This window comes from Serratia sp. Z4 (assembly GCF_009900725.1).
In the GTDB taxonomy this organism is placed as follows: Bacteria; Pseudomonadota; Gammaproteobacteria; order Enterobacterales; family Enterobacteriaceae; genus Serratia; species Serratia nematodiphila.
In genome coordinates, this window is record NZ_JAAABD010000001.1 from 337,333 (window position 1) to 394,477 (window position 57,145).

At 60.3% G+C, this 57,145-nt stretch carries 51 protein-coding genes, 6 tRNA genes and 4 other RNA genes (2 of these 61 running past the window's edge); 46 read left to right on the forward strand and 15 right to left on the reverse strand.

Translation table 11 applies throughout. The features are described 5' to 3' along the window. The 5 genes from kdpD to GT753_RS01705 all read right to left on the reverse strand — a co-directional run. Positions 1-1,592: the 5' portion of a two-component system sensor histidine kinase KdpD gene (kdpD, locus tag GT753_RS01685; protein WP_015376962.1), read on the reverse strand. The gene continues 1,105 nt to the left of window position 1, outside the view; only the first 1,592 of its 2,697 coding nucleotides appear in the window; its start codon is at positions 1,590-1,592; the stop codon falls past the left edge of the window. Positions 1,593-1,665: 73 nt separating this feature from the next. Then, a complete protein-coding gene (kdpC, locus tag GT753_RS01690) occupies positions 1,666-2,235 on the reverse strand; it encodes a potassium-transporting ATPase subunit KdpC (RefSeq protein ID WP_015376963.1) in 570 nt (189 codons plus the stop codon). 18 nt (positions 2,236-2,253) lie between these two features. After that, on the reverse strand, positions 2,254-4,323 hold the full coding sequence (gene kdpB, locus GT753_RS01695) for a potassium-transporting ATPase subunit KdpB (protein ID WP_021504609.1): 2,070 nt from the start codon (positions 4,321-4,323) through the stop codon (positions 2,254-2,256). Between the two features lie 26 nt (positions 4,324-4,349). Continuing rightward, positions 4,350-6,038 (reverse strand): potassium-transporting ATPase subunit KdpA, encoded by a 1,689-nt coding sequence (kdpA, locus tag GT753_RS01700; protein WP_075684749.1) that lies wholly within the window; start codon positions 6,036-6,038, stop codon positions 4,350-4,352. Continuing rightward, entirely contained in the window at positions 6,038-6,127 is a 90-nt protein-coding gene (locus GT753_RS01705) for a K(+)-transporting ATPase subunit F (RefSeq protein WP_016928742.1), read from the reverse strand. Before GT753_RS01705 ends, kdpA begins: the two co-directional genes overlap by 1 nt. Before the next feature lie 441 nt (positions 6,128-6,568). On the opposite strand from GT753_RS01705, the gene GT753_RS01710 reads away from it, so the two are divergent. The 12 genes from GT753_RS01710 (at position 6,569) to nei (ending at position 16,859) form a co-directional block, all read left to right on the forward strand. Continuing rightward, a complete protein-coding gene (locus GT753_RS01710) occupies positions 6,569-6,778 on the forward strand; it encodes a YbfA family protein (protein ID WP_004939916.1) in 210 nt (69 codons plus the stop codon). Between the two features lie 142 nt (positions 6,779-6,920). Continuing rightward, on the forward strand, positions 6,921-7,877 hold the full coding sequence (locus GT753_RS01715) for a DUF523 and DUF1722 domain-containing protein (RefSeq protein ID WP_021504608.1): 957 nt from the start codon (positions 6,921-6,923) through the stop codon (positions 7,875-7,877). A gap of 16 nt (positions 7,878-7,893) precedes the next feature. Beyond that, complete coding sequence (gene phrB, locus GT753_RS01720; RefSeq protein WP_160125198.1) at positions 7,894-9,324, forward strand: deoxyribodipyrimidine photo-lyase; 1,431 nt, start codon at positions 7,894-7,896, stop codon at positions 9,322-9,324. A gap of 22 nt (positions 9,325-9,346) precedes the next feature. Then, positions 9,347-10,327, forward strand: a complete 981-nt coding sequence (locus GT753_RS01725) for an MBL fold metallo-hydrolase (protein WP_076740480.1) — start codon at positions 9,347-9,349, stop codon at positions 10,325-10,327. Between the two features lie 18 nt (positions 10,328-10,345). Continuing rightward, positions 10,346-11,089 (forward strand): type 2 GTP cyclohydrolase I, encoded by a 744-nt coding sequence (locus GT753_RS01730; protein WP_004939910.1) that lies wholly within the window; start codon positions 10,346-10,348, stop codon positions 11,087-11,089. A gap of 156 nt (positions 11,090-11,245) precedes the next feature. Further along, positions 11,246-11,902: a 5-oxoprolinase subunit PxpB gene (pxpB, locus tag GT753_RS01735; protein ID WP_160125199.1), complete on the forward strand. Its 657-nt coding sequence runs from the start codon at positions 11,246-11,248 to the stop codon at positions 11,900-11,902. Beyond that, a complete protein-coding gene (gene pxpC, locus GT753_RS01740; protein ID WP_160125200.1) occupies positions 11,896-12,828 on the forward strand; it encodes a 5-oxoprolinase subunit PxpC in 933 nt (310 codons plus the stop codon). The genes pxpB and pxpC overlap by 7 nt, the downstream gene beginning before the upstream one ends. After that, the gene (pxpA, locus tag GT753_RS01745; protein ID WP_004939906.1) at positions 12,818-13,558 is read left to right on the forward strand and encodes a 5-oxoprolinase subunit PxpA; all 741 of its coding nucleotides are present in this window, start codon (positions 12,818-12,820) and stop codon (positions 13,556-13,558) included. Before pxpC ends, pxpA begins: the two co-directional genes overlap by 11 nt. 54 nt (positions 13,559-13,612) lie before the next feature. Further along, positions 13,613-14,344 carry a DUF969 domain-containing protein gene (locus GT753_RS01750; protein WP_015376970.1) on the forward strand — a complete coding sequence of 244 codons (732 nt, stop codon included), beginning with the start codon at positions 13,613-13,615 and terminating at the stop codon, positions 14,342-14,344. After that, positions 14,341-15,360 carry a DUF979 domain-containing protein gene (locus tag GT753_RS01755; RefSeq protein WP_015376971.1) on the forward strand — a complete coding sequence of 340 codons (1,020 nt, stop codon included), beginning with the start codon at positions 14,341-14,343 and terminating at the stop codon, positions 15,358-15,360. Before GT753_RS01750 ends, GT753_RS01755 begins: the two co-directional genes overlap by 4 nt. Before the next feature lie 8 nt (positions 15,361-15,368). Then, positions 15,369-16,013, forward strand: coding sequence for a pyroglutamyl-peptidase I (pcp, locus tag GT753_RS01760; RefSeq protein WP_004939899.1), 645 nt, complete (start codon positions 15,369-15,371; stop codon positions 16,011-16,013). Between the two features lie 54 nt (positions 16,014-16,067). Continuing rightward, positions 16,068-16,859: an endonuclease VIII gene (gene nei, locus GT753_RS01765; protein WP_021504604.1), complete on the forward strand. Its 792-nt coding sequence runs from the start codon at positions 16,068-16,070 to the stop codon at positions 16,857-16,859. A 58-nt stretch (positions 16,860-16,917) separates the two neighbouring features. Here the strand turns inward: nei and GT753_RS01770 are convergent, their stop codons facing one another. Next, complete coding sequence (locus tag GT753_RS01770) at positions 16,918-18,210, reverse strand: citrate synthase (protein WP_004939895.1); 1,293 nt, start codon at positions 18,208-18,210, stop codon at positions 16,918-16,920. A gap of 729 nt (positions 18,211-18,939) precedes the next feature. Here GT753_RS01770 and sdhC point away from each other — a divergent pair. The 8 genes from sdhC to sucD all read left to right on the forward strand — a co-directional run bounded on the left by sdhC (position 18,940) and on the right by sucD (position 28,696). Next, the gene (sdhC, locus tag GT753_RS01775; protein WP_004939893.1) at positions 18,940-19,329 is read left to right on the forward strand and encodes a succinate dehydrogenase cytochrome b556 subunit; all 390 of its coding nucleotides are present in this window, start codon (positions 18,940-18,942) and stop codon (positions 19,327-19,329) included. Next, the gene (sdhD, locus tag GT753_RS01780) at positions 19,323-19,670 is read left to right on the forward strand and encodes a succinate dehydrogenase membrane anchor subunit (protein ID WP_004939891.1); all 348 of its coding nucleotides are present in this window, start codon (positions 19,323-19,325) and stop codon (positions 19,668-19,670) included. The genes sdhC and sdhD overlap by 7 nt, the downstream gene beginning before the upstream one ends. Then, a complete protein-coding gene (gene sdhA / locus GT753_RS01785) occupies positions 19,671-21,437 on the forward strand; it encodes a succinate dehydrogenase flavoprotein subunit (protein WP_015376974.1) in 1,767 nt (588 codons plus the stop codon). It abuts the gene before it with no gap. Positions 21,438-21,453: 16 nt separating this feature from the next. Next, on the forward strand, positions 21,454-22,170 hold the full coding sequence (locus tag GT753_RS01790; protein WP_015376975.1) for a succinate dehydrogenase iron-sulfur subunit: 717 nt from the start codon (positions 21,454-21,456) through the stop codon (positions 22,168-22,170). Positions 22,171-22,445: 275 nt separating this feature from the next. Beyond that, a complete protein-coding gene (gene sucA, locus GT753_RS01795; RefSeq protein ID WP_015376976.1) occupies positions 22,446-25,253 on the forward strand; it encodes a 2-oxoglutarate dehydrogenase E1 component in 2,808 nt (935 codons plus the stop codon). Positions 25,254-25,317: 64 nt separating this feature from the next. Further along, positions 25,318-26,535 (forward strand): 2-oxoglutarate dehydrogenase complex dihydrolipoyllysine-residue succinyltransferase, encoded by a 1,218-nt coding sequence (odhB, locus tag GT753_RS01800; RefSeq protein ID WP_015376977.1) that lies wholly within the window; start codon positions 25,318-25,320, stop codon positions 26,533-26,535. A 122-nt stretch (positions 26,536-26,657) separates the two neighbouring features. Continuing rightward, positions 26,658-27,824, forward strand: coding sequence for an ADP-forming succinate--CoA ligase subunit beta (sucC, locus tag GT753_RS01805; protein ID WP_015376978.1), 1,167 nt, complete (start codon positions 26,658-26,660; stop codon positions 27,822-27,824). After that, a complete protein-coding gene (sucD, locus tag GT753_RS01810; RefSeq protein ID WP_004939878.1) occupies positions 27,824-28,696 on the forward strand; it encodes a succinate--CoA ligase subunit alpha in 873 nt (290 codons plus the stop codon). Before sucC ends, sucD begins: the two co-directional genes overlap by 1 nt. Before the next feature lie 72 nt (positions 28,697-28,768). Here sucD and GT753_RS01815 read toward each other — a convergent pair whose 3' ends face one another. Beyond that, positions 28,769-30,667 carry a bifunctional UDP-sugar hydrolase/5'-nucleotidase gene (locus GT753_RS01815; RefSeq protein WP_075684753.1) on the reverse strand — a complete coding sequence of 633 codons (1,899 nt, stop codon included), beginning with the start codon at positions 30,665-30,667 and terminating at the stop codon, positions 28,769-28,771. A gap of 683 nt (positions 30,668-31,350) precedes the next feature. On the opposite strand from GT753_RS01815, the gene cydA reads away from it, so the two are divergent. From cydA to pnuC, 23 genes are all read left to right on the forward strand, one after another. Beyond that, on the forward strand, positions 31,351-32,919 hold the full coding sequence (cydA, locus tag GT753_RS01820; RefSeq protein WP_004939873.1) for a cytochrome ubiquinol oxidase subunit I: 1,569 nt from the start codon (positions 31,351-31,353) through the stop codon (positions 32,917-32,919). Positions 32,920-32,933: 14 nt separating this feature from the next. Continuing rightward, entirely contained in the window at positions 32,934-34,073 is a 1,140-nt protein-coding gene (cydB, locus tag GT753_RS01825) for a cytochrome d ubiquinol oxidase subunit II (RefSeq protein WP_015376980.1), read from the forward strand. 17 nt (positions 34,074-34,090) lie between these two features. Continuing rightward, complete coding sequence (gene cydX / locus GT753_RS01830) at positions 34,091-34,204, forward strand: cytochrome bd-I oxidase subunit CydX (RefSeq protein WP_004939868.1); 114 nt, start codon at positions 34,091-34,093, stop codon at positions 34,202-34,204. Beyond that, the gene (ybgE, locus tag GT753_RS01835) at positions 34,204-34,500 is read left to right on the forward strand and encodes a cyd operon protein YbgE (RefSeq protein ID WP_004939866.1); all 297 of its coding nucleotides are present in this window, start codon (positions 34,204-34,206) and stop codon (positions 34,498-34,500) included. Before cydX ends, ybgE begins: the two co-directional genes overlap by 1 nt. A gap of 130 nt (positions 34,501-34,630) precedes the next feature. After that, positions 34,631-35,035 (forward strand): tol-pal system-associated acyl-CoA thioesterase, encoded by a 405-nt coding sequence (gene ybgC, locus GT753_RS01840; RefSeq protein ID WP_004939863.1) that lies wholly within the window; start codon positions 34,631-34,633, stop codon positions 35,033-35,035. Next, positions 35,032-35,715 (forward strand): Tol-Pal system protein TolQ, encoded by a 684-nt coding sequence (gene tolQ / locus GT753_RS01845; protein WP_004939862.1) that lies wholly within the window; start codon positions 35,032-35,034, stop codon positions 35,713-35,715. Before ybgC ends, tolQ begins: the two co-directional genes overlap by 4 nt. 12 nt (positions 35,716-35,727) lie before the next feature. Then, positions 35,728-36,156 carry a colicin uptake protein TolR gene (gene tolR, locus GT753_RS01850; protein WP_004939859.1) on the forward strand — a complete coding sequence of 143 codons (429 nt, stop codon included), beginning with the start codon at positions 35,728-35,730 and terminating at the stop codon, positions 36,154-36,156. Between the two features lie 81 nt (positions 36,157-36,237). Next, positions 36,238-37,464 carry a cell envelope integrity protein TolA gene (gene tolA, locus GT753_RS01855; protein ID WP_015376981.1) on the forward strand — a complete coding sequence of 409 codons (1,227 nt, stop codon included), beginning with the start codon at positions 36,238-36,240 and terminating at the stop codon, positions 37,462-37,464. 132 nt (positions 37,465-37,596) lie between these two features. Next, positions 37,597-38,889 (forward strand): Tol-Pal system beta propeller repeat protein TolB, encoded by a 1,293-nt coding sequence (gene tolB / locus GT753_RS01860; protein ID WP_004939856.1) that lies wholly within the window; start codon positions 37,597-37,599, stop codon positions 38,887-38,889. Between the two features lie 44 nt (positions 38,890-38,933). Then, on the forward strand, positions 38,934-39,449 hold the full coding sequence (pal, locus tag GT753_RS01865) for a peptidoglycan-associated lipoprotein Pal (protein WP_004939853.1): 516 nt from the start codon (positions 38,934-38,936) through the stop codon (positions 39,447-39,449). A 9-nt stretch (positions 39,450-39,458) separates the two neighbouring features. After that, positions 39,459-40,253, forward strand: a complete 795-nt coding sequence (gene cpoB, locus GT753_RS01870; protein WP_160125201.1) for a cell division protein CpoB — start codon at positions 39,459-39,461, stop codon at positions 40,251-40,253. Positions 40,254-40,431: 178 nt separating this feature from the next. Further along, positions 40,432-40,507 (forward strand) — tRNA-Lys (locus GT753_RS01875). 29 nt (positions 40,508-40,536) lie between these two features. Continuing rightward, a tRNA-Val gene (locus tag GT753_RS01880) sits at positions 40,537-40,612 on the forward strand. Positions 40,613-40,619: 7 nt separating this feature from the next. Next, positions 40,620-40,695: transfer RNA gene (locus GT753_RS01885), tRNA-Lys, on the forward strand. Between the two features lie 15 nt (positions 40,696-40,710). Further along, positions 40,711-40,835: non-coding RNA, RtT sRNA (locus GT753_RS01890), on the forward strand. A 153-nt stretch (positions 40,836-40,988) separates the two neighbouring features. After that, positions 40,989-41,064, forward strand: a tRNA-Lys gene (locus GT753_RS01895). Between the two features lie 13 nt (positions 41,065-41,077). Then, a non-coding RNA gene (locus GT753_RS01900) (RtT sRNA) lies at positions 41,078-41,201 on the forward strand. A gap of 45 nt (positions 41,202-41,246) precedes the next feature. Next, positions 41,247-41,322: transfer RNA gene (locus GT753_RS01905), tRNA-Val, on the forward strand. Between the two features lie 6 nt (positions 41,323-41,328). Continuing rightward, positions 41,329-41,404 (forward strand) — tRNA-Lys (locus GT753_RS01910). A gap of 75 nt (positions 41,405-41,479) precedes the next feature. Beyond that, a non-coding RNA gene (locus tag GT753_RS01915) (RtT sRNA) lies at positions 41,480-41,604 on the forward strand. Between the two features lie 75 nt (positions 41,605-41,679). Next, positions 41,680-41,804: non-coding RNA, RtT sRNA (locus GT753_RS01920), on the forward strand. A 320-nt stretch (positions 41,805-42,124) separates the two neighbouring features. Next, complete coding sequence (gene nadA, locus GT753_RS01925; protein ID WP_015376982.1) at positions 42,125-43,186, forward strand: quinolinate synthase NadA; 1,062 nt, start codon at positions 42,125-42,127, stop codon at positions 43,184-43,186. Positions 43,187-43,206: 20 nt separating this feature from the next. After that, positions 43,207-43,932, forward strand: coding sequence for a nicotinamide riboside transporter PnuC (gene pnuC / locus GT753_RS01930; RefSeq protein ID WP_021504601.1), 726 nt, complete (start codon positions 43,207-43,209; stop codon positions 43,930-43,932). A gap of 36 nt (positions 43,933-43,968) precedes the next feature. Here the strand turns inward: pnuC and zitB are convergent, their stop codons facing one another. The 3 genes from zitB to GT753_RS01945 are packed head-to-tail and all read right to left on the reverse strand — an operon-like array spanning position 43,969 to position 48,733. After that, positions 43,969-44,931, reverse strand: a complete 963-nt coding sequence (zitB, locus tag GT753_RS01935; protein WP_015376984.1) for a CDF family zinc transporter ZitB — start codon at positions 44,929-44,931, stop codon at positions 43,969-43,971. Further along, positions 44,931-48,131 carry an ATP-binding protein gene (locus tag GT753_RS01940; protein WP_021504599.1) on the reverse strand — a complete coding sequence of 1,067 codons (3,201 nt, stop codon included), beginning with the start codon at positions 48,129-48,131 and terminating at the stop codon, positions 44,931-44,933. Before GT753_RS01940 ends, zitB begins: the two co-directional genes overlap by 1 nt. Beyond that, positions 48,128-48,733: a response regulator transcription factor gene (locus GT753_RS01945; protein WP_160125202.1), complete on the reverse strand. Its 606-nt coding sequence runs from the start codon at positions 48,731-48,733 to the stop codon at positions 48,128-48,130. The genes GT753_RS01940 and GT753_RS01945 overlap by 4 nt, the downstream gene beginning before the upstream one ends. Before the next feature lie 212 nt (positions 48,734-48,945). Here GT753_RS01945 and aroG point away from each other — a divergent pair, with 212 nt between their 5' ends. The 3 genes from aroG to GT753_RS01960 all read left to right on the forward strand — a co-directional run bounded on the left by aroG (position 48,946) and on the right by GT753_RS01960 (position 52,501). Then, positions 48,946-49,998 carry a 3-deoxy-7-phosphoheptulonate synthase AroG gene (aroG, locus tag GT753_RS01950; RefSeq protein ID WP_015376987.1) on the forward strand — a complete coding sequence of 351 codons (1,053 nt, stop codon included), beginning with the start codon at positions 48,946-48,948 and terminating at the stop codon, positions 49,996-49,998. A gap of 267 nt (positions 49,999-50,265) precedes the next feature. Beyond that, positions 50,266-51,456 (forward strand): YjgN family protein, encoded by a 1,191-nt coding sequence (locus tag GT753_RS01955; RefSeq protein ID WP_015376988.1) that lies wholly within the window; start codon positions 50,266-50,268, stop codon positions 51,454-51,456. A gap of 7 nt (positions 51,457-51,463) precedes the next feature. Continuing rightward, the gene (locus tag GT753_RS01960) at positions 51,464-52,501 is read left to right on the forward strand and encodes a M48 family metallopeptidase (protein WP_004939835.1); all 1,038 of its coding nucleotides are present in this window, start codon (positions 51,464-51,466) and stop codon (positions 52,499-52,501) included. 46 nt (positions 52,502-52,547) lie between these two features. On the opposite strand, the gene gpmA is transcribed toward GT753_RS01960, so the two are convergent. From gpmA to galT, 5 genes are all read right to left on the reverse strand, one after another. After that, positions 52,548-53,300, reverse strand: coding sequence for a 2,3-diphosphoglycerate-dependent phosphoglycerate mutase (gene gpmA, locus GT753_RS01965; protein WP_004939834.1), 753 nt, complete (start codon positions 53,298-53,300; stop codon positions 52,548-52,550). Between the two features lie 216 nt (positions 53,301-53,516). Further along, positions 53,517-53,864 carry a PsiF family protein gene (locus tag GT753_RS01970; protein WP_028127665.1) on the reverse strand — a complete coding sequence of 116 codons (348 nt, stop codon included), beginning with the start codon at positions 53,862-53,864 and terminating at the stop codon, positions 53,517-53,519. A 197-nt stretch (positions 53,865-54,061) separates the two neighbouring features. Continuing rightward, positions 54,062-55,105, reverse strand: a complete 1,044-nt coding sequence (galM, locus tag GT753_RS01975) for a galactose-1-epimerase (protein ID WP_160125203.1) — start codon at positions 55,103-55,105, stop codon at positions 54,062-54,064. Next, entirely contained in the window at positions 55,099-56,250 is a 1,152-nt protein-coding gene (gene galK / locus GT753_RS01980; protein WP_160125204.1) for a galactokinase, read from the reverse strand. Before galK ends, galM begins: the two co-directional genes overlap by 7 nt. Further along, positions 56,247-57,145 carry the 3' portion of a galactose-1-phosphate uridylyltransferase gene (gene galT, locus GT753_RS01985; protein ID WP_160125205.1) on the reverse strand. 154 nt of this gene lie beyond the right edge of the window, so 899 of the gene's 1,053 nt are visible here — the last part of the coding sequence; its start codon lies beyond the right edge, outside the window; the stop codon is at positions 56,247-56,249. The genes galK and galT overlap by 4 nt, the downstream gene beginning before the upstream one ends.

Consider the following 57,145-nt stretch of genomic DNA (forward strand, 5'->3'; position numbering starts at 1 on the left):
GCCACGGTCAGCGCGCGGCTCAGCCCGCGTGACATTTCGTACAGATGGCGCGCCCGCTGCTCGCGGTAGCGCGCCACCCGGGCCTGATAACGCACCCCGGCGGTCAGGTTGCCGATGATGATGCCGACGGCGAGCATCACGCCGAAGGTCAGCAGATACTGCATATCGCTGACGGCGAACGACCATTCGGGCTGGACGAAGAACAGATCGAAACTGGCGACGTTGATCACCGCCGCCAGCACCGATGGCCAGCGGCCGAAGAACAGCGCGACGATCGCCACGCCGAGAAGGTAGACCATCACCAGGTTGGCCTGATCGAAGCCCGGCAGCAGCCACTGCGAGAGCAGGGTGATCAGTGCGCACAGCGCCACCGCCACCGCACAGCCGCGCAGCTGCATGCGCCATTTCTCATTGAAGCTGCGGCCGTCGTGCTCCTTGCCCGGCGGCGGCGGTGCGGCGTCGCTGTCCAGCGCGACGATCACCAGATCGAGATCCGGGCCCAGTCTGCCGAGGCGATCGGCGAAGCTGCCGCGCAGCTTCCAGCGCTGCTCGCTGCGGCGGCCGATGATGATTTTGCCGAGGTTATGTTCGCGGGCGTAGCGCAGCACCGCGCGCTCTTCGGACGGATCGGCCAGGGTGGCGGTTTCGGCGCCCAGCTCCTGCGCCAGCCGCAGCGCACGCAGAATGGCGCGGCGTTGGTTTTCCGGCAGCCGGTGCAGCTTGGGGGTTTCCACATAGACTGCATGCCAGTGGCAGCCGAGCCGCGCCGCCAGGCGGGCGGCGATGCGCACCAGCTTTTCGTTGCCGCTGTTGTGGCCGACGCACAGCAGAATGCTGTCGCGGGTGTGCCACACTTTCTCGCGCCCCTGGGTGTCGCGAAACTCGCGCATCTGGTCATCGACCCGATCGGCGGTGCGGCGCAGCGCTAACTCGCGCAGGGCGATCAGGTTGCCTTTACGGAAAAAATGCTCGATGGCGCGCTCGGCCTGGCCGGGAATATACACTTTGCCTTCGTGCAGCCGCCGGCGCAGATCGTCCGGCGGCAGATCGACCAGCACCACTTCGCTGGCCTCGTCAAACACGTGGTCGGGCACCGTTTCGCGCACCCGCACGCCGGTCACGCCGCCCACCACGTCGTTCAGACTTTCCAAATGCTGCACGTTGACGGTAGTCAGCACGTCGATGCCGGCGTCCAGCAGCTCTTCCACATCCTGCCAGCGTTTGGGGTGGCGCGAACCGTGAGCGTTGCTGTGCGCCAGTTCATCCATCAGGATCAGCGCCGGATGGCGCGCCAGCGCGGCGTCGAGATCGAATTCATGCACCAGCCGGCCGCGATGCTGGATGCGCTTTTGCGGCAACAGCGCCAGGCCGTCGAGCAGGGCGGCGGTCTCGCTGCGGCCGTGGGTTTCCACCACGCCGACCAGCACGTCCAGCCCCTGAGCGCGCAAACGCTGGGCCTCCTGCAGCATGGCATAGGTTTTGCCCACGCCGGCGCAGGCGCCGAAGAATACCTTCAACCGGCCGCGCGGTTTTTCATTGGCCAGCGCCAGCAGGCTATCGGGATCGGGACGCTGCTGTTCTTCTTCGACCATGACAATTCCTTGTGTTACCAAGCAAAAAGGGGTTCGGCATGCCGAACCCTATCACTATGCTGAATACGGCGCGCTACTTCAACGCATCCAGCGCCAGGTTCAGCTTCAGCACGTTGACCACCGATTCCCCCATGAAGTTGGGCGTGGCCCGATCGGTGTTGTCTTCGATCAGTTTGGCGACCTGTTCCGGCGGCAGATGACGCGCCGCCGCGACCCGCGCCAGCTGATACCGCGCCGCGGCGATCGAAATCTGCGGATCCAGCCCGCTGCCGGAGGCGGTCAGCAGATCCACCGGGATCGGGCCGCTCATGGCCGGATTGGCCTGGCGCAGCTGCGCCGCGCGTTCGGCGATAGCCTTATCCAGCGCCGGGTTGGTGGCCGCCAGGTTGCTGCCGGCGGAGGCCTGTGGATTATAAGCCGAATCGCCGGTCGCCGACGGGCGGCCCCAGAAATAGTCGGCGCGCGTGAAGTTCTGGCCGATCAGCGCAGAGCCGACCGCCTTGTCGCCCTGGTACAGCAGCGAACCGTTGGCCGCGCCCGAAAACAGCAGCTGCGCCAGCCCGGTGGTCAGCAGCGGATAGGCGATGCCGGTGATCAGAGTCAGCAGGATCAACATCACCAGCGCAGGTCGTAAATACGTCATGTTCATTTCCCTCAATGGTTAACCGGCGACGTGCAGCGCGACCAGGATCAGGTCGATCAGTTTGATGCCGATGAACGGCACCAGCAGACCGCCGACCCCATACAGCCACAGGTTGCGGCGCAGCAGAGCCGCGGCGCTCATCGGTTTGTAGCTCACCCCTTTCAGCGCCAGCGGGATCAGAAACACGATCACCAGGGCGTTGAAGATCACCGCCGACATGATGGCGGAGGCGGGGGAGTGCAGGTGCATCACGTTCAGCGCGTTCAGCTGCGGATAGGTGGCCGCGAACGCCGCCGGAATGATGGCGAAGTACTTGGCCACGTCGTTGGCGATGCTGAAGGTGGTCAGCGAGCCACGCGTCATCAGCATCTGTTTGCCGATATGCACCACTTCGATCAGCTTGGTCGGGTTGGAATCCAGATCGACCATGTTGCCCGCCTCTTTGGCGGCCTGGGTGCCGGAGTTCATCGCCACCGCCACATCGGCCTGCGCCAGCGCCGGGGCGTCGTTGGTGCCGTCGCCGGTCATCGCTACCAGACGGCCTTCCGCCTGATACTGGCGGATCAGCGCCAGCTTGGCTTCCGGCGTGGCTTCCGACAGGAAGTCGTCCACCCCGGCTTCGGCGGCGATCGCCGCCGCAGTCAGCGGGTTATCGCCGGTGATCATCACCGTTTTGATGCCCATCTTGCGCAGCTCATTGAAGCGTTCCTTAATGCCGCCCTTGACGATATCCTTCAGCGCTACCACGCCCAGTACCCGGGCGCCTTCCGCCACCACCAGCGGTGTACCGCCGGTGCGCGCCACGCTTTCCACCAGATCGTCCACCGCCCGCGGGAAGTGCCCCTGATTGGATTCGACGTGACGGCGAATGGCATCCACTGCGCCTTTGCGGATCATGCGCTCCTGCACGTTGACGCCGCTCATGCGGGTCTGGGCGGAGAAGGGCACGAAGGTGGCGTTCAGCGCCTGCAGATCGCGCTCGCGCAGGTTGAATCGTTGTTTGGCCAACACCACGATGCTGCGGCCTTCCGGCGTTTCGTCCGCCAGCGAGGCCAGCTGCGCGGCATCCGCCAGCTCTTGCTCTTTCACGCCCGGCGCCGGCAGGAACTCCGAAGCCTGGCGGTTGCCCAGCGTGATGGTGCCGGTTTTATCCAGCAGCAGCACGTCCACGTCGCCGGCGGCTTCCACCGCGCGGCCGCTGGTGGCGATCACGTTGGCGCCGAGCATGCGGCTCATCCCGGCCACGCCGATGGCGGACAGCAGGCCACCGATGGTGGTGGGGATCAGGCAAACCAGCAGCGCGACCAGCACGGTGATGGTGACCACGCTGCCGCTGCCGGCCGCCTCGACGCTGTATTGCGAGAACGGGAACAGGGTGGCGGTGGCCAACACGAACACGATGGTCAGCGCCACCAGCAGGATGGTCAGCGCGATCTCGTTCGGCGTTTTGCGGCGCTTGGCGCCTTCCACCATGGCGATCATGCGATCGAGGAAGGTTTCCCCCGGGTTGACGCTGCACTGCACCACCAGCCAGTCGGACAGCACGCGGGTGCCGCCGGTGACCGAGGAGAAGTCGCCGCCGGACTCGCGGATCACCGGGGCGGATTCCCCGGTGATGGCGCTTTCATCCACCGAAGCGCCGCCCTCCAGCACTTCGCCGTCGCACGGGATGGTATCGCCGGCTTCCACCAGCACGATATCGCCTTTGCGCAGGCTCTCGGCGGCCACTTTCTCCGTGGCGCCGTCGCGGCGCGGGCCGGCCAGTTTTTTCGCCCAGCTGGTTTTCTTGGTGCCCTTCAGGCTTTCCGCCTGGGCCTTGCTGCGGCCTTCGGCCAGCGCCTCGGCGAAGTTGGCGAACAGCACGGTGAACCACAGCCACAGGGAGACGCTGCCGGTAAAGGCGGCGGCGCCGTCGGTTTGGCCGGTGAGCATCGCCAGCCAGATAGCGGTGGTCAGCAGGCTGCCGATATACACCACGAACATCACCGGGTTGCGCCATTGAACGCGAGGATCCAGTTTTTTCACCGCATCGATCAGCGCGGTGCGCACCAGAGCCGGTTCAAACAGCGCGCGTTGTTTGCGAGTCATCTCTTATTCTCTCTCTGTGACGTCGGTTAGTTTGCCAGCCAAAGCTGCAAATGCTCGGCCACCGGGCCCAGCGCCAGCGCCGGCACGAAGGTCAGCGCGCCCACCAGCAGCACGGTGCCGATCAGCAGGCCGATAAACAGCGGCCCATAGGTTGGCAGGGTGCCGTTGCCCGCCGGCTGGCGTGGCTTGGCGCTCAGCGAACCGGCGATCGCCAGCACCGGCAGGATCACCCCGAAGCGGCCGACGAACATGGCGAAGGCCAGCAGCAGGTTGTAGAACGGCGTATTGACGCTCAACCCGGCGAAGGCGCTGCCGTTGTTGTTGGCGGCGGAGGACAGGGCATACAGCACTTCGCTGAAGCCGTGGGCGCCCGGATTGAGGATGCCGGCGCGGCCCGCGTCGGTGCCGATCGCCAGCGCGCTGCCCAGCAACACCAGCGTCGGCGTGACCAGGATCGCCAGCGCGGTCATCTTCATGTCGTAAACGTCGATCTTCTTGCCCAGATATTCCGGGGTGCGGCCGATCATCAGACCGGCGATAAACACCGTCAGCAGTACGAACAGCAGCATGCCGTACAGGCCGGAGCCGACGCCGCCGAACACCACTTCACCGATCTGCATCAGCCACATCGGCACCATGCCGCCCAGCGCGGTGAAGGAGTCGTGCATGGCGTTGACCGCCCCGCAGGACGCGGCGGTGGTCACCACCGAGAACAGGCTGGTGGCGAGAATGCCGAAGCGCGACTCTTTGCCTTCCATATTGATGTTGCTGTCGGCGCCCAGCGCGCTCAGGTGCGGGTTGCCCGCCAGCTCGGCAACCATCACCACCACCACCGCCACCACGAAGATCAGCGCCATCGCCCAGATCAGCGCGTGGCCCTGACGGTTTTCTCCGGCCAGCTGGCCGAAGGAGAAGCACAGCGCGCAGGGGATCAGGAAGATGGCCAGCATCTGCACGAAGTTGGTCAGCACGGTCGGGTTTTCGAACGGGTGCGCCGAGTTGGCGCCGAAGAACCCCCCGCCGTTGGTGCCGAGCATCTTGATCGCTTCCTGCGAAGCGACCGGCCCCATCGGCAGCGTCTGCTGCGCGCCTTCGAGCGTGGTGACGTGCAGGTAAGGCAGGAAGTTTTGCAGCGTGCCCTGGCTGACGAAGAACAGGGCGATCAGCAGCGCGATCGGCAGCAGCACATACAGCGTGATGCGGAACAGATCGGCCCAGGCGTTGCCGACGGTCTTGCCGGCGCGGCGGGTAAAGGCGCGGATCAGCGCAAAGGCCACGGCGATGCCGGTGGAGGCGGAAACGAAGTTCTGCACCGCCAGCCCGGCCATCTGGCTGAAATAGCTGAGGGCGCTTTCACCGCTGTAGGCTTGCCAGTTGGTGTTGGTGACGAAGCTGACGGCGGTGTTGAGCGCCAGATCCCAGGAGAGGCCAGGGAAGCCTTGCGGGTTGAGCGGCAGCGAGCCCTGCGCCATCAGCAGGGCGAACAGCAGTGCCAGGCCGAGCAGGTTAAACGCCAGGATCGCCAGCGCGTACTGCCACCAGTTCATCTCGGTGGGGCGGATGCCGCAGGCGCGCCAGACGCCAGCTTCCACTGCGCGCAGCGCAGGCAGCGGCTCACCTTCGATCAGGCGCGCCATAAAACCGCCCAGCGGCCGGGCCAGCAGCAGAAGCACCAGCAGGAAACTGGCGATCAGTAAAAAGGCTGAAGCCGCCATCAGAAATCCTCCGCGTTAAACAGGGCGTAGACCAGATAGGCCAACAGCAGCAGAACCAACAGCGCACCACCAATAACGCTGAAACTCACGGGACACCTCCAGAGGTGTTGTTTTTGATAGAGGCAGTGTAGGGAGCGGGGTAGAAAGAAGATGAAAAAATCGCGCGGGCGGGTGTAAAAAAAATATAAAAATGGCTGAAATTTCAGCGGAAATTGAGCATTTCAAGTAGCAGGTTGGCGGCGAGATTGCGCCTGATGTGTGAATAAGCCGGGGCTGGGGCGTGGGATGAAGAACCGAATAATAACCACAATGTAACCCATGGTTAGTTAAAAATTAACTTGATTGTAACAAAATTACGAATCGCTGCGGTGATTAGCGATTTTTTGTGCGATTTAGTGGTCGGATGAGTAGTAAACTTTCATCAAGTGCGCTAAAATTTTGTCCAGTTACCAAATTACCGATTGTTCATTTGATACGCCGACGCCGTTTTCCCTGACAAATCAACGGCAGGCGTTTTTAAGGAGGTTCGCATGTCTACGACCTATCACGCTTATTCACTGCATCGGATTCTCCTGCGCCGCAGCGCAGTAGTGATCGCGGGCATTTTGGCCCTGCCGGTGATGCTGTTCCGCAGCGATCGCGGGCGTTTTTACAGCTACCTGCATCGCGTCTGGTCAAAAACCAGCGATAAGCCGGTCTGGCTGCAGCAGGCGGAACTGGCGTCCTGCGATTTCTACTGAGTCACTGCCGACTCACGAACAACCCTCGCCCTGCGGCGGGGGTTTTTTTATGCCCCAAGCCCGCTGCCGTCAAGCGCAAGGTCGTATTTGGCAAGCCATTCTTCTACACTTTCCCCATCGACCAACACCACGAGAGAACGGTATGAGTGACAAGATCCCTATCGGCATCAGCGCCTGTTTACTGGGCGACGCGGTGCGTTTCGACGGTGGCCACAAGCGGCTGGCCTTCGCGGTGGAACAGTTGGCGCCCTATGTGCGCTTTGAGCCCGTATGCCCGGAAATGGCGATCGGCCTGCCCACGCCGCGCCCGGCGCTGCGCCTGGTGAAACAGGCGCAGCCCTGGCCGGCGATGCGCTACAGCAACGACGCCGGCGTGGATCTGACCGAGGAGATGCGCAGTTTCTCCACGCAGCGCGTGGCCGCGTTGCAGCACCTGTGCGGTTATATCGTCTGCGCCAAGTCGCCGAGCTGCGGCCTGGAGCGGGTGCGGGTCTACAGTGAGAACGGCAAGGACTCGCGTAAAAACGGCGTCGGGCTGTTTACCGCCGAACTGCTGCGTCAGATGCCGTGGCTGCCGGTGGAAGAAGACGGACGATTGCAGGATGCGGCATTGCGGGAAAACTTCATTGAACGGGTGTACGCGCTGTATGAGTTGAATATGCTGTGGCGCCAGGGGCTGACCCGCGGTGGGCTGATCGCGTTTCACAGCCGCTACAAGCTGTCGCTGCTGGCGCATTCGCAGCCGGCGTACCGCGAACTGGGGCGTTTCGTCGCCGACATTCATCGCTGGGACTCGCTGGAGGCCTTCGCCGTGGAGTACCGCAGCCGCCTGATGGCGCTGTTGGCGCACAAGGCGACGCGCCGCAACCATACCAACGTGCTGATGCACGTGCAGGGGTACTTCCGCCGCCAGCTCAGCGCGGCGCAGCGCCAGGAGCTGGCGCACCTGATCGACCGCTACCGGCAGGGCATGCAGCCGCTGCTGGCGCCGATCGCCTTGCTTAAGCATTACATGGCGGAATACCCCGACAGTTATCTGGCGGAACAACGCTATTTCGAACCTTATCCGGAGGCGCTGCGTTTGCGTTACGGCCATTGATTGACAAGGGAATTTTATGACCACGCATCTGGTCTGGTTGCGTAACGATCTGCGTATCACCGACAACAAAGCGTTGCATGCTGCCTGCAGCGATCCCAAAGCCCGGGTGCTGGCGGTGTTTATCGCCACCCCGCAGCAGTGGCGGCAGCATGAGATGGCGCCGCGGCAGGCGGCGCTGATCCACGCCAGCCTGCGGGCGGTACAGCAGGCGCTGGCGCAAAAGGGCATTGCGCTGCATTGCCATGCCTGTTCGGACTTTGCTGCATCGATCGACTGGCTGGCGGACTATTGCCGGCGAGAGCAGGTGGACGCGCTGTTTTACAATCGCCAGTACGAACTGAATGAACGGCGCCGCGATGCGCGGCTGGAGCAGCAGTTGAATGGACGGGTAACGTGCCACGGTTTTGATGACAGCCTGCTGTTGCCGCCGGGCAGCGTGCTAACCGGCGGCGGCGAGATGTACAAGGTTTATACGCCGTTTCGCAACGCCTTTATTCAGCGCCTGGCTGAGTCCGACGTGAGCTGCCTGCCGGCGCCGAAGATCCGTGCCGATGGCGCGTTGCCAGCGCCTGAAGCGCCGGCGGCGTTCGATTATCCCGCGGCGGACATCGGGAATGACTATCCCGCCGGCGAGGAGGCCGCGCTACAGAGGCTGCGCGCCTTTTGTCGTGAGCAAGTGCAGGATTACCTTCGCCAGCGCGATCTGCCCGCCATCGCCGGCACCAGCAGCCTGTCGCCTTATCTGGCGATCGGCGCGCTGTCGCCGCGCCAGTGTTTTAACCGCCTGCGCGCCGAATGCCCGCAGCTGCTGGAAGATCGCGAGAGCGGCGCTTTCGCCTGGCTGAACGAGCTGATTTGGCGCGAGTTCTACCGCCATCTGCTGGTGGCCTATCCCGAGCTGTGCCGCCATCGGCCGTTTATCGCCTGGACGGACAAAGTGCGCTGGTGCGATGACGCGGCGAAGCTGCAGGCCTGGCAGCGGGGCGAGACCGGCTATCCGATCGTCGATGCCGCCATGCGCCAGCTGAACGCTACCGGCTGGATGCATAACCGGCTGCGCATGATCAGCGCCAGTTTCCTGGTGAAGGATCTGCTGATCGACTGGCGCGCCGGGGAGCGCTACTTCATGTCGCAACTGCTGGACGGGGATCTGGCGGCCAACAACGGCGGCTGGCAGTGGGCGGCTTCCACCGGCACCGACGCCGCGCCGTATTTCCGCATCTTCAACCCGACCACCCAGGGTGAACGTTTTGATCCACAAGGCACTTTTATCCGTAAATGGTTGCCGGAACTGGCGGATGTGCCCGACAATGACATCCATCATCCCCACCGCTGGGCGGAAAAGCAGCCATGCGTGCTGAATTACCCGCTGCCGATCGTCGATCATAAGCAAGCCCGCCTGGAGACGCTGGCGGCGTTCGAGGCGGCGAAACGGGGAGAGTCTTGAGGCAACTGCAAGGAGCGACGCAATGATGAAAAAGGTGCTGGCCCTGTGCCTGAGCGGCTATTCCGCGCTGGCGATCGCCGGCTTTGACGTGGTGGCGCTGGGCGTCGACGGCGGCGTCAGCGACGGCAACCTGACTTCCTACCTGATCCGCAGCGACAATCAGCCGCAGTATGTGGCGCTGGACGCCGGTTCGCTGCTGCCGGGCATCGCCAAAGGGCTGGAGAAGGGCAGCTTCCCGCAGGTGACGCCCGAGCTGGCCGCGCCTTATACGCCGCAGGGCTACGTGTTTCGGCAGTTGATCGGCAGCTACTTTATCAGCCACGGCCATCTGGACCACGTGGCGGGGCTGATCGTCGGCTCGCCGGAAGACAATAAAAAAACCGTTTACGCCCAGGCGGACACCGTGCTGACCCTGCGCAACCATTACTTTAACTGGAAGGCCTGGCCGAACTTTACCGATGCCGGCAATGGTGCGCGGCTGGGCACCTACCGGCTGCAAACGGTGCGGCCGCAGCAGCGGTTTACCCTCGGACTGACCGGGTTGACCGGCGTGATGTATCCGCTCAGCCACGATCGCTACCCGTCGTCGATGCTGCTGATTTCCAACGGCAACGAGTTCTTCGCCTATTTCGGCGATACCGGGCCGGATAAGGTGGAGCAGTCGCGCGATCTCGATACCGTCTGGCGCGTGCTGGGGCCGCTTGTCGAGCAGAAAAAGCTCAAGGGCATGATTATCGAAACCTCTTACCCCAACGGGGTGGAGGACAAACATCTGTACGGCCATCTGACGCCGGCCTGGCTGCTGAAGGAGCTGAAGAACCTGACGCAGTACAGCGGCGGTGAAGGCTCGCTGAACGGTCTGCCGGTAGTGATCAGCCACATCAAGCCCAGCTTGAAGCAGGGCGAAGACACGCGCGCCGCCATTGCGCAGCAGCTGGCGCAGGGCAACGATCTGGGGGTGAAATTCATCCTGATGGCGCAGGGCGACCGGCAGACATTTTGACTATGAAGAGAGAAGAGAATGCGTAACCTCGATCTGGAACAACTGATCAACACGGAACTGAACGCCGCGGCGTTTCAGGACTACGCCCCCAACGGTTTGCAGGTAGAGGGGCGTGCGCATGTACAGCGCATCGTGACCGGCGTCACCGCCTGTCAGGCGCTGCTGGACGCCGCGGTGGCGCATCAGGCCGACGCGATTATCGTGCATCACGGCTATTTCTGGAAAAACGAGGCACCGGCGGTGCGCGGCATGAAGCGCAACCGCCTGAAAACGCTGTTGACCCACGACATCAACCTGTACGGCTATCATTTGCCGCTGGACGCGCATCCGGTGCTGGGCAACAACGCGCAGCTGGCGCAGGCGCTGGGCATTCGGGTGATTGGTGAAATCGAGCCGCTGGTGCCGCACGGGGAATTCGAACAGCCGCTGACCGGCGAAGCGCTGCAACAGCGCATCGAAAGCCGGCTGGGGCGCGCGGTGCTGCACTGCGGCGATAACGCGCCTGAGCATATTCGCCGAGTGGCCTGGTGCACCGGCGGCGGCCAGGGCTTTATCGACAGCGCGGCGCGCTTCGGCGTCGATGCGTTCATCAGCGGTGAAGTCTCTGAGCAGACCATTCACAGCGCGCGCGAAATGGGCGTGCATTTCTTCGCCGCCGGTCACCACGCCACCGAGCGCGGCGGCGTGAAGGCGTTGGGGGACTGGCTGGCCCAGCACCACGGCTTTGATGTGACCTTTATCGATATCCCGAATCCCGCCTGATCTTTTTCTTCCCCGGATCCAGACCGGCCTGCGCGCCGGCTGAATCCTTTTACCGCGCTATTTCCTTATTTTCCTTATGGTTGCGTTCTATTGACAGCCGGGGCCGCGTCACGCATAACTGGTGTGTTTTTCAGCGCGATAATAAGGAGAATAAGGGTGCAACAAGCACGTTATTACCTGTTGGGTGAAAGAGCGGTAGTGCTTGAACTGTCGCCGCCGGTGACGTTACCGAGCCAGCAGCGCATTTGGGCGCTGGCGGAAAAGCTGAATCACCACCCCGACGTGCGGGAAGTGGTGCCGGGGATGAATAACCTGACGCTGTTGCTGCATACGCCGCAGGCCGACGCCGAAGCGATGCTGGCATTGCTGCAGCAGGGGTGGGAGAGCAAAGAGCGCCTGACGCCGGAATCGCGTCAGGTGGATATTCCGGTTATCTACGGCGGGGAACAGGGCCCCGACCTGGATGAGGTGGCGCGTCATACCGGCATGACGCCGCAACAGGTGGTGGAATGCCACGCGGCGGCGGCCTATGTGGTCTATTTCCTCGGCTTTCAGCCGGGCTTCTCCTATTTGGGCGGCATGCCGGAACAACTGGCGACGCCGCGCCGCGCTGAACCGCGTCTGGCGGTGGCGGCCGGTTCCGTCGGCATCGGCGGCGGCCAGACCGGCATCTATCCGCAGGTGACGCCCGGCGGCTGGCAGCTGATTGGCCGCACGCCGCTGGCGCTGTTCAATCCGCATGAAATGCCGCCGACGCTGCTGCGCCCGGGCGATAGCGTACGCTTTGTGCCGCACAAGGAGGGCGTATGCTGATTATTCTGCGCGCCGGCATCTATACCACGGTGCAGGATTTGGGCCGTGAAGGATTTCGCCGTCTGGGCATCAGCACCGGCGGCGCGTTGGATCAACCGGCGCTGAAGATCGCCAACCTGCTGGTGGGCAACGCGCCGGAGGCCGCCGGGCTGGAGATCACGCTCGGCCAGTTCAGCGCCGAGTTTACCCGTCCCGGCTGGATCGCCCTGACCGGCGCCGGCTGCGACGCGCAGCTGGACGGCAAGCCGCTGTGGACCGGCTGGCGCTATCCGGTGAAAAAGGGGCAGCGGCTGACGCTGGGCACGCCGAAACGCGGCATGCGCAGTTATCTCGCGATCGCCGGCGGTATCGCCGTGCCGGAAATGCTGGGCTCGCGCAGCACCGACATGAAAGCCGCCTTTGGCGGATGCGAGGGGCGTAATCTGAAGGACGGCGACCGGTTGCCGCTCGGCAACTCCGCCGCTCAACCGCAACATTCCTGCGGCGTGAAGCAACTGCTGTTCACCAATCGCATCCGTGCGTTGCCGGGGCCGGAGTACGCCGAATTCAGCGAAGAGGCGCAAGATACGTTTTGGCGCGCCGCCTGGCAGCTCAGCCCGCAGAGTAACCGCATGGGCTACCGTTTGCACGGCGGCACGCCGCTGGCTCGCACCACCGACAGAGAGATGCTGTCGCACGGCCTGATGCCCGGCGTGGTGCAGGTGCCGCACAACGGCCAGCCGATCGTGCTGATGGCCGATGCGCAAACCACCGGCGGTTACCCGCGCATCGCCTGCGTGATCGAAGCCGATCTTTACCATTTGGCGCAGATCCGTCTCGGCGAACCGATCCATTTCGTGCTCTGTTCACTGGCCGAGGCGCAGCGCGCCAAGGCCGAGCAGGATCTTTTCCTTCGACAGATTGCCTGGGGGTTACATGATCGTTGATTTGAACGCCGATCTCGGCGAAGGCTGCGCCAACGACCAGGCGCTGTTGCAATTGGTGAGCTCGGCCAACATCGCCTGCGGCTTCCACGCCGGCGATGCGCAGACCATGCGTCAGTCGGTGCGCTGGGCATTGCAGTACGGCGTGGCGATCGGCGCCCACCCGAGTTTTCCCGATCGGGAGAATTTCGGCCGCACTCGCATGCAGCTGCCGCCGGAAACGGTGTACGCGCAGGTGGTGTATCAGCTCGGGGCGCTGGCGGCCATCGCCCGCGCCGAGGGCGGGGTGATGGTGCATGTTAAGCCGCACGGCATGCTGTACAACCAGGCGGCGGTTGAGCCGGCGCTGGCAGAAGCCATCGCCCGGGCGGTGCAGGCGGTCGATCCGGCGCTGCGGCTGGTGGGGCTGGCCGGCAGCGAGCTGATCCGCGCCGGGCAACGGCTCGGTCTGACCACCCGGCAGGAGGTGTTCGCCGATCGCGGTTATCAGGCCGACGGCACGCTGGTGCCGCGCGGTTTGCCGGGGGCGCTTATCGAGGATGACGAACAGGCGCTGGCGCAAACGCTGGAGATGGTGCGCCATCACCGGGTGCGCAGCGTCGATGGCGTTTGGACCGCCGTACAGGCGGAGACCGTCTGCCTGCATGGGGACGGCGAGCATGCGCTGGCGTATGCGCGCAAGCTGCGGGACAGTTTTGTTCAGCAGGGGATCCGCGTCAGCGCTGAGCAGTAAAGCAAGACACAACATCACAAGCAAAAAACTATTAGAAAATATCGAGGGAAGACTATGGAACAGGCCGTGAATCTCTGGCCACTGATCGGCATCGCCGCTATCGTGGTCGGGTTTGTATTGCGTTTCAACCCGGTGCTAGTGGTGATCGCCGCCGGCATCATTACCGGTCTGGCGGCGCTGATGCCGCTGGACGTCATTCTGGAAAAGCTCGGCGAGGGCTTTCTCAATACCCGCAACCTGCCGCTGATCCTGCTGCTGCCGCTGGCGGTGATCGGCCTGCTGGAGCGCCACGGGTTGAAAGAGCGGGCGCAGGCGTGGATCGCCAGGATCAAAAGCGCCACCGCCGGCCGTTTGCTGATCGTGTACCTGTTCGTGCGCGAGATCACCGCGGCGATGGGGCTGACCAGCCTGGGCGGGCACCCGCAGATGGTGCGGCCGCTGCTGGCGCCGATGGCGGAAGGGGCGACGGAAAACCGTTACGGCGAGCTGCCGGAGCGTACCCGCCACCGCCTGCGCGCCATGTCGGCCGCCACCGACAACGTCGGGCTGTTCTTCGGCGAAGATATCTTCGTGGCCTTCGGCGCGATCATCTTCATGCACAACTTTATGCTGGAGTCCGGCGGCATTCAGACCGAGCCGCTGCATATCGCGCTGTGGGGCATTCCGACCGCCATTTTCGCTTTCCTGATCCACGCCTTCCGGCTGTATCGGATGGATAAACAGCTGAGTGCCGAGCTGGCGCAGCTGAATCAGGCGGCGCTGCAGGCGAAGGGGGAAGCACGATGAACTTCCAGCAACAATATCTCTACTGGCTGGCCGGCGCGGTGCTGCTGATTGTGGCGGTGATGTCCTTCCGCGATCGCGCCAACCCGCGCCGCATCACCACCGGGCTGTTTTGGGGGCTGTACGGCCTGGTGTTCCTGGTCGGCGACTGGACTTACCGCCTGCTGGGCGACGTGCTCGGCGAAGGCAGCAACGAGAAACGCATGCTGCACATCATCGTTGGCGTGGTGGTGGTGGTGATGGCCCTGATCGCCGGCTTCGGCGGCGTGCGCCTCGGCAGCTATCATCAGCGAACGCCGCAGGAGCGCGAGGCCAGCGCCAAGCGCCTGGGCAACAAGCTGTTTATCCCCGCATTGGCGATCCCGGTGGTGACGGTGATCGGCGTGCTGCTGTTCAACAATATTCCGGCGTTGCAAAGCGCGGTGTTCGGCAGCGGTAACCATGCGACACTGATCACCCTGTTCTCTATGACCGTCGGCTGCCTGATCGGCCTGGCGATCGCGGTGAAAATGACCCATGAGAAGGCGTTGCAGCCGATACAGGAAGCGCGGCGCCTGCTGGATTCGATCGGCTGGGCGTTCATTCTGCCGCAGATCCTCGCCACGCTTGGCCTGCTGTTTACCGTCGCCGGCGTCGGCACCGCGATCTCGCATTTGACCCAAGAGTATCTGGCGGTGGATAACCGCTTCATCGCCGTGGCGGTCTACGCTATCGGTATGGCGGTGCTGACCATGGTGATGGGTAACGCCTTCGCCGCGTTCCCGATCGTCACCGCCGGCATCGGCATTCCGATCCTGGTGCTGCAGCACGGCGGCAACCCGGCGGTGATGGCGGCGATCGGCATGTTCTCCGGCTATTGCGGCACCCTGATGACGCCGATGGCGGCGAACTTCAACATTGTGCCGGCGGCGCTGCTGGAGCTGCCGGACAAGAATGCGGTGATCAAGGCGCAGGTGCCGACCGGCGTGCTGCTGCTATTGGTTAACGTGTTCCTGCTGTATTTCCTGATGTTCCTGTAGGAGTAAGGATGCAAAAAGTATTGATTACCGGCTTTGAGCCGTTTGGCGGCGAGCGGCTCAACCCTTCCTGGGAAGTGGTGAAGCAGCTCAATGATATGGAGCTGGTGGGTACGCGCATTGTGGCGCGCCAGCTGCCGTGCGTGTTCGGCGCGGCGCTGGAGGCGCTCAATGCGGCGATCGACGAGGTGCAGCCGCTGATGGTGCTGGCTGTCGGCCAGGCCGGCGGCCGCACCGACATCACGATTGAACGGGTGGCGATCAACGTCGACGACGCACGTATCCCCGATAATCAGGGGCAGCAGCCGGTGGATGAGCCGATCGTCGCCGGCGGCCCGGCGGCCTATTTCAGCACCTTGCCGATCAAGGCGATGGTCAGCTCGATGCGCGAGGCCGGCATTCCGGCCTCCGTTTCGCAGACCGCCGGCACCTACGTGTGCAACCATGTCATGTACGGCCTGCTGCACCGGTTGAGCGGCCAGCGCGAGGTGAAGGGCGGGTTTATTCATATCCCGTACCTGCCGGAACAGGCGGCGGCGCACCCCGGCGCACCGAGCATGGCGGCCTCGACGGTGCTGTTTGCGCTGGAGCTGGCCGTTTCCATCGCGTTGCAGGTGGAACACGATCTGAAAGTGGCGGGCGGCGCAACGCATTAATCAAGAGAATCCCCGGCGCATCGGGCTGCGCCGGGTCTACGCAAGGAGTGGTCTATGCCGGAAGGACCGGAGATCCGCCGGGCGGCGGACAAACTGGCGGCGGCGGTGATCGATCAGCCGCTGACCGCCGTCGATTTCGCTTTTCCTCAGTTGAAGCACTATCGCCAGCGTTTGCTCGGCGAGCGCATCGTCGCCATCGAGCCGCGCGGCAAGGCGCTGTTGACCCACTTTTCCAACGGGCTGACGATGTACAGCCATAACCAGCTGTACGGCGTGTGGAAAGTGGCGGCGGCGGGGGAGACGCCGGAGACCAAGCGCGATCTGCGGGTGCGGCTGGAAACCGCCCACCGCGCGATATTGCTCTACAGCGCTTCCGACATTACCGTCGGGCCGCGCGAGGAAATAGAGCAACACCCGTTTTTGCAACGCATCGGCCCTGACGTGTTGGACATGTCGCTGACGGTAGACGATGTGGTGGAGCGGTTGCTGACGCCGCGTTTTCGCCGCCGGCAGCTGAGCGGCATGCTGCTCGACCAGGCGTTTCTCGCCGGATTGGGCAACTATCTGCGCGCCGAAATCCTGTGGCAGGCCGAGTTGGCGCCGCAGCACAAACCACAGGATCTGGCGCCAGAGGCGCTGCGCCACCTGGCGGAGGCATTGCTGGCGGTGCCGCGCCTTTCCTACCAGACGCGCGGGCAGGCGGATGACAACCGCCATCACGGCGCGCTGTTTCGCTTCAAGGTGTTTCATCGCAGCGGCGAGCCCTGTGAGCGCTGCGGTGGGATGATCGTGCGTACCGACCTGTCGTCGCGGCCGTTTTATTGGTGCCCGGGCTGCCAGAAATAAGCAAAAAAAAACGCCGCCCGAAGGGGCGGCGCTGTGCGGTTTCAGCCGGGGAAGCGGCTTACTTGGTTTTCAGCTGGGATTTGAAATCACGCTCGGCATAGCCGGTGTACAGCTGACGCGGACGGGCAATTTTGATGCCTTCGTCGTGCATTTCGTTCCAGTGGGCGATCCAGCCGATGGTGCGCGCGATGGCGAAGATCACGGTGAACATGGAAGAAGGAATGCCCATCGCCTTCAGGATGATGCCGGAGTAGAAGTCGACGTTCGGGTACAGTTTCTTCTCGATGAAGTACGGGTCGTTCAGCGCGATGTGTTCCAGCTCCATCGCCACCTGCAGCAGGTTGTCGTCCTTCTTGTTCAGCTCTTTCAGCACTTCGTGACAGGTCTCGCGCATCACGGTGGCGCGCGGATCGTAGTTCTTGTACACGCGGTGGCCGAAGCCCATCAGGCGGAAGGAGTCGTTCTTGTCCTTGGCGCGCTTGATGAATTCCGGAATGTGCTCGACGGTCTTGATCTCTTCCAGCATTTTCAGCGCCGCTTCGTTGGCGCCGCCGTGCGCCGGCCCCCACAGGGAGGCGATGCCGGCCGCGATGCAGGCGAACGGGTTGGCGCCGGAAGAGCCGGCGGTGCGCACGGTTGAGGTAGAGGCGTTCTGCTCATGGTCGGCGTGCAGGATCAGGATGCGATCCATGGCGCGTTCCAGTACCGGGTTCACCACGTACTCTTCGCACGGGGTGGCGAACATCATGTGCAGGAAGTTGCCGGCGTAGGACAGATCGTTGCGCGGGTAAACGAACGGCTGGCCCAGGGAGTATTTGTAGCACATCGCGGCCACGGTCGGCATTTTGGACAGCAGACGGAACGCGGTGATTTCACGGTGACGCTCGTTGTTGACGTCCAGCGCATCGTGGTAGAACGCCGCCAGCGCGCCGGTCACGCCGCACAGCACCGCCATCGGGTGCGAGTCGCGACGGAAGCCACGGAACAGATGGGTGATCTGGTCGTGGATCATGGTGTGGCGGGTCACGGTGGTCTTGAAGGTTTCGAATTCTTCCGGCGTTGGGGTCTCGCCGTACAGCAGGATATAGCACACTTCCAGGTAGGAAGATTCTTTCGCCAGCTGCTCGATAGGGAAGCCGCGGTGCAGCAGCACGCCTTTGTCGCCGTCGATGAAGGTAATCTTGGATTCGCAAGAAGCGGTGGAGGTAAAGCCGGGATCAAATGTGAAATAACCTTTGGAACCCAGAGCGCGGACATCGAGGACATCAGGGCCCAGTGTCGGTGTCAATACGCCCAGTTCGATCGGAGCTTCGCTGTCGTTAATGGTTAGCGTCGCTTTCTTATCAGTCATTTACTGTCTCCTTAGCGCCTTATTTTAAAAACCACTAACAACTGAAATACCTTAAATCTCTGCAGGTTGCCCGCAAAAAAATGGTGCGGACGCTAACTCTGTGAGCGACTGCGCAACTGTGCGCGGGTAGGGTACAGAGTGCTGACCAGGCGAACGAGACGGGTGACCAGTTGTTAACGATTCATAGTAATTCGTTATAGTCTGTTAATCTTACCTATGAGCTGTTCGAAGAGATGTGAACCTATCCCAATAATCTGTTTTTGTGTGCTTTATTTGCTTTAGACGCCGGCAAACTCGAGCGGGAAACAACGGCTATTGGGATAGGTTCGCCAAATACACTGTTGCATAACTCGAACCCGGGAGGAAGTGTATCTGCTGACCCATAGCGCATCATAGGACCGTTTGTGCCCCTATATGTAATGGAAATGTTGATCTCTTGTCAAATCAGATAATTAATTTTGCACTAATTGTGAAATCCGTGATCTGAATCACTGTTCGGGGGAAATGTTATCAAAGCGGTTGTATGAGAATTGTAATCAGAATGTGATCCTCCTATACTGCCGCCAGGTCTCCGGATTACCCTGAAGTAGGAGCACCCAGCGTTATAAATGCGCGCCGTTTGAGCACAGAGGATGTTGATGTTTGAGCGCGTGACGTGTAAGGGTTTTAGGCTCTTAACGCTGTCTGATCCCCGCCCAGGCCCGGAGGAAGGAAAATAATAAGAGCTGTGTGGGCAAATACGTGAAAAAACAACGACCTGTCAACTTGGATCTGCAAACGATCCGGTTCCCCGTAACTGCGATAGCGTCTATCTTACACCGAGTCTCTGGCGTAATTACCTTCGTTGCCGTGGGTATCCTCCTCTGGCTGCTGGGCCTGTCACTCTCTTCCCAAGAGGGGTTCCTGCAGGCGGCCGCCATCATGAATAGCTTCATCGTCAAATTCATATTCTGGGGCATCCTCACGGCGCTGGCCTATCACATTTGCGGTGGCATCCGTCACTTGTTAATGGATTTTGGCTACATCGAAGAGAGTTTGGCCGCCGGCACCCGTTCCGCCCAGGTGGCGATCGGTCTGACCGTCGTGCTGTCAGTTCTGGCTGGAGTCCTCGTATGGTAAACAACGTTTCTGCATTAGGGCGCAACGGCGTGCACGATTGGCTGCTGCTGCGCGCTTCCGCTATCATCATTACCCTGTACGTCCTGTATATCCTGGGCTTTTTCGTCACGGCTCCGGAACTCACTTATGACATCTGGCGCGGTTTCTTCGCCACTTCCATTACGAAAGTGTTCACTCTGCTGACCCTGCTGTCGATTCTGGTGCACGCCTGGATCGGGCTGTGGCAGGTGCTGACGGACTACGTCAAGCCGCTGGCGGTTCGCCTGGTGTTGCAGCTGGCTGTCGTGGTCGCGTTGCTGGTCTATTTACTGTACGGAACAATCGTAGTGTGGGGTGCTTAAATGAAACTGCCAGTCAGAGAGTTTGATGCCGTCGTAATCGGCGCCGGCGGTGCGGGCATGCGTGCCGCGCTGCAAATTTCCCAAGCGGGCTCGACCTGTGCCCTGCTGTCCAAAGTTTTCCCGACCCGTTCCCATACCGTGTCCGCACAGGGCGGCATCACTGTCGCGCTGGGCAACAGCCACGAGGACAACTGGGAATGGCATATGTACGACACGGTGAAAGGTTCCGACTATATCGGTGACCAGGACGCCATCGAATATATGTGTAAAACCGGCCCGGAAGCGATTCTGGAACTGGAACACATGGGGCTGCCGTTCTCTCGTCTGGACGACGGCCGCATCTATCAGCGCCCGTTCGGCGGCCAGTCGCTGAACTTCGGCGGCGAGCAGGCGGCACGTACCGCAGCCGCAGCCGACCGTACCGGCCATGCGCTGCTGCACACCCTGTATCAACAGAACCTGAAAAACCACACCACCATCTTCTCCGAGTGGTATGCGCTTGATCTGGTGAAAAACCAGGACGGCGCGGTGGTCGGCACCACGGCTATCTGCATCGAAACCGGTGAAGTGGTTTACTTCAAAGCCAAGGCCACCGTGCTGGCGACCGGCGGCGCTGGCCGCATTTACCAGTCCACCACCAACGCCCACATCAACACCGGCGACGGTGTCGGCATGGCGCTGCGCGCCGGCGTGCCGGTGCAGGACATGGAAATGTGGCAGTTCCACCCGACCGGCATCGCCGGCGCGGGCGTGCTGGTGACCGAAGGCTGCCGCGGCGAAGGCGGCTACCTGCTGAACAAGCACGGCGAGCGCTTCATGGAGCGTTATGCGCCGAACGCCAAAGATCTGGCGGGCCGCGACGTGGTTGCCCGTTCGATCATGATCGAAATCCGCGAAGGCCGCGGCTGCGACGGTCCTTGGGGCCCGCACGCCAAGCTGAAGCTGGATCACCTGGGCAAAGAGGTGCTGGAATCCCGCCTGCCGGGCATTCTGGAACTGTCCCGCACCTTCGCGCACGTCGATCCGGTGAAAGAGCCGATCCCGGTTATCCCAACCTGTCACTATATGATGGGTGGCATTCCGACCAAGGTGACCGGCCAGGCTCTGACCGTGAACGAGAAAGGCGAAGACGTGGTGATCCCGGGGCTGTTCGCCGTGGGCGAAATCGCCTGCGTATCGGTGCACGGCGCCAACCGCCTGGGCGGCAACTCGCTGTTGGACCTGGTGGTGTTCGGCCGTTCCGCCGGCATGCACCTGCAGGAATCGCTGGAAGAGCAGGGCGTGAGCCGTGACGCCAGCGACTCCGACGTGGAAGCCTCGCTGGATCGTCTGAACCGTTGGAACAACACCCGTTCCGGCGAAGACCCGGTCGAAATTCGCAAAGCGCTGCAGTCTTGCATGCAGCACAACTTCTCGGTATTCCGCGAAGGCGATGCGATGGCCAAGGGCCTGGAAGAACTGAAAGTGATCCGTGAACGTTTGAAGAACGCACGCCTGGACGATACCTCCAGCGAGTTCAACACCCAGCGCATCGAATGCCTGGAGTTGGATAACCTGATGGAGACCGCGTATTCCACCGCCGTGTCGGCCAACTTCCGTACCGAGAGCCGTGGCGCGCACAGCCGCTTCGACTATCCGGAACGCGATGACGCCAACTGGCTGTGCCATTCGCTGTATCTGCCGCAATCGGAAAGCATGACTCGCCGCGAAGTGAACATGCAACCGAAGCTGCGCCCGGCATTCCCGCCGAAAGTGCGTTCTTACTAATTGCGGAGATCGACAGATGAAACTCGAATTTTCCATTTATCGCTACAACCCGGATGTCGACGATGCCCCGCACATGCAGGACTACACCCTGGAAGCGGAAGAAGGCCGTGACATGATGCTGCTGGATGCGTTGATCCAGCTGAAAGAAAAAGACCCGACCCTGTCGTTCCGTCGCTCATGCCGCGAAGGCGTGTGCGGTTCCGACGGCCTGAACATGAACGGTAAAAACGGCCTGGCGTGCATCACTCCGGTTTCGTCGCTGCGCAAAGGCAACGGCAAGATCGTGATCCGTCCGCTGCCGGGCCTGCCGGTGGTGCGCGATCTGGTGGTGGATATGGGGCAGTTCTACACCCAGTATGAAAAGATCAAGCCTTACCTGCTGAACGACGGCAAGAACCCGCCGGCGCGCGAGCACCTGCAGTCGCCGGAGCAGCGCGCCAAGCTGGACGGTCTGTACGAGTGCATCCTGTGCGCCTGCTGCTCGACCTCTTGCCCATCGTTCTGGTGGAACCCGGACAAGTTCATCGGCCCAGCCGGTCTGTTGGCGGCGTATCGCTTCCTGATCGACAGCCGTGACACGGAAACGCAAGAACGTTTAGATGATCTGGACGACGCTTTTAGTGTTTTCCGCTGCCATAGCATTATGAATTGTGTCAGTGTATGTCCTAAAGGCTTGAACCCGACGCGTGCGATCGGGCATATCAAGTCCATGCTGCTGCAACGCGGCGCATAAACGGAATGAGATGCTGCGCCGGGCTCTTTTCCGGCGCACGTCCCATAGGGGAGGGAACCTCTAAAAACTGACCCGCGGCTGCGGCGCTATGCAGCCTGGTTCTTCCGCCGGTTTTTAGAGGTTCCTTGTAAGGGACCGCAAGGTCCATAACAGAACGTATCGGGCCGACATGGCCGCAAGTACGTCGAGTGAACCGTTTTACGGCAAACCGTATTCATCACGGTAATTATGTTAACCACGGCGAAAACTAAAGCTTCAAAGCTTAAGGGATCATGATGCAGAACGGCGCAATGAAGGCCTGGCTGGATTCCTCCTATCTGGCGGGCGCGAACCAGTCTTACATAGAGCAGCTCTATGAAGACTTCTTAACCGATCCGGGTTCCGTTGAAGATAGCTGGCGTTCCATTTTTCAACAGCTACCAACCGCGGGTGTCAAACCCGATCAGCTTCACTCTCAAACGCGCGATTACTTCCGCCGCCTGGCGAAAGACTCCGCGCGCTACAACACCACCATCACCGATCCGGAAACCGACGCCAAACAGGTCAAGGTACTGCAGCTGATCAACGCCTTCCGCTTCCGCGGGCATCAGCATGCCAACCTCGATCCGCTCGGCCTGTGGCAGCGCGAGCAAGTTCCTGACCTTGATCCCGCTTACCACAACCTGACCGAAGCCGATTTCCAGGAAACCTTCAACGTGGGCTCTTTCGCCATCGGCAAAGAAACCATGAAGCTGGGCGATCTGTACGCCGCGCTGAAGCAGACCTATTGCGGGTCGATCGGCGCTGAGTACATGCACATCACCAACACCGAAGAGAAACGCTGGATCCAGCAGCGCATCGAGTCGGTGGTGGGGCGCGCCAGCTTTACCGCCGACGAAAAACGCCGTTTCCTGAACGAGCTGACCGCGGCGGAAGGCCTGGAGCGCTACCTAGGCGCCAAATTCCCGGGCGCCAAACGCTTCTCGCTGGAAGGCGGCGACGCGCTGGTGCCGATGCTCAAAGAGATGGTGCGCCACGCCGGCAAGAACGGCACGCGCGAAGTGGTGTTGGGCATGGCCCACCGCGGCCGTCTGAACGTGCTGATCAACGTGCTGGGCAAAAAGCCGGCCGATCTGTTCGACGAATTCGCCGGCAAGCATAAAGAACACCTCGGCACCGGTGACGTGAAATATCACCAGGGCTTCTCCTCCGACGTGGAAACCGAAGGCGGCATGGTTCACCTGGCGCTGGCGTTCAACCCGTCGCACCTGGAGATCGTCAGCCCGGTGGTCATGGGGTCGGTACGCGCCCGTCGCGATCGTCTGGACGAAGCGCGCAGCAACATGGTGCTGCCGATCACCATCCACGGCGACGCCGCCATCACTGGCCAGGGCGTGGTTCAGGAAACCCTGAACATGTCTCAGGCTCGCGGCTACGAAGTGGGCGGCACCGTGCGTATCGTCATCAACAACCAGGTTGGTTTCACCACCTCCAACCCGCTGGATGCGCGCTCTACCGAATACTGCACCGACATCGCCAAAATGGTTCAGGCACCGATCTTCCACGTTAACGCGGACGATCCGGAAGCCGTGGCCTTCGTCACCCGCCTGGCGTTGGATTTCCGTAACACCTTTAAGCGTGACGTGATGATCGATCTGGTCTGCTACCGTCGCCATGGGCACAACGAGGCCGACGAGCCGAGCGCCACCCAGCCGGTGATGTATCAGAAGATCAAGAAACACCCTACGCCGCGCAAAATCTACGCTGACGTTCTGACCGAACAGAAAGTGGCCAGCCTGGAAGATGCCACGGAAATGGTCAACCTGTATCGTGATGCGCTCGACCGCGGCGATTGCGTGGTTGAAGAGTGGCGTCCGATGAACCTGCACTCCTTCACCTGGTCGCCGTACCTGAACCACGAGTGGGACGAAGAGTACCCGAGCAAGGTTGAGATGAAGCGCCTGCAGGAGCTGGGCCGCCGCATCAGCACCGTGCCGGAAGCGATCGAAATGCAGTCGCGCGTGGCGAAAATCTACGCGGACCGCGCCGAGATGGCCGCAGGCAACAAGCCGTTCGACTGGGGCGCCGCCGAAACGCTGGCCTACGCCACCATGGCGGATGAAGGCATTCCAATCCGCATCTCCGGCGAAGACGCCGGCCGCGGCACCTTCTTCCACCGTCACGCGGTGGTGCACAACCAGAAAAACGGTTCGGTCTACGTTCCGCTGGCGAACATCCACAGCGGCCAGGGCGAATTCAAGGTCTGGGACTCCGTGCTGTCTGAAGAAGCGGTGCTGGCGTTCGAATACGGCTACGCCACGGCGGAACCGCGCACGCTGACCATCTGGGAAGCGCAGTTCGGCGACTTCGCCAACGGCGCACAGGTCGTTATCGACCAGTTCATCAGCTCCGGCGAGCAAAAATGGGGCCGTATGTGCGGCCTGGTGATGCTGCTGCCGCACGGCTATGAAGGCCAGGGCCCTGAGCACTCTTCCGCGCGTCTGGAACGCTATCTGCAGCTGTGCGCAGAGCAGAACATGCAGGTGTGCGTCCCGTCTACGCCGGCGCAGGTTTACCATATGCTGCGTCGTCAGGCGCTGCGCGGTATGCGCCGTCCGTTGGTGGTGATGTCGCCGAAGTCGCTGCTGCGTCATCCGCTGGCGATTTCTTCGCTGGACGAGCTGGCCAACGGCACCTTCCTGCCGGCGATCGGCGAGATCGACGACTTGGATCCGAAAGCGGTCAAGCGCGTCGTGCTGTGCTCCGGCAAGGTCTACTACGACCTGCTGGAACAGCGTCGCAAGAACGAGCAGAAAGACGTGGCCATCGTGCGCATCGAGCAGCTGTATCCGTTCCCGCATCAGGCCGTGCAGGCCGTGCTGGAGCAATACTCGCACGTGCATGATTTCGTCTGGTGTCAGGAAGAGCCGCTGAACCAGGGCGCCTGGTACTGCAGCCAACACAACTTCCGTGAAGTGGTGCCGTTCGGGGCTTCTTTACGTTACGCAGGACGTCCGGCCTCCGCTTCTCCGGCGGTGGGCTATATGTCCGTACACCAGAAGCAGCAGCAGGCTCTGGTGAACGACGCGCTGAATATTGACTAATGTTCGCTCGCTTGCCGGCCGAGGGGCCGGCAAGCAGATGATAAAAAACTTAAGGGAAAGCTAAATGAGTAGCGTAGATATTCTGGTTCCTGACCTTCCTGAATCGGTTGCCGATGCGACCGTAGCCACCTGGCACAAAAAACCGGGCGACAGCGTGCAGCGTGATGAAGTCCTGGTTGAAATCGAAACCGACAAAGTGGTGTTGGAAGTGCCGGCCAGTGAAGCGGGCATTCTCGATGCTATCGTGGAAGAAGAGGGCGCGACCGTGCTGTCTCGCCAGCTGCTCGGCCGCATTCGCCCAGGCGACAGCTCCGGCAAACCGACCGCCGAGAAGAGCCAGGAGAAAGAGTCCACGCCTGCACAGCGCGCGACCGCGAGCCTGGAAGAAGAAAGCAATGACGCGCTCAGCCCGGCGATTCGCCGCCTGATCGCCGAACATGACCTCGATGCCGGCGCCATCAAAGGCACCGGCGTGGGTGGCCGCATCACCCGTGAAGACGTGGAAGCGCACCTGGCCAAAGGCGGCGCCGCCGCCAAACCGGCCGCCGCCGCTGAAGCCGCACCGCAGCCGGCTCTGGCCGGCCGCAGCGAAAAACGCGTGCCGATGACCCGCCTGCGCAAACGCGTCGCCGAGCGTCTGCTGGAAGCGAAGAACAGCACCGCGATGCTGACCACCTTCAACGAAATCAACATGCAGCCGATCATGGATCTGCGCAAGCAGTACGGCGAAGCCTTCGAGAAACGCCACGGCGTGCGTCTGGGCTTCATGTCCTTCTACATCAAGGCGGTGGTTGAAGCGCTGAAGCGTTTCCCGGAAGTGAACGCGTCGATCGACGGTTCCGACGTGGTTTACCACAACTACTTCGACATCAGCATCGCGGTTTCTACCCCGCGCGGCTTGGTGACGCCGGTACTGCGCGATGTAGACGCCATGAGCATGGCTGACATCGAGAAGAAAATCAAAGAGCTGGCCGTTAAGGGCCGCGACGGCAAACTGACCGTGGAAGAGCTGACCGGCGGTAACTTCACCATTACCAACGGCGGCGTATTCGGCTCGCTGATGTCCACCCCGATCATCAACCCGCCGCAGAGCGCCATCCTGGGCATGCACGCCATCAAAGATCGCCCAATGGCGGTCAATGGTCAGGTGGTGATCCAGCCGATGATGTATCTGGCGCTGTCTTATGACCACCGCCTGATCGACGGTAAGGAATCCGTCGGTTATCTGGTGACGGTCAAAGAGATGCTGGAAGATCCGGCTCGTCTGCTGCTGGACGTCTAGTAACCCTTGCCGGGCGCGGCGTGCCGCGCCCGCACTCTGTGCTATGTGGCCGGAAAACCATGCGGTTTACCGCGTAATAATGGTCCGGCTAAAAACCTTCAGAACTGAATGGATAGAACATCATGAATTTACACGAATATCAGGCAAAACAGCTGTTTGCTCGGTATGGCATGCCGGCACCGACCGGTTACGCCTGTACCACTCCGCGTGAAGCAGAAGAAGCCGCATCCAAAATCGGCTCCGGCCCGTGGGTGGTGAAATGTCAGGTTCATGCTGGCGGCCGCGGTAAAGCGGGCGGCGTTAAAGTCGTCAACAGCAAAGAAGATATCCGTGCTTTCGCGGAAGCCTGGTTGGGCAAGCGTCTGGTGACTTACCAGACTGACGCGCTGGGCCAGCCGGTTAACCAGATCCTGGTTGAAGCGGCGACCGACATCGATAAAGAACTGTACCTGGGCGCCGTCGTAGACCGCGCGACCCGTCGCATCGTATTCATGGCGTCTACCGAAGGCGGCGTGGAAATCGAGAAAGTGGCGGAAGAAACCCCAGAACTGATCCACAAAATGACCATCGATCCGCTGGCGGGTCCACAGCCTTATCAGGGCCGTGAGCTGGCCTTCAAACTGGGCCTGACCGGCAAGCAAGTCAGCCAGTTCGCCAAGATCTTCATGGGCCTGGCGACGCTGTTCCTGGAGCGCGACCTGGCGATGGTTGAGATCAACCCGCTGGTGATCACCAAGCAGGGCGATCTGGTGTGCCTGGACGGCAAACTGGGCGCCGACGGCAACGCCCTGTTCCGTCAGCCTGAACTGCGTGAAATGCGTGACCCTTCTCAGGAAGACGAGCGTGAATCCCGTGCGGCCCAGTGGGAGCTGAACTACGTTGCCCTCGACGGCAACATCGGCTGCATGGTGAACGGCGCCGGTCTGGCGATGGGCACCATGGACATCGTTAAACTGCACGGCGGTGAACCGGCCAACTTCCTGGACGTAGGCGGCGGCGCGACCAAAGAGCGCGTGACCGAAGCGTTCAAAATCATCCTGTCCGACGACAAGGTGAAAGCGGTTCTGGTTAACATCTTCGGTGGTATCGTACGTTGCGATCTGATCGCTGACGGCATCATCGGCGCAGTGGCTGAAGTGGGCGTTAACGTCCCGGTCGTGGTGCGCCTGGAAGGGAACAACGCCGAACTGGGCGCCAAGAAACTGGCGGACAGCGGCCTGAATATCATTGCTGCGACCAGCCTGACTGATGCGGCTCAGCAAGTTGTTGCAGCAGTGGAGGGTAAATAATGTCCATCTTAATCGATAAAAACACCAAAGTAATTTGCCAGGGCTTCACCGGTAGCCAGGGGACTTTCCACTCCGAACAAGCTATCGCTTACGGCACCAAAATGGTTGGCGGCGTCACCCCAGGCAAAGGCGGCACTCAGCACCTGGGGCTGCCGGTGTTCAACACCGTGCGCGAAGCGGTTGAAGCGACCGGCGCGACGGCCTCTGTCATCTACGTTCCAGCGCCGTTCTGCAAAGACTCCATTCTGGAAGCGATCGATGCCGGCATCAAACTGATCATCACCATCACCGAAGGCATCCCGACCCTGGACATGCTGACCGTGAAAGTGAAGCTGGACGAAGCCGGCGTGCGCATGATCGGGCCGAACTGCCCAGGCGTGATCACCCCGGGCGAGTGCAAAATCGGCATCATGCCTGGCCACATCCACCTGCCGGGCAAAGTGGGCATCGTTTCCCGCTCCGGCACCCTGACCTATGAAGCGGTGAAACAAACCACCGATGCCGGTCTGGGCCAGTCCACCTGCGTGGGCATCGGCGGCGACCCGATCCCGGGCTCCAACTTCATCGATATCCTGAAGATGTTCCAACAGGATCCGCAGACCGAAGCAATCGTGATGATCGGTGAGATCGGCGGCAGCGCTGAAGAAGAAGCGGCGGCTTACATCAAAGAACACGTCACCAAACCGGTTGTCGGCTACATCGCCGGCGTGACCGCGCCGAAAGGCAAGCGTATGGGCCACGCAGGCGCCATCATCGCCGGCGGCAAAGGCACGGCGGACGAGAAGTTTGCTGCGCTGGAAGCGGCGGGCGTGAAAACCGTTCGCAGCCTGGCGGACATCGGCGATGCGGTAAAAGCGGTGCTGAAGCGCTAAGAACCTAGTACGAAATAACAATATCTCGACATGTTTGGCCACCCATTGGGTGGCCTTTTTTATGGGCGAAACTCAGAAAACGTTGAGCGCCTTGATCAGCGCGATCCGATCCTGCAGGCGGCGCTGCTGCACCGGATCCGCGGCGGCTTGCCGCTGCTGCTCCAGCGAGGCGAGGGCGGCGCGGTAATCGTCGGCGTTGCGGAACAGCGCGTCTTTGACGTTGATCGAGGCGACGTTGGTGTAGCGGCCATCGTCGGTGGTCGGCACCTGAATAACGCCTTCATTCAGCAGCCGTTTAACGATCGCCCGCTGCGGTTCGTATCCCTCCATGCCGATCAGTTTCCAGCGCTGCGGCGGCACGCCCTGGTATTGGCCGTGTTTCACTTCCGTCAGGTAGCGCAGGGCCAGGTGGCGAATGGTGCCTTCTTCTTCACCGTACTGCGCTTTGCTGTCGAACAGCACCGGGAAGGATTGCCCTTCCAGCGCGCCGCCCTTTTGCGTCAGGTGGCCCATGCGGTAACTGTTCATGCCCAGACGGATCGGCATGTCGTCCGTGACCGGCGTGCCGTCCGCCAGATGCAGATCGACGATGCGTGAACCGGCGGGTTGGCGCAGATCAATGGTATAGGTGACGCCATCGAAGAAATCGTTGGTGGAATATTTGGACGAACGCCGCGCCGGGTTAAAGCTGTAGGTGACGTCGCCCGGCTGCAGCTGATTGAAGTAGCCGGCGGACCACTCCATGTAGCGTTTAAGCGCTTTACCGTTAAGCTGATAAACGGTGATCTCGCCACCGGCGTATTGGTAGTTAAAGGCGATATCCTTGGCCTTGATGTCGCCGACGTCCAGTTTGGCGCGATCGTTGTCGATCTGCAGGGCGATCACCTGCGCCAGCGGCGCATAGTGCCGGGCGGCCTGTTGGAACAGCGCGCTGATGCCGGTGTCCTGCACGTGCACCTGAGGAATGCCGCGGAACTCGTCGGCAGGCACCAGATCGCTGCCGCTCAGCTTCGCTACCACCCGGTTGGCGTTGGCGCGCAAAATGTCATGATACGGCTGGTAGAGAGCCTGCATGGCGCTGTCCGGCGTCAGCCCTTTGATCGGGTAGGTGTAGCTGTTTTTGTCGAGCAGCGTGAATTTGCCGTCGCGGCGTTCAAATTGCAGATCGATGCGTGACAGCGCGCGGCCGTATTTGTCCGGTTCGGTGATGATGACGCCGTTGACCACCGCCTTGTCGATCTTCACATGCATGTGGCCGGCGACGATTGCCGCCAGTTCCGGGTTGGCGTTGGCAATGTCGGCCACGCCGGTGCCCGGGCGCTGGTTCTCGTTGTCGATGCCCATATGCGCCACCAGTACGATGGCGTCGACCTGGCCGTCGATTTGTTTGATGACCTGTTTCACCGCCTGCACCGGATCGGTGAAGTTCAGCCCTTTGATGCGATCGGTGCCCTTGGCGAATTCAGCGGTCATCGGCGTGTCCATGCCGATAATGCCGATCTTCACGCCCTGACGCTCGAGGATGGTGTAGGCCGGCAGATAAGGCTTGCCGTTGTCCCAGACGATGTTGCCCGCCAGCGCCGCGCCCTTGAACTGCTTGAGCGGGGTGGCCAGCACCGGCAGGCCGAAGTCGAACTCGTGATTGCCCATCACCCAGACGTCGTAATTGAGCGCATTGAGGCCCAGCATCATCGGGCTGACGGCCTCATGCTTGAAGGTTTCAACGAAGTTGCCCTGAATAGTGTCGCCGGCGTCCACCAGGATCAGGTTAGGCTGCTCGGCGCGCACCTTTTTGACCTGAGTGGCTATCTGGCTCAGGCTGCCCGCCAGGTTTTCCGTGTCGCTGGCGTAGTCCCAGGGCACGAAGGTGCCGTGCAGATCGGAGGTGCCCAGCAGGGTGATGTTTACCGTTTCGGCGGCCATGGCGTTTCCCGAGAGTCCCAAGACAGAGGCAAAGATGATTTTTTTCATAACTTATTGTCACTCAATGGAATTTTAACATAAGTGGTCATTTTGCTACAAAATCGCAACCTTTACGATCCCATCGCGAGAAATAGACTAATATTGGAGAGAGATTTGTTGTTTTGTGACTGCAATCACTGTCACGGCTTAATGGAAATAAAAGGTTAATTATGTCGCAGAATAAGCGCGTAATAATACAATGGCGGCTCTTTTAAATTACATTTATTTAACACAAAAATATCATTAAAAAACAATTAAACCATTGCGCAACATGCCCTCAAGAAAAATAGGCGAAATGTGCTGATGAATATGGAAATAATATGCGGATAGGCTTAAATTGTCTCAGATCAAATTAGCCCGAAGTACCTCTTTCGGCTAAGATTTGACCTGTAACCAAAAGTCCAACCCACGTCACGTAAAAACCTATTTATTGTGTGGGATTGGGCGAGTATCATCCATGTTGTGATTATGGATGGTTGATCTTGTTGCATTTGTTACCCGTTGTCGGTTTTCAGTGGCGTGCTTGTCGGCGGCCCGAGGGGCTATTGGCCGAGTGTGCGGTTGAAAGCGGAGAAGCTGGATCAAATTTGTTGTGTTTAAGGGCATTCACTGCGGGGCGTTACTGGCGGCTTTGAAAGAAGTATGCCGATAACCGCGTGTCGGAGTCTTCCTGCGAGGAGCAAGGAGTCAAGATGTTTGATATTGTCGAACTGTCGCGCTTACAGTTTGCTTTAACGGCGATGTACCATTTCTTATTTGTCCCATTAACGCTCGGTATGGCGTTCTTGCTGGCAATTATGGAAACGGTATATGTCCTGTCTGGCAAACAAATCTATAAAGACATGACCAAATTCTGGGGAAAGTTATTTGCGATTAACTTTGCTCTGGGTGTGGCCACCGGTTTGACCATGGAGTTCCAGTTCGGGACTAACTGGTCGTATTTCTCTCACTACGTCGGCGATATCTTCGGGGCCCCACTGGCCATCGAAGGTTTGATGGCGTTCTTCCTTGAATCGACGCTGGTCGGCCTGTTCTTCTTCGGCTGGGATCGTCTGAGCAAGGTGCAGCACATGGCGGTAACCTGGTTCGTGGCCCTCGGCTCAAACCTGTCCGCGCTGTGGATCCTGGTCGCCAACGGCTGGATGCAGAACCCGATCGCGTCGGATTTCAACTTCGAAACCATGCGCATGGAGATGGTCAGCTTCTCCGAGCTGGTGCTTAACCCGGTTGCGCAGGTGAAATTCGTTCACACCGTGGCTGCAGGCTACACCACCGGCGCCATGTTCGTGCTGGGCATCAGCGCTTACTACCTGCTGAAGGGCCGCGACATCGCTTTCGCCAAACGCTCCTTCGCCATCGCCGCCAGCTTCGGCATGGCTGCGGTGCTGTCGGTGATCGTGCTGGGTGACGAATCCGGTTACGAAATGGGCGACGTACAGAAAACCAAACTGGCCGCCATCGAAGCGGAGTGGGATACCCAGCCGGCACCGGCGTCCTTCACCCTGTTCGGCATTCCCGATCAGGACAAGATGGAAAACTCCTTCTCTATTCAGATCCCGTATGCGCTTGGCCTGATCGCCACGCGTTCCACCGACACGCAGGTCACTGGCCTGAAAGATTTGCTGGCGCAACATGAAGTGCGCATCCGCAACGGCATGAAAGCCTACCAGCTGCTGGAAGAGCTGCGCGGCGGCAATACCGATCCTGCGGTGCGTGCGGAATTCAACAAAACCAAGCAAGACCTGGGCTACGGCATGCTGCTGAAGCGTTATACCCCGAACGTCAGCGACGCGACGGAAGCGCAGATCCAGCAGGCGACCAAGGACTCCATTCCACGCGTGGCGCCGCTGTACTTCGCCTTCCGCATCATGGTGGCCTGTGGCGTGCTGATGCTGCTGATTATCGGCCTGTCCTTCCTGAGCGTGGTGCGCGGCCGCATCGGCCAGAAAAAATGGCTGTTGCGTGCGGCGCTGTATGGCCTGCCGCTGCCGTGGATCGCGGTGGAAGCCGGCTGGTTCGTGGCGGAATACGGCCGTCAACCGTGGGCGATTGGTGAGGTGCTGCCGACCGCAGTCGCCAACTCTTCGCTGACCGCGGGCGACATTCTGTTCTCGATGGGGCTGATTTGCGGCTTGTACACCCTGTTCCTGGTGGCTGAAATGTACCTGATGTTCAAGTTTGCGCGTCTGGGTCCAAGCAGCCTGAAAACCGGCCGCTACCACTTTGAACAACCGACTGCCGCCGTGCAGGAAGCGCGCTAAACAGGAGTCCACGTATGTTTGACTATGAAGTACTGCGATTTATCTGGTGGGTGCTGGTTGGCGTACTGCTGATCGGCTTCGCCGTCACCGACGGTTTCGACATGGGCGTCGGCATCCTGGTGCGCATCATCGGTAAAACCGATACCGAGCGCCGGGTGATGATCAACTCCATCGCCCCGCACTGGGACGGTAACCAGGTGTGGCTGATCACCGCCGGCGGCGCGCTGTTCGCCGCCTGGCCGATGGTCTACGCAGCGGCCTTCTCGGGCTTCTACGTCGCCATGATCCTGGTGCTGGCGGCCTTGTTCTTCCGCCCAGTCGGTTTTGACTACCGTTCCAAGCTGGAGAGCAGCCGCTGGCGCAACATGTGGGACTGGGGCATCTTCATCGGTTCCTTCGTGCCTGCGTTGGTATTCGGCGTGGCGTTCGGCAACCTGCTGCAGGGCGTGCCGTTCCATGTGGACGAATACCTGCGTCTGTTCTACACCGGCAACTTCTTCCAACTGCTGAATCCGTTCGGTCTGTTGGCAGGCGTGGTCAGTCTGACCATGCTGGTCACTCAGGGCGCGACCTACCTGCAGATGCGCACCACCGGCGAGATCCACCTGCGGTCACGCGCCGCAGCGCAGATCGCGACGCTGATCATGGCGGTATGCTTCCTGCTGGCGGGTGTGTGGCTGGTGAAAGGCATCGACGGCTACGTGATCACTTCGGCGCTGGACACCATGGCGGAATCCAACCCGCTGCGTAAAGAAGTGGCGCATCAGGCCGGCGCATGGCTGATCAACTTCAACAAGTATCCGCTGCTGTGGGCCTTGCCTGCACTGGGCGTGGTGCTGCCGTTGTTCACCATCCTGTTCTCGCGTCTGGAGAAAGGCGCGCTGGCGTTCGTCACTTCGTCGCTGACCATCGCCTGCGTCATCCTCACCGCCGGGGTCACCATGTTCCCGTTCGTGATGCCGTCCAGCACCGTGCCTAACGTCAGCCTGACCATGTGGGACGCGACGTCGAGCCTGTTGACGCTGAAAGTGATGACCGTCGTGGCGGCGATCTTCGTGCCTATCGTTTTGGCGTACACCAGCTGGTCGTACTACAAAATGTTCGGTCGTCTCGACAAGAACTACATCGAAAACAACAAGCATTCGCTGTACTAAGGATAAGGAGCTAAACCATGTGGTATTTTGCCTGGATTCTCGGAACGCTTCTTGCCTGCGCCTTCGGCATCATCACGGCGCTGGCGCTTGAGCAGAGCGAAGCGACCAAAGCTCAGCAAGACGGTAAGTAATGAGCTCGTCCGTGATTGACAAGCTGTACGCTGTCACCGACAAGGGCCCGGTTCGGGCCCTTTCCCTGGTGCTGGCGTTGATTTTGGCGGGGTGCGTGTTCTGGGATCCGACGCGTTTCGCCGCCAAAACCAGCTCGCTGGAGATTTGGGAAGGGCTGTTGCTGATTTGGGCCGTATGTGCCGGAGTGATCCACGGTTTCGGATTCCGCCCGCAGCGCAGCGTCTGGCGCGCTTTTTTCGCGCCGCTTCCTGCAATTGTGATCTTGTGCGCAGGATTACTTTACGTTTCTTTATAATCTCCCTGATGTCCCCACGTTATGGGCCCTCACGGCCCATAATTATTTTCATTCCCATCTTGTAACCCATTCCCAACCCGATCCGTCTTGCGTATAGTAGCAGCGTTAAATTGCATTGCTGGGAAGTAGAGTGAGTAATACGTTGTTTCGATGGCCGGTTCGCGTTTACTACGAGGATACCGATGCCAGTGGTGTGGTCTATCACGCCCGCTACGTCGCCTTTTTTGAAAGAGCGCGCACAGAGATGCTGCGTCAGCACAACTTTCATCAACAGCAGCTGCTCAGTGAACAAGTCGCTTTTGTCGTCCGGCGCATGACGGTGGATTATCTGGCTCCGGCTCGTCTCGACGAGCAACTGGAGGTCCAGAGTGAAATCACCTCTCTGCGCGGGGCTTCTCTCACGTTTGCTCAACGCATTGTCAATTCTGACGGGGCCCTACTGAGCCAGGCAGATGTCCTGATTGCCTGTATTGATCCACACCAAATGAAGCCAAGAGCGCTTCCTAAGTCTATTGTCGCGGAGTTTAAGCAGTGACTGACATGAACATCCTAGATTTATTCTTGAAGGCGAGCCTGCTGGTTAAGCTTATCATGTTGATTTTGATATGCTTCTCGGTAGCCTCTTGGGCGATCATCATTCAGCGCACCCGCATCCTCAATGCGGCGACGCGTGACGCCGAAGCCTTTGAAGACAAATTCTGGTCCGGTATCGAGCTTTCCCGTCTGTACCAGGAAAGTCAGGCGCGTCGCGATAGCCTGACCGGTTCCGAGCAGATCTTCCATTCCGGGTTCAAAGAGTTCGCCCGTCTGCACCGCGCCAACAATCATGCGCCGGAGTCGGTGATCGAAGGGGCGTCGCGCGCGATGCGCATTTCGATGAACCGCGAGCTGGAAACGCTGGAAACCCATATTCCGTTCCTCGGCACCGTCGGTTCTATCAGCCCGTACATCGGCCTGTTCGGCACCGTGTGGGGGATCATGCACGCCTTTATCGCGCTGGGCGCGGTGAAGCAAGCCACGCTGCAGATGGTGGCGCCGGGTATCGCCGAAGCGCTGATCGCCACCGCGATCGGTCTGTTCGCCGCCATCCCGGCGGTAATGGCCTACAACCGTCTCAACCAGCGCGTCAACAAGCTTGAGCAGAATTACGACAACTTTATGGAAGAGTTCACCGCTATTCTGCATCGTCAGGCCTTCTCCAGCGACAGCAAATAAGTAGGAGGTAGCATGGCGAGAGTACGTGGACGTAGTCGGCGTGAGCTGAAGTCCGAAATTAACATCGTTCCGCTGCTCGACGTGTTGCTGGTGCTGCTGCTGATTTTTATGGCAACCGCGCCAATCATCACGCAGAGCGTGGAGGTTGACCTGCCGGACGCCACCGATTCCAAGACGGTGTCCAGCGATGACAATCCGCCGGTGATCCTCGAGGTTTCCGGCGTAGGTCAATACACCCTGGTGGTGGATCACAACCGTATGGAGCTGCTGCCGCCTGAGCAAGTCGCGGCCGAAGCCAAGTCGCGTTTGGCGGCTAACCCGAAAACGGTCTTTTTGATCGGCGGTGCGAAGGAAGTCCCTTACGATGAGATTATCAAGGCATTGAATATTCTCCATCAGGCGGGCGTGGCTTCCGTGGGGCTGATGACCCAGCCGATCTGACCGTAAGGCCAACGGCAACCCGGTTCCTGCGCTGCGGCCCAGGAACCCCGTATAAGCAACACCAGTTTTTGGGAATCTATTTTGGTAAAGGCAACTGAGCAAAACGATAAGCTGAACCGCGCCGTTATTGTTTCGGTCGTTCTGCACTTCATATTGATTGCCCTGCTGATTTGGGGATCGCTGCAGGAAAAGGTCGACATGGGCGCCGGCGGCGGTGGCGATGGCACCGTGGTCGGTGCGGTGATGGTCGATCCCGGCGCGGTGGTGGAGCAGTACAACCGCCAGCAGCAGCAGAGCAACGATGCGCAGCGTGCCGAAAAGCAGCGCCAGAAAAAAGCGGAGCAACAGGCCGAAGAGCTTCAGCAGAAGCAGGCGGAGCAGCAACAGCGCCTGAAAGAGCTGGAGAAAGAGCGTTTGGCGGCGCAGGAGAAAGCCGCGCAGGACGCCAAGGCGCAGGCTGAGCAACAGCAGAAGGCGGCGGAGCAGCAAAAACAGGCCGCCGAGCAGCAAAAAGCGGCGGAAGCCGCCGCAGCCAAGGCCAAAGAGCAACAGAAGGTCGCCGAAGCCGCTGCCGCCAAGGCGAAGGCCGAAGCGGACAAGGTCGCCAAGGCGCAGGCGGAAGCCCAGAAGAAAGCCGAAGCGGAAGCCAAGAAAGAAGCGGCTGCTGCCGCCGCCGCCAAGAAACAGGCGGAAGAGGCGAAGAAAGCCGCCGCCGCCGCGGCAGAAAAGAAAGCCGCAGAGGCCGCGGAGAAGAAAGCGGCCGCTGAAGCTGAGAAAAAAGCCGCAGCGGAAGCCGAGAAGAAGGCTGCCGCCGAGGCAGAGAAGAAAGCGGCGGCCGAGAAAGCCGCTGCCGCCAAGAAAGCCGCTGCGGACGCCAAGAAGAAGGCCGCCGCCGAGGCTGCGAAGCAGTCGGCGGAAGTTGATGACCTGTTTGGTGGCCTGGCGGACGGCAAGAACGCGCCAAAAGGCGGCGGTGCCAAATCGAAGGGCGACGGTAAACCGGCCGGGCAGGGCAATGCCAAGACGGCTGGCGCCAGCGGGGCGGATATCAGCGGTTATATGGGGCAGATTCAAGGGGCGATTCAGAGCAAGTTCTATGACGCCAGTTCGTTCGCCGGCAAAACCTGCGACCTGCGTATCAAGCTGGCGCCGGACGGCCTGCTGATAAGCGTACAAGCAGCGGGGGGCGATCCTGCTCTGTGTCAAGCTGCGGTGTCTGCCGCCAAGTTGGCGCATATACCGAAGCCGCCGAGCGATGCCGTTTATCAGCACTTTAAGAATTCTATACTTGAATTCAAGCCGCAATAACGGTTGATTGAGTGAGTGATATCACAGGGATGTACTAAGGTAACCAACAGGGATTATGTAGTTTTACGTAAGTTGGTTTGTTAAAATTCTGCTAATTTATCGCAGGCATCCCGCCTGGATAAGGGAGATGAGATGAAGCAGGCATTTCGAGTAGCGCTAGGTTTTTTAATTCTGTGGGCGTCCGTGTTGCACGCGGAAGTTCGCATTGAAATCACCCAAGGGGTCGACTCCGCTCGCCCGATTGGCGTGGTGCCGTTTAAATGGGCGGGCCCAGGCACGCCGCCGGAAGATATCGGCAAGATTGTCGGTGCGGATCTGCGCAACAGCGGCAAATTCAACCCGATCGACGTGGCGCGCATGCCGCAGCAACCCACCTCCGCGTCTGAAGTGACGCCGGCGGCCTGGACTGCATTGGGCATCGACGCCGTGGTTGTCGGCCAGGTTCAACCTGGCGCCGACGGCAGCTATCTGATCTCCTACCAGCTGGTGGACACCTCGGGTTCGCCGGGCACCGTATTGGCGCAGAACCAGTATAAAGTGACCAAACAGTGGTTGCGTTATTCTGCCCATACCGCCAGCGACGAAGTGTTCGAGAAGCTGACCGGCATCAAGGGCGCGTTCCGCACCCGTATCGCCTACGTGGTGCAGACCAACGGCGGGAAATTCCCGTACGAGCTGCGCGTAGCGGATTACGACGGTTACAACCAGTTCACGGTGCACCGTTCGCCTGAGCCGCTGATGTCGCCGGCCTGGTCGCCGGACGGCAGCAAACTGGCTTACGTGACCTTCGAGAGCGGCCGCTCTGCGCTGGTGGTGCAGACCCTGGCTAACGGCGCTATCCGCCAGATCGCCTCGTTCCCGCGCCACAACGGTGCGCCGGCGTTCTCGCCGGACGGCAGCAAGCTGGCCTTCGCGCTGTCCAAGAGCGGCAGCCTGAACCTGTACGTGATGAACCTCGGCTCCGGCCAGATCACGCAGCTGACCGATGGCCGCAACAACAACACCGAACCGACCTGGTTCCCGGATGGCCAGTCTCTGGCGTTTACCTCCGACCAGGGCGGGCGTCCGCAGATTTATAAAATCAGCGCCAGCGGCGGTGCCGCGCAGCGTCTGACGTGGGAAGGCTCTCAGAACCAGGATTCTGAAGTCAGCTCCGACGGTAAATTCCTGGTGATGGTGAGCACCAACAGTGGTGCACAACACATCGCCAAACAAGATCTTGGATCGGGCGCCGTTCAGGTTTTGACCGGCACCTTCCTGGATGAAACGCCTAGTATTGCGCCAAACGGCACCATGGTGATCTATAGCTCCACGCAAGGTATGGGCTCCGTGCTGCAGTTGGTGTCAACTGATGGGCGTTTCAAAGCGCGTCTTCCGGCAACTGATGGACAGGTCAAATTCCCTGCCTGGTCGCCGTATCTGTGATGCATGTGTAAATATGTATGGCAAACTATAAAAGGATCAAAGAAATGCAACTGAACAAAGTGCTGAAAGGGCTTCTGCTGGCACTGCCAGTTCTGGCTGTAGCAGCTTGTAGTTCTAACAAAAGCGCGAACAACGACCAATCTGGTATGGGCGCTGGCGCCGGCACTGGTATGGAAAACGGCAGCAGCAACCTGTCTTCCGAAGAACAAGCTCGTCTGCAGATGCAAGAACTGCAGAAGAACAACATCGTTTACTTCGGCCTGGACAAGTATGACGTAAGCTCCGAATTCGCTCAGATGCTGGACGCGCACGCTGCATTCCTGCGTAACAACCCGTCTTACAAAGTGACCGTTGAAGGCCACGCTGACGAACGCGGCACGCCGGAATACAACATCGCTCTGGGTGAGCGTCGTGCTAACGCCGTTAAAATGTACCTGCAAGGTAAAGGCGTTTCCGCTGACCAGATCTCTATCGTTTCTTACGGTAAAGAAAAACCAGCAGTACTGGGCCACGACGAAGCGGCTTATGCTAAAAACCGTCGTGCCGTTCTGGTTTACTAAGAGAATCGCATGAACAGTAACTTCAGACGTCACCTGTTGAGTCTGTCGTTACTGGTTGGCGTAGCGGCCCCTTGGGCCGCTACTGCCCAAGCGCCAATCAGTAATGTCGGCTCCGGCTCGGTCGAAGACCGTGTCACCTCGCTTGAGCGCATCAGCAATGCTCAAGGCCAGCTTTTAAACCAACTCCAGCAGCAACTCTCTGACAATCAACGCGATATTGATTCTCTCCGTGGGCAGATCCAGGAAAGCCAGTATCAGTTGAATCAGGTCGTTGAACGCCAGAAGCAAATCTATCAACAGATGGATAGCCTCAGCCAGGGCGGCGCTCAGAGCGCCTCTGCGGCAGCGGGCGCTGCCGGCGGGGCAGCCGCAGGCGCATCTTCCGATGCGGGCAGCAGCGCGCCTGTAGCCGCTTCTGCAACGCCGAGTGGCGGTGATGAGAACAGTGACTACAACGCCGCTGTTTCTCTGGCGCTGGAAAAAAAACAGTATGACCAGGCGATTTCCGCCTTTCAGTCCTTCGTAAAACAGTACCCGAAGTCTACTTACCAGCCCAACGCCAACTATTGGCTGGGCCAGTTGTTCTACAACAAGGGTAAAAAAGACGATGCGGCCTATTATTTTGCGGTGGTGGTGAAGAATTACGCTAAATCACCGAAGGCGCCGGACGCCATGTACAAGGTGGGTATCATCATGCAGGAAAAAGGGCAGGCTGATAAAGCCAAGGCCGTGTTCCAGCAGGTGATTAAACAATACCCAACCAGTGCGGCGGCCAAGCAGGCGAAAAGTCGCGTAGGCGGTTAACGGTTAGAAAAATGAGCCCAGAAGTTAGTCGATTTGACCGATTTCTGGGCTCATTCGCGTGAAGAACAAGCAGTTGAACGCATCGGTAAAAAATTTAGGTTGCGCTGCCAAGATAAATTAGTAATATATGCCGCCGTTGCCAAGACATCTTGCAAGATGTTAAAGCGGCAGGGAAATTGGGTCGTTAGCTCAGTTGGTAGAGCAGTTGACTTTTAATCAATTGGTCGCAGGTTCGAATCCTGCACGACCCACCAATTTCTGAAGTAGCAGTAACCACAACAGTGGGTGATTAGCTCAGTTGGTAGAGCATCTCCTTTACACGGAGGGGGTCGGCGGTTCGAGCCCGTCATCACCCACCACTGTTATGGGTCGTTAGCTCAGTTGGTAGAGCAGTTGACTTTTAATCAATTGGTCGCAGGTTCGAATCCTGCACGACCCACCATTCTTAGAGAATGGCTGCAATAGAGAATCGTAAAGGATGAGAACCGTAAAGGTTCGAGTCTCGCAAAGCGAGACAACATCACTCCGGTGATGGCCCGCAAGGGCGAGGCCAAAGGCCGAGTTATCCTGCACGACCCACCATTCTTAGAGAATGGCAGCTTCAGAATCGGTTTGATGTGGCAAAGTAAAGGTCCGAGTCGAGTACCCGTCGAGTTGTCCTGAACATCCCCATCCTTGTTTTCCGCGAGTCGGTTTTTTGTGACCTATTCGCCATCAGCAGTAAACCACATCAGTGGGTCGTTAGCTCAGTTGGTAGAGCAGTTGACTTTTAATCAATTGGTCGCAGGTTCGAATCCTGCACGACCCACCACTCTTTGATAGAGCAAGGTGTTAAATCGTCAGGATGAGAACCGTAGAGGTTCGAGTCTCGCGAAGCGAGACAACATCACCCCGGTGATGGCCCGTTAGGGCGAGGCCAAAGGCCGAGTTATCCTGCACGACCCACCACTCTTTGATAGAGCAAGGTGTGAAAAATAGCAGTACCACAGCAGTGGGTGATTAGCTCAGTTGGTAGAGCATCTCCTTTACACGGAGGGGGTCGGCGGTTCGAGCCCGTCATCACCCACCACACTGCGGGTCGTTAGCTCAGTTGGTAGAGCAGTTGACTTTTAATCAATTGGTCGCAGGTTCGAATCCTGCACGACCCACCAATTCAGAAAAAAGCGCCTTTTGGCGCTTTTTTCGCATCTGCGCCACCTGGCTCTGCCTTTATCCTCTTACTGACATGGCCCACTGAGTCGTGCGGGTGAGATCCTGCGTTCAGGTTCGAGCATCGCGTAGCGATACGACAACGCGCAGCGTTGCCTGCAGGGTGAGGCCAGAGGCCGAATCAATCCTGCACGACCCACCAATTCAGAAAAAAGCGCCTTTTGGCGCTTTTTTCGCATCTGCGCCACCTGGCTATGCCTTTATCCTCTTACTGACATGGCCCACTGAGTCGTGCGGGTGAGATCCTGCGTTCAGGTTCGAGCATCGCGTAGCGATACGACAACGCGCAGCGTTGCCCGCAGGGTGAGGCCAGAGGCCGAATCAATCCTGCACGACCCACCAATTCAGAGAAAAGCGCCTTTTGGCGCTTTTTTCGTTTCTGTCACCCCACACCCGAATCTTTTACTTTCTCGTTTCAACACTGCATCGATCGGCATCTCGCTCTTCTCTGAACGCCATACGCCCCACCAGGACATTATCCGTCGTGATCTGCGTGGTCAATGTCTGTGTTTTTAATCTATTAAACACTGAGTGCGTAAATATGAAAATATCAGCGGACTTTTCGCGCGGTTTTAGGTATTTTGTTTAGTATATAAAACGATGGGCGTTGCGGCAGGCGATATTCACGCGGCAGGCGCCCAGCCTAGCATGAGATTGCAGCGATGAGTGAAATGTTTGATGTCAACGCGGCGGTGTATCCCTTCCCGCCGAAACCGGTACCGCTGGACGTAGCGGAAAAAGCCTTTTATCGCGAGAAGATCAAAACCCTGCTCAAGCAGCGCAACGCGGTAATGGTCGCCCATTATTATACCGACCCGGAAATCCAGGCGCTGGCGGAAGAAACCGGCGGCTGCGTGGCGGATTCGCTGGAAATGGCGCGTTTTGGAAGCGCGCATCCGGCTTCGACGCTGTTGGTGGCCGGCGTGCGTTTCATGGGGGAAACCGCCAAGATCCTCAGCCCGGAAAAGCAGGTGCTGATGCCGACGCTGTTTGCCGAATGTTCGCTGGATCTGGGCTGCCCGGAAGAGGAATTTCATGCGTTTTGCGACAGTCATCCCGATCGCACCGTGGTGGTCTATGCGAATACCTCGGCGGCGGTCAAAGCGCGCGCTGACTGGGTGGTGACCTCCAGCATCGCCGTCGAACTGATCGAGCATCTGGATAGCCTGGGCGAGAAAATTATCTGGGCGCCGGATCGTCATCTCGGCAGCTATGTGCAGAAGCAGACCGGCGCCGACGTGCTGTGCTGGCAAGGTGCCTGCATTGTCCATGACGAGTTCAAGACCCAGGCGCTGCGGCGCATGAAGGCGCTCTATCCGCAGGCGGCCATCCTGGTGCATCCCGAATCGCCTCAGGCGGTGGTCGAGCTGGCGGATGCGGTGGGATCGACCAGCCAACTGATTCAGGCGGCGAAAACATTGCCGCATCAACAGCTGATTGTCGCCACCGATCGCGGTATCTTTTACAAGATGCAGCAGGCTTGTCCGGACAAGGAACTGTTCGAGGCGCCGACCGCCGGAGAGGGCGCGACCTGCCGCAGCTGCGCGCATTGCCCGTGGATGGCGATGAATGGCCTGAAGGCGATTGCCGAAGGGCTGGAGCAGGGGGGCGCGCAGCATGAGATCCACGTGGACGCCGCGCTGCGTGAAAAGGCGCTGGTGCCGCTGAACCGCATGCTGGATTTCGCCGCTCAGCTTAAGATGCAGGTTAAAGGCAACGCTTAACCGTTTAAAAGGATGACCTCATGAGCTTCTTCAGTACCAGCAATATTCTGGTGCATATTCCGCTTGGCGCGGGCGGTTACGATCTGTCGTGGATCGAAGCCATCGGCACACTGTTCGGGTTGCTGTGCATCTGGTACGCCAGCAAGGAAAAAATCATCAACTACCTGTTCGGCCTGATCAACGTCACGCTGTTCGCGGTGATTTTCTTCCAGATCCAGCTGTACGCCAGCCTGCTGCTGCAGCTGTTTTTCTTCGGCGCCAACATTTACGGTTGGTATGCCTGGAGCCGCCAGACGCAGGATAATCAGGCCGAGCTGCAGATCCGCTGGCTGCCGCTGCCGAAAGCGTTGGCCTGGGCGGCGGTTTGCGTTATCGGCATTGGCCTGATGACTTTCAACATTGACCGCGTGTTCGCCTGGCTGACGCAGATTGCGGTGGCGGTGATGCAAGGGCTGGGGCTGAACGTGCAGATGCCGACGCTGCAGCCGGACGCGTTCCCATTCTGGGATTCGGCGATGATGGTGCTGTCCATCGTGGCGATGATCCTGATGACGCGCAAGTACGTGGAAAACTGGTTGCTGTGGGTGGTGATCGATGTCATCAGCGTGGCGATCTTTGCCTACCAGGGCGTGTATGCGATGGCGCTGGAGTATGTCATTCTGACGCTGATCGCCCTGAACGGCTCCTGGCTGTGGATCAAGAGTGCCGGGCGCAACCATTCCAATCCGTTATCTTCCGCTCCGTAATAACAGCAGAGGGCGCCGTGATGGCGCCCTCTTGGCTTAGTGGCGATGCCCCAGGTGCGAATGCGCTTCGGCATGTGAGTGTTCACTCGGCTCCGGCGCCCGGTTGATGCCGCAGTCCGGCGTCTCACAGTGCCGGTACTCCATCTGAATGGTCACGTGGCCAATCTTGTAGTGTTCCAACAGATAAGCCTGAATGCGTTGCAACAGCCCATCGTGGTCATGCGGCGGGATCACCTGCGCATGCAGCGTCATCAGCTTCTGTTCGCCGATCTGCCAGACGTGTACGTGGTGGATATTGCGCACTTCCGGGATGTTCAGGCACAGGTCTTTTTGCAGCTTGGCGATGTCGACCTCCTGCGGCGTGCCTTCCAGCAGCTCGTGGAAGCTCTCCTTCAGCAGCCGCCAGGCGCTGCGCAGCACCAGACAGGAGACCAGCACCGACAGGATCGGGTCAATCGGCGTCCAGCCGGTGGCAAGAATGACAATGGCGGCGACGATGGCCCCCACCGAGCCGAGCAGGTCGCCCAGTACATGCAGCGCGGCCGCCCTCACGTTGATATTTTTCTCTTCGTTGCCGCGATGCAGCAGCCAGAAGGCGAACAGGTTCGCCAGCAGCCCCGCTATGGCGATGATCAGCATCGGAGTGCCCATCACCGGCTGGGGTTCGAAGAAACGCCGTATCGCCTCCCACAGGATGAATACCACGATCACCAGTAGCGCCGCGGCGTTGAGGAAGGCCGCCAGGGTGGTCAGGCGAAGATAGCCAAAGGTGTGGCGCGCGTTGGGCTTGCGCTGGGAAAAGTGCACCGCCATCAGCGCCACCAGCAGCGCGGCGGCATCGGTCAGCATGTGCCCCGCGTCGGCCAACAGCGCCAGCGAGCCGGATAACAGGCCGCCGACCACCTCGGCCACCATAAAGACGGCGGTGACTAAAAAAGCGGTCAGTAGGCGTTTACTATTACTGTCTTTCGGCAGGTGTACGTGTGGAGTGTCCGACATTATTCATCCTTATGCATAGCGAAAGTGGGGGCGGCGGCGAGCAGAGCGTCCAGCTCCGGTTCTATCTGCGCCACTAACGCCTTTAATTTAGTATAAGCGGCGGCGGCAAGCTCGCCCCGACGTGCGGTTTCCACCAGTTGCTGGCACAGCTGCGCGGCTTCCGGCAGCTGCAGCATCAGCAGGCTGCCCTTGATGCGGTGCGCCGCCTGTTCCAGGCGTGACCAGTCGCTCGCGGCGACGGCATCCGCGAGCCGCTGCCGGTCTTGCCGCAGCGTGTCGCTGAGCGTCTGCGCCAGCCGCTGCAGCATGGCGCGATCGCCGCCCGCCATGTCGGCCAGCGTTTGCCGCAGGTCAGTAAGGACTAACTTTTCTTCCTGAACCTGCGGTTGCTGAGCCAATACCTGGCCGATCGCCGCCAGTGAAATCGGCTTGGTCAGGAAGTGGTCGATCGCCACCAGCCCTGGCGGGATGCGGGTAAACTCCTGCACGTCTGCCGAGCAGAGCACGATGCGGCAAGGCGGGCGCCGTAGCCGCTGTTCGTCGCGGCGGATCAGCCTGGCCAGCGTCAGGCCGTCCGGGCGCGGCATGTTATAGTCGATAAACAGCAGATCGAAAGGCTGCCGGCGCTGAGCCTTCAGCAGCGCATAGCCTTGTTCAAAGCGGGCCGGCTGCAGCCCGAAGTGGCGCAGCTGGCGTTCCAGCAACAACAAATTGGTGGGATGGTCGTCGATCAGCGCGGTACGCAAGGCGGAAGACGGCAGAGCAAAGGTGCGCTCCTCCTGGGCGCCAGCCGTCGCGGCGCCGCTCAGCTCGACCGGTATCGCGACCTCGACGCGGGTGCCGACGCCCGGCTGCGAGTGCAACTCGATGCGGCCGCCCATCTGTTCGACGATTTCTTTGCAGATCGACAGGCCCAAACCGGTACCTTGCACCGAGATGCGTTGCGCGCCGCGCGCGCGGTAAAACGGTTGGAACAACTTGCCTACCTCATCGGCGGCGATGCCGCAGCCGCTGTCGTTCACCGTTAACTGCAACTCTCCCCGTCGTTCATCCTGTGCGCGCCAGCCGACGTCGACCTGAATGGCGCCGCGCGGCGTGAACTTTATCGCGTTGTTTATCAGGTTGTTAGCCACCTGAAGTAAACGCTCACCATCAATAATCACCGCCTCCGGCAGCGCCGGATCCGCCACCACGCTCAAGGTCAACGGCCGTTCGCCGATAAGCGGCCGGTAAAGGGCGTCGATGCGCGCGACCCAGGGGCGCAGCGCCACCGGTTTCGGCGCCAGCGTCAACGACCCGGTTTCCAGCCGCGCGTGATCCTGCAGGTCGTTGAGCAGGTTGAGCAGCGATGAGGCCGAACTGTAAATCACCGGCAGGCCTTCCGGCGCAGGTTGGCGTTTGAGCTCCAGTTCCAGCAGGCCGAGGATGGCGTGCATCGGCGTGCGCAGTTCATGGCTGACGGTGGCGAGGAATTTGCTCTTCATGCGATTTTCCGCTTCGGCGCGGCGGCGCGCCTGCTCGAGCTCTTCGCGTTCGCGTTTTTCACGGCGCTGCAGCATGAAACGGCGCAGCGTCAGCGCCAGCAGCAGCACGGTGGCGGCGGCCAACAGCGCCAGCAGCCAGGTGGTCTGCGGCGGCATGCGGTTGTCGTTCACCGCGTCGATCAGGTTGCTGCGGTCGACGATCCACTCGTCGCGCAGCGATTGCAGGGTATCCGCCGGGATCTGCATCAGGTTCTTATCGAGGATCGCCAGCAGCAGCGGTTGATCGCGGCGCACGCCGAAGGCCACCGGATAGGGGATGTTGTTGGCGGCGAAGGCCAGCTTGATGGCGCCGGAATAGCGCGACAGCGCCAAAAAGTTGGCGGAGATGACGTTATCCACCAGCGCATCCAGCTGGCCGTTGGCCAGCGCGTCGTACATCGATTTGCTGTCGGCGAAGCTTACGGTCTGTTCCTGCTCCGGCACCAGCCCCTGAGCCAAATCGCCCTGCAGTACGCCGATGCGCTTGCCGGCCAGATCGCCCCAGGTCGAGACGCCGTTGGCATACTGGCCGACGTAAACGCCCCACAGCGAACGGTGGATCGGCATGCTGGCGCCGTAGCGCGCCTTGACGCCGCGCGCCAGCGGCAGGGCGGCGCGGAAGCTGGCCTGGCCGGATTGCACCAGCTGATCGGCCTGCTCGGCGTTGCGCGCCCACAGCGGCGCGAAACGCAGCCCGGTGTTTTGCGCGATGATGTTGAGAATATCGATGGCATAGCCGCGCGGCTGGCCGTCGGAACCGCGGTAGGCGAACGGGAAGTTGTTCTCGATGGCGGCGTAGTAAACCACGCGGTGGCTCGCCACCCAATTCTTCTCCATCGTCGTCAGATCGGCATTGCCGGTATCGAGGTAGCTGGGGATCTTTTTGCTCCAGCGGCTCTGCAGGGCATTCATCAGTTCCATCGGCGCGTCGGCGATGGCGGTGTCCAGCGTGTCTATCAGGCGCGGGTCGGCGGCGGCGAACACGAAGGAAAGGTTGCCCAGGTTCTCGTTGCTTTCAATCTGATAGAGCTGGCCGAGCTGCAGCTGGTCGATGATAAAGCTGGCGCTGGCCTCGTCGGCGATAAAGTAGTCGCTGCTGCCGTTCAGCAGCGAATAGACCGCCTGCAGATTGTTGTCGTAGCGCTGGATCTGCGACGCCACCGCCTGCAGGGCGCCGCCGGACTGCATGTCGGTCAGCGCGCCGATCGCGACGCGGGCGTTGGCGGAATTGAGCATCACCGGCCGATCGTTGCTGCGATCGCGCAATACGCGCAGGTTGCTGACGTAGTAAGGCTGGGAGATCTCCAGCCCGTGCAGCGCTTCGCTCTGCGGGATGCCGTACAACAGATCGACCTTGCCGTCGTGCAGCGCCTGCTCCAGCTGGGTCAGGTCGGCGAAGCCGTAAATGGCGAAGCGGATGCCGGTTACCTGCTGGATATAGCCGAGGTAGTCGGCGTTCAGCCCATACAGATCGTCATCCACAATGATGTTGTACGGGCTGGTGTTCTCACTGATGATGCCGACGCGCAGCGTGCGGTCGCGCCAGGGATTTTTCTCGCCGACGATCAGCATATTCTCGGGGGGATTCAGGTTGCTGACCAGCTGATAGCGCACCGGCTCCGCCGCCTGCGCCAGGCCGCACCACAGGATCAGCAGCAGCAGGGCGCGGCGCATCATGGCGCCAGCTCTTTAAACACCGCCACCAGCTCCAGCAAATTGCCGGCGCCGGTTTTGCGCTGGATGTTTTTCTTGTGCGTGCTGACGGTCTTGTTGCTGATGTGCAGCCGGTCAGCGATCTGCAGGTTGGACAGCCCCTGGCTCAGCAAGCCCAGCACCTCGAGCTCCTTGGGCGTGAGCAGCCCGCCGTCCGCCGTCGGCGCCTCTTCGGCCAGCGCGGCAGTGGGGAAGCTGGTTTCACCGTCCAGCACCTGCTCGATCGCCTGCACCAACTCCGCCAGCGAGCTGCCTTTATTGACGAAACCGTCGGCGCCGGCGGCATGCGCCATGCGCGCATACACATCGGCCTCTTGCGCGGTATAGATCAGGATCTTTTGTTGCGGGTAGTGGCGGCGGATTTTTTTCAACAGCTGCAGCCCGTCGACCTGCGGCAGGCCGATATCCAGGATCACCAGGCCGAAAGCGGCCTCGGCCAGCAGGGCCAGCGCCTGAACGTCGTCCTGCGCCGCCTGCAGGCGGTAGGCGCGGGCTGATTTCATTAGCGCCGCTTCCAGTGCGACATGAACCACCGGGTGGTCATCAACTAATAACAGAGAGGGCATGTTCAACTCGGGTCACTTTATATTCCGATCGCTAGCATAGCGAAAAAGGAGGCTCTGCGCTCCCCTGATGAAACAGCACAATCTGCTGTTAATTTGGCGGTTCCAGCGGCGGGGGGCAAAGGTGATTTACAGCGCCATTCTCACAGGCTAGATTGTTGGGATCTACACCGTTACGCACTGCGAAAGACCCCACGATACCGAATGGAAAAGCTATGAATTACCAAAACGACGATTTACGCATTAATGATATTAAGGAACTCCTGCCGCCGGTGGCTTTGCTGGAGAAATTCCCGGCCACTGAACGCGCGGCAAAGACGGTGTCCCAGGCCCGCAGCGCAATTCACAATATCCTCCGCGGCAGCGACGATCGCCTGCTGGTGGTGATTGGCCCTTGCTCCATCCATGATACCCAAGCCGCCAAAGAGTACGCGGGGCGCCTGCTGGCGCTGCGTGAAGAACTGAGCGGCGAGCTGGAAGTGGTGATGCGCGTGTACTTCGAAAAACCGCGCACCACCGTGGGCTGGAAAGGCCTGATCAACGATCCGCAGATGGACAACAGCTTCAACATCAACGACGGCCTGCGCCTGGCGCGCAAGCTGCTGGTGGAGATCAACGACAGCGGGCTGCCGGCCGCCGGCGAATTCCTCGACATGATCACGCCGCAGTACCTGGCGGATCTGATGAGCTGGGGCGCCATCGGCGCGCGCACCACGGAATCGCAGGTGCACCGCGAGCTGGCCTCCGGCCTCTCGTGCCCGGTCGGCTTCAAGAACGGTACCGACGGCACCATCAAGGTGGCGATCGACGCCATCAACGCCGCCGGCGCGCCGCACTGCTTCCTGTCGGTGACCAAGTGGGGCCACTCGGCGATCGTTAATACCAGCGGCAACGGCGACTGCCACATTATCCTGCGCGGCGGCAAAGAGCCGAACTACAGCGCGGCGCACGTGAAGGACGTCAAAGCCGGCCTGAGCAAAGCCGGGCTGCCGGCGCAGGTGATGATCGACTTCAGCCACGCCAACAGCAGCAAACAGTTCAAAAAACAGCTGGACGTGAGCGCCGATGTTTGCGGGCAAATTGGCGGCGGTGAAAAAGCGATCATCGGCGTGATGATCGAAAGCCACCTGGTGGAAGGCAACCAGAACCTCGAAAGCGGCGAACCGCTGGTTTACGGCAAGAGCGTGACCGACGGCTGCATCGGCTGGCAGGACACCGAAACCGTGCTGCGCGATCTGGCGGCGGCGGTAAAAGCGCGCCGCGGATAACCGCAAACAATGAAAAGGGCCCGATAGCGGGCCCTTGTTTTATCTTTGCCATTGCACTTCTCTGTATTCCACGACTTTAAGGCTTACAGTTAATGGGCCAATTAAGTCATTAAGCGACCCCCTTCGCATTATTCCTATTTAAGAAAAGAATAATTGTCACTGCTCGCGGCATTGTGCTTATATAAGACGCTTTTTTTATTCCATAAACCCCGCAGGCCTAATAAGTGGGGAGTGGTATGACCTTATTCCTTTCAGGATGAAAGAATTATGACAAACAATACCTCGCAGCCGCTGGGGCTGCACCGGATTAAATTCCATGGGAAAGGTGGTGAGTACTTCGCTATTTGGTTAGTCAATGCATTATTGACCGCCCTGACCCTGGGCATCTATTCCGCCTGGGCGACGGTGCGCCGTCGCCGCTATTTTTACGGCAACACGGAATTGGACGGCGATCGTTTCGACTACCATGCACAACCGCTGCAAATTCTGAAAGGGCGGCTGTTGGTGATCGGCGGCATCATCGTGTTTTATATCTTGCTGGCGATAACGCCACTGTTGGGGCTGCTGGCTTTGCTGGTGTTGCTTGCCCTGCTGCCGTGGATCGTTATCCGCAGCTGGCGCTACAATGCGATTATGTCGAGCTATCGCGGCGTGCGTTTTAATTATGTCTGCCGCACCGGGCGCGCCTATTGGGCTTTACTGTTCTGCCCGTTATTGCTGATTATCGGGCTGTATGTCGGTCTGATCATCTTGCTCGGCATTGGCAGCGGTCTTGGCAGCATCAACGCCATCGCTTTTATGCTGGTGCTGACGTTGATTTTGGCCGTGCCGGCATTTGCGGCGGTAAATGGTATTATTAGCGCACTGCAGCATGATTTGTACGTTAATAACCTGTTCTTCGGGCGCACACCGTTTATTGCCGAACTGAAGAAATCGGCCTTTATCAAATTTGCCTTGATCGGCCTGCTCATATTCCTGCCATTTATGTTGGTCGCGTTGGTGTGCATCGGTTCGTTCTTCTTTACTCTCTATCAGATGGTGTTGATGGGTCTGTTGACCAACGAAGCCATTGATGTGCTGGTGCTGGACAATATCAGCAGCCTTCTGCTGATGATGGTGGTGCTGTTAATCGGCGCGCTGGTGGCCAGCAGCTACCAGGTCGTTGCCCAGCGCAATTATCTGTTTAACCAGGCAAGGCTGAACGGCGACATCAAGCTGCATTCCTCAATGAAAACGCTGCCATACATGGGATTGTTGATCACCAATACCCTGATTACCCTGTTCTCGCTCGGTTTGGCGACGCCGGTGGCGGAAGTGCGTCATGCCCGTTATCTGGCGGCCTGCACGGCGGTTGAAGGCGATCTGGCGCTGCTGGACATTACGGCGCATCAGGAAAGCGCCAACAGCGCGGTGGCCGAAGAAGCGCTGCAGGCGCTGGATCTGGGCGGCAACTTCTGAGGCGCCGATGATCCTTGAAGGCGCTTATCAGTTGCCGGGACGGGCCGCACGTGAGGCGGCTCGTCTGCTGGTGAACGAAAGCGGCGAAGGCGTGACGTTGCAGCGGCAGGATGAACAGCGTTACATCCCGCTGACGGACATCACCGTTTCTGCCGCGCTGGGTAATATTCCGCTGACGCTCACCTTCAAGGGCGGCGGGCGCTTTGTGCCTGATGACGACGCAGCCTTTCGCCGCTGGTTCTATCAGCGCCGTTCGCCAGGGTGGGTGCATCGCCTGGAACGCCATAAACGCGGCGTCGCTCTGGCGCTGCTGATGACGCTGCTGGCGGTAGTGGCTTACGTTTACGTGGTGCTGCCGTGGGCGAGCAGCGAGATCGCCATGCGCATCCCCACCTCGGTGGAACAGACGCTGGGCAAACATACGCAGACGTTTTTGGACCAGAGCGGCTTCGCGCCCTCTGCACTGCCGGCCGAGCGGCAACGGGCGTTGCAGCAGCTATTCCGGCAGGTGATGCCGGCCGAGATGCGCCAGGAGCGCACGCCGCTCTCGCTGAAGCTGATGGCGGCGCCCGGTGCGCCGAACGCCTTTATGTTGCCCGACGGCACGCTGGTGCTCAGCGATAGCCTGGTCACCTTGTCAAAAAACGACGATGGCCTGGCGGCGGTGATGCTGCATGAGATGGGGCATCACGCTCATCGTCACCCGATGCGCATGTTAGTGCGTTCGTCACTGGTGGCGTTGACGCTGATGTGGATGACGGGTGACGTCAGCGGCATCGGCGATACGCTGCTGCAGTCTGCGTCCTTCGTGAATGAGATGCAGTTTTCTCGCGGGATGGAGCGTGAGGCGGATGCGTTTGCGATAGCGGAAATGCAGCGCCAGGGGCGTTCGCTGGCGGAAATGGCGGCGATCTACCGCGCGTTGGCGCAGGCGCCTGAACGAGAAAAGACCGATGACTGGGCGCTGCCTGCCTGGCTCAGCACCCATCCGGCGATGCAGGAACGGCTGGACGCGGTGAATGAGGCGATGGCGCAGCAGCAATAAAAAAGCCCCCGGTGAAAACCGGGGGCTTTTTCGTGAACGGGCGAAATTACTTCGCTTTACCCTGGTTCGCTACGGCCGCCGCTTTTGCTGCGATCTCGTCGGCGTTACCCAGGTAGTAACGTTTGGTTGGCTTGAAGTTCTCGTCGAACTCATACACCAACGGCACGCCGGTTGGGATGTTCAGCTCGAGGATTTCATCTTCGCTCAGGTTATCCAGGTATTTCACCAGCGCGCGCAGGGAGTTGCCGTGCGCCGCAACGATCACGCGCTCGCCGCTCTTGATGCGTGGCAGGATCTCTTCGTCCCAGTAAGGGATAACGCGATCGATGGTCAGCGCCAGGCTTTCGGTCAGCGGCAGCTCTTGCTCGGTCAGCGAAGCGTAGCGCGGATCGTGGCCAGGGTAACGTTCGTCTTCTTTGGTCAGCTCAGGTGGGGTCACCGCAAAGCCGCGACGCCATTGTTTCACCTGCTCGTCGCCGTATTTTTCCGCGGTTTCCGCTTTGTTCAGACCCTGCAGCGCGCCGTAGTGACGTTCGTTCAGCTTCCAGGATTTTTCGGTTGGCAACCAGGCCTGATCCAGCTCGTCGAGGATGTTCCACAGGGTGTGGATCGCGCGCTTCAGTACGGAGGTGTAAGCGAAGTCGAAAGTGAAACCTTCTTCTTTCAACAGCTTGCCTGCTGCTTTCGCTTCGGTGCGGCCCTTGTCGGACAGATCAACATCATACCAACCGGTGAAGCGGTTTTCTTGGTTCCACTGGCTTTCGCCGTGACGCACCAGAACCAGCTTAGTTACAGCCATAGCTTAACTCCTTAATAATCTGACATTTCAATGATAACGAAAATCATTATATTGCCGCGGGCCGGGGCTCGGCAATCGATAGTGTCTAACCATAGCCAATTTCTTGCCGCAAAGTAAGGGCTGGCGAAAGGAAAAAGCTGAATCGTTCAGGCTGAGGCGGAAGGGGGAGAAACGGCACGTCGGAATCGCTCCGGACGCGCCGTGGCGTAGGGAAAATCAGGCAGATTTTTTCAGGCAGTTGCTCATGAAGGTTTTACGCGCGTCGCCCTTCAGATCCTTGGTCTTGGCGTCGGCGTTGCAGCTTTTCATTTTCTGCTGCTGCGGCGTCAGGGTTTTGCCGGACGCAGCGGCGCCTTCGGACTTCAGGCAGGTGCTCATAAAGGTGGAGCGATCGGCGCCTTTCAGCGACTTGGTGGATGCCTGCTGGTTGCAATCGGTCATGCGTTTCTGTTGGGCCGCCTGCGCCGGCGAAGGCGTTTTCGTCGCCGTCGTCGCGTCGGCCGCCATCAGATTGGTGCTCAGCATTAAGCCCGCCAGCAATGGAAGTGCAGTAATCAGACGCATAGGTGTTCCTTCAGCTATTGATTGGCCGCCATCGGCCGAAAATTGTGACGTTGCACAAGGCGTTGTGCTTATCACGGTAGCCTGAGTGTAGTGCGCGCTTTGGAATAAGGGAAGGTGGGCGCCGGTGGGGGGATGGCGCTAAAAGGTAAGCATTTATAACAAATTGCCCCCGGCCGCACGGCGAGGGGCGTAGCGGGTCAGATAGGATAAAACTGATAATGCGTGGCGCTGCGGTAGCGGCTCCCCGGTTGCAGCCAACAATCCGGCTGCGGCCACTCGGGGTGGTGCGGGCTGTCCGGCAAAAACTCGCTCTCCAGCGCCACGCCGGCATGGTTGGCGTAGCTGCCGCCATCGCGCGCCGGCGTGCCGGCCAGATAATTGCCGCTGTAGAGCTGCAGCGCAGGCGCGTCGGTGAACACGCTCATTTGCACTTGCCCGTCGGCGGACCACAAATGCGCCGCCGGGCTCTCCAGCGCCCCGCAGGTACGATGCAGCAGAAAGGCGTGATCGTAGCCTTTTACCCGCTGCTGGTCGCAATCGCGCAGGAAATCCTGCAGCAGCGTTTTCGGCTGGCGGAAATCCATGCCGCTGCCGTCCACCGGCGTCAGATCGGCGCAGGGAATGCCCTCGGCGTCAACGGGCAGATAGCGATCGGCGAACAGCTGCAGCCGTTGGGCGCGGGCGTCGGTGCCGGCGCCGTCCAGATTGAAATAGGCGTGGTTGGTCAGATTGACCGGGCAGGGGCGATCGACCTGCGCCAGATAGTTGATTTCCAGGCGATTATCCGAGGTCAGGCGGTAACAAACCTGCACGTCGAGATTGCCGGGGAAACCCTGATCGCCCTCCGCCGAATGCAGCGCATAGCAGACCTGCTGCGCATCATGCTGCACCCGGCGCCAGCGGCGGGCATGAAAACCGTCGGGACCACCGTGCAGCTGATGGGCGCCCTGATTGGCGGCCAGCGCATGGGGTTTCCCGTCGATGGGCAGACTGGCGTTGGCGATGCGGTTGGCGTAACGGCCGACGGTGGCACCCAGATAGGCGCCCTGACGTGGGTAGTCCGCCGGGCTGTGGCAACCTAGCAACAGCTCGCGCTTTTCACCGGATTTGAGCGGCAAGACGGCGGACAACCAGGTGGCGCCCCAGTCCATCAGCGTCACCGTCATGCCGCCGGCGTTTTGCAGCAGTGTCAGCTGGTAAGGTTGCCCATCGGGCGCCGCTTCCGTGCTCACCGTCAGCATGGGCCGGCCCCCTGCGAAGCCTGGCAGACATAGAAGGTTTCCTGCAATCCGCCGGTTTGCCGCGGATACTCGTGCGCCACGGCGGCACGCACTGTCTCCACGAGATCCTGCGGCACCAGCGCGACGATGCAGCCGCCAAAGCCGCCGCCGGTCATGCGCACGCCACCGCGCGGGCCGATCGTCGCTTTGACGATCTCGACCAACCGATCGATCGGCGGCACGGTGATTTCAAAGTCATCGCGCATCGAGGCGTGGGATTCCGCCATCAGCCGTCCCATGCGCTGCAGGTCGCCGGCCGCCAGCGCGTCGGCCGCCGCCAGAGTGCGGGCGTTCTCGCTGATGACGTGCCGCGCGCGTTTGGCCACCAACGGATCCAACTGATGTTGACGCGCTGCAAACTGTTCGGGGCTGACGTCGCGCAGCGCCTTGACGCCGAAGAATCGCGCCGCTTCTTCGCACTGTGTGCGGCGGGTGTTGTACTCGCTGTCCACCAGCCCGCGCTGCACATTGGAGTTGACGATCACCACCGCGACGTTGTCCGGCATCGGCACCGCGCGGGTCTCCAGCGAGCGGCAGTCGATCAGCAGAGCGCTGTCGCGCCGGCCGAGCGCGGAGATCAGCTGGTCCATGATGCCGCAGTTGCAGCCGACGAACTGGTTCTCCGCCTCCTGGCCGTTCAGCGCCAGCGCCACGCCGTCCAACGGCAGCTGATAGAGCGCCTGCAGCGCCTGGCCCACCGCCACTTCCAGCGCGGCGGAGGAGCTGAGCCCCGCGCCCTGCGGCACATTGCCGGCAATCACCAGATCCGCGCCGCCGAAATCGGCGTTACGGCGCTGAAGGTGCTTCACCACGCCGCGGACATAGTCGGACCAGCGCTGATCGGGATGGCTGACGATCGGCTCGTCGAGCGAGAATTGATCCTGCTGATTCTGATAATCGGCGGCCAGTACGCGGATCTGGCGGTCGTCGCGCTTGGCGCAGGCGATGACGGTTTGGTAATCGATGGCGCAGGGCAGCACGAAGCCGTCGTTGTAATCGGTATGCTCGCCGATAAGGTTCACCCGCCCCGGCGCCTGGATGGTCAACGCCGGCGCGTAGCCGAAGTGTTCGGTAAACAGGGAATGGGTAAGCGGTTTCAGGCTCATGCTTGGGCTCCGGCTTCACGGTAATGAATATCGCTGACGGCGCGCAGACGCTCTGCGGCCTGTTCGGCGGTCAGGTCGCGCTGGGTTTCCGCCAGCATCTCGTAACCGACCATAAACTTGCGCACGCTGGCTGAACGCAGCAGCGGCGGATAGAAATGGGCGTGCAGCTGCCAGTGCCGGTTGTCGGCACCGTTGAACGGCGCGCCGTGCCATCCCATCGAATAGGGGAAGGAACACTGGAACAGGTTGTCGTAGCGGCTGGTCAGCTTCTTCAGCGCCAGCGCCAGATCGCGGCTTTGCGCCGCACTGAGATCGGTAATGCGCTGCACCTCCGCTTTCGGCAACAACAGCGTTTCAAACGGCCAGGCGGCCCAGTAGGGCACCACCGCCAGCCAGTGTTCGGTGTTCACCACAATGCGCTCGCCTGCGGCCAGCTCGCGCTGCGCATAATCCAGCAGCAGCGGGGAGGCGTGTTCCCGAAAATAGTCGTGCTGCAGGCGATCTTCGCGTTCGGCCTCGTTCGGCAGAAAGCTGTTGGCCCAGACTTGCCCGTGCGGGTGCGGGTTGGAGCAGCCCATCGCCGCGCCTTTGTTTTCGAACAGCTGTACCCAGGGATAGTGCTTGCCCAGCTCATCGGTTTGCGCCTGCCAGGCGGCGACCACCTGTTCCAGCGCCGGCAGCGCCAGTTCGGGCAGGGTTTTGCTGTGATCGGGAGAGAAGCAGATCACCCGGCTGACGCCGCGCGCGCTCTGGCTGCGCATCAGCGGATCCTGGCTATCGGGCGCCGGTGGCGTATCGCTCATCAGCGCGGCGAAATCGTTGGCGAAAACATAGGTACCGCGATAATCCGGATTGCGATCGCCGGTGACGCGCGCATTGCCCGGGCACAGGAAAC

Coding starts and splice junctions, on each gene's coding strand:
- galM (WP_160125203.1), bottom strand. CDS start 55,105: ATGCTGACGGTGAGCACGGAAGCGGCGCCCGATGGGCAACCTTACCAG.
- phrB (WP_160125198.1), top strand. CDS start 7,894: ATGACCACGCATCTGGTCTGGTTGCGTAACGATCTGCGTATCACCGAC.
- cydB (WP_015376980.1), top strand. CDS start 32,934: ATGTTTGACTATGAAGTACTGCGATTTATCTGGTGGGTGCTGGTTGGC.
- ybgE (WP_004939866.1), top strand. CDS start 34,204: ATGAGCTCGTCCGTGATTGACAAGCTGTACGCTGTCACCGACAAGGGC.
- GT753_RS01770 (WP_004939895.1), bottom strand. CDS start 18,210: ATGACTGATAAGAAAGCGACGCTAACCATTAACGACAGCGAAGCTCCG.
- kdpA (WP_075684749.1), bottom strand. CDS start 6,038: ATGGCGGCTTCAGCCTTTTTACTGATCGCCAGTTTCCTGCTGGTGCTT.
- tolR (WP_004939859.1), top strand. CDS start 35,728: ATGGCGAGAGTACGTGGACGTAGTCGGCGTGAGCTGAAGTCCGAAATT.
- pal (WP_004939853.1), top strand. CDS start 38,934: ATGCAACTGAACAAAGTGCTGAAAGGGCTTCTGCTGGCACTGCCAGTT.
- sucD (WP_004939878.1), top strand. CDS start 27,824: ATGTCCATCTTAATCGATAAAAACACCAAAGTAATTTGCCAGGGCTTC.
- pxpA (WP_004939906.1), top strand. CDS start 12,818: ATGATCGTTGATTTGAACGCCGATCTCGGCGAAGGCTGCGCCAACGAC.
- nei (WP_021504604.1), top strand. CDS start 16,068: ATGCCGGAAGGACCGGAGATCCGCCGGGCGGCGGACAAACTGGCGGCG.
- cydX (WP_004939868.1), top strand. CDS start 34,091: ATGTGGTATTTTGCCTGGATTCTCGGAACGCTTCTTGCCTGCGCCTTC.
- zitB (WP_015376984.1), bottom strand. CDS start 44,931: ATGTCGGACACTCCACACGTACACCTGCCGAAAGACAGTAATAGTAAA.
- nadA (WP_015376982.1), top strand. CDS start 42,125: ATGAGTGAAATGTTTGATGTCAACGCGGCGGTGTATCCCTTCCCGCCG.
- galK (WP_160125204.1), bottom strand. CDS start 56,250: ATGAGCCTGAAACCGCTTACCCATTCCCTGTTTACCGAACACTTCGGC.
- GT753_RS01960 (WP_004939835.1), top strand. CDS start 51,464: ATGATCCTTGAAGGCGCTTATCAGTTGCCGGGACGGGCCGCACGTGAG.
- cpoB (WP_160125201.1), top strand. CDS start 39,459: ATGAACAGTAACTTCAGACGTCACCTGTTGAGTCTGTCGTTACTGGTT.
- kdpB (WP_021504609.1), bottom strand. CDS start 4,323: ATGACTCGCAAACAACGCGCGCTGTTTGAACCGGCTCTGGTGCGCACC.
- GT753_RS01970 (WP_028127665.1), bottom strand. CDS start 53,864: ATGCGTCTGATTACTGCACTTCCATTGCTGGCGGGCTTAATGCTGAGC.
- sucC (WP_015376978.1), top strand. CDS start 26,658: ATGAATTTACACGAATATCAGGCAAAACAGCTGTTTGCTCGGTATGGC.
- GT753_RS01955 (WP_015376988.1), top strand. CDS start 50,266: ATGACAAACAATACCTCGCAGCCGCTGGGGCTGCACCGGATTAAATTC.
- GT753_RS01710 (WP_004939916.1), top strand. CDS start 6,569: ATGTCTACGACCTATCACGCTTATTCACTGCATCGGATTCTCCTGCGC.
- GT753_RS01815 (WP_075684753.1), bottom strand. CDS start 30,667: ATGAAAAAAATCATCTTTGCCTCTGTCTTGGGACTCTCGGGAAACGCC.
- pxpC (WP_160125200.1), top strand. CDS start 11,896: ATGCTGATTATTCTGCGCGCCGGCATCTATACCACGGTGCAGGATTTG.
- pcp (WP_004939899.1), top strand. CDS start 15,369: ATGCAAAAAGTATTGATTACCGGCTTTGAGCCGTTTGGCGGCGAGCGG.
- tolB (WP_004939856.1), top strand. CDS start 37,597: ATGAAGCAGGCATTTCGAGTAGCGCTAGGTTTTTTAATTCTGTGGGCG.
- sdhA (WP_015376974.1), top strand. CDS start 19,671: ATGAAACTGCCAGTCAGAGAGTTTGATGCCGTCGTAATCGGCGCCGGC.
- GT753_RS01730 (WP_004939910.1), top strand. CDS start 10,346: ATGCGTAACCTCGATCTGGAACAACTGATCAACACGGAACTGAACGCC.
- GT753_RS01945 (WP_160125202.1), bottom strand. CDS start 48,733: ATGCCCTCTCTGTTATTAGTTGATGACCACCCGGTGGTTCATGTCGCA.
- kdpC (WP_015376963.1), bottom strand. CDS start 2,235: ATGACGTATTTACGACCTGCGCTGGTGATGTTGATCCTGCTGACTCTG.
- sucA (WP_015376976.1), top strand. CDS start 22,446: ATGCAGAACGGCGCAATGAAGGCCTGGCTGGATTCCTCCTATCTGGCG.
- odhB (WP_015376977.1), top strand. CDS start 25,318: ATGAGTAGCGTAGATATTCTGGTTCCTGACCTTCCTGAATCGGTTGCC.
- pnuC (WP_021504601.1), top strand. CDS start 43,207: ATGAGCTTCTTCAGTACCAGCAATATTCTGGTGCATATTCCGCTTGGC.
- aroG (WP_015376987.1), top strand. CDS start 48,946: ATGAATTACCAAAACGACGATTTACGCATTAATGATATTAAGGAACTC.
- gpmA (WP_004939834.1), bottom strand. CDS start 53,300: ATGGCTGTAACTAAGCTGGTTCTGGTGCGTCACGGCGAAAGCCAGTGG.
- sdhD (WP_004939891.1), top strand. CDS start 19,323: ATGGTAAACAACGTTTCTGCATTAGGGCGCAACGGCGTGCACGATTGG.
- cydA (WP_004939873.1), top strand. CDS start 31,351: ATGTTTGATATTGTCGAACTGTCGCGCTTACAGTTTGCTTTAACGGCG.
- GT753_RS01755 (WP_015376971.1), top strand. CDS start 14,341: ATGAACTTCCAGCAACAATATCTCTACTGGCTGGCCGGCGCGGTGCTG.
- GT753_RS01940 (WP_021504599.1), bottom strand. CDS start 48,131: ATGATGCGCCGCGCCCTGCTGCTGCTGATCCTGTGGTGCGGCCTGGCG.
- GT753_RS01790 (WP_015376975.1), top strand. CDS start 21,454: ATGAAACTCGAATTTTCCATTTATCGCTACAACCCGGATGTCGACGAT.
- GT753_RS01750 (WP_015376970.1), top strand. CDS start 13,613: ATGGAACAGGCCGTGAATCTCTGGCCACTGATCGGCATCGCCGCTATC.
- GT753_RS01715 (WP_021504608.1), top strand. CDS start 6,921: ATGAGTGACAAGATCCCTATCGGCATCAGCGCCTGTTTACTGGGCGAC.
- GT753_RS01725 (WP_076740480.1), top strand. CDS start 9,347: ATGATGAAAAAGGTGCTGGCCCTGTGCCTGAGCGGCTATTCCGCGCTG.